General features: G+C 70.6%; 55 protein-coding genes, 4 tRNA genes and 1 other RNA gene (1 of these 60 running past the window's edge). 24 read left to right on the top strand and 36 right to left on the bottom strand.

Annotated features, from left to right (window positions below; all coding sequences use genetic code 11):
• From ACFV9W_RS12690 to ACFV9W_RS12670, 5 genes are all read left to right on the top strand, one after another.
• A protein-coding gene (locus ACFV9W_RS12690) for an acyl-CoA dehydrogenase family protein (protein ID WP_385758840.1) crosses the window boundary here: on the top strand, window positions 1-656 show its 3' portion. 424 nt of this gene lie to the left of the window's left edge; 656 of the gene's 1080 nt are visible here — the last part of the coding sequence; the start codon falls outside the window, past its left edge; the stop codon is at window positions 654-656.
• Window positions 653-1096, top strand: coding sequence for a MaoC family dehydratase (locus ACFV9W_RS12685; RefSeq protein ID WP_385758837.1), 444 nt, complete (start codon window positions 653-655; stop codon window positions 1094-1096). The genes ACFV9W_RS12690 and ACFV9W_RS12685 overlap by 4 nt, the downstream gene beginning before the upstream one ends.
• Complete coding sequence (locus ACFV9W_RS12680) at window positions 1093-2259, top strand: lipid-transfer protein (protein ID WP_385758834.1); 1167 nt, start codon at window positions 1093-1095, stop codon at window positions 2257-2259. Before ACFV9W_RS12685 ends, ACFV9W_RS12680 begins: the two co-directional genes overlap by 4 nt.
• 212 nt (window positions 2260-2471) lie before the next feature.
• Entirely contained in the window at window positions 2472-3050 is a 579-nt protein-coding gene (locus tag ACFV9W_RS12675; RefSeq protein WP_385758832.1) for a SigE family RNA polymerase sigma factor, read from the top strand.
• Window positions 3051-3171: 121 nt separating this feature from the next.
• A complete protein-coding gene (locus tag ACFV9W_RS12670) occupies window positions 3172-4824 on the top strand; it encodes a long-chain fatty acid--CoA ligase (protein ID WP_385758830.1) in 1653 nt (550 codons plus the stop codon).
• 104 nt (window positions 4825-4928) lie between these two features.
• Here the strand turns inward: ACFV9W_RS12670 and ACFV9W_RS12665 are convergent, their stop codons facing one another.
• On the bottom strand, window positions 4929-9401 hold the full coding sequence (locus ACFV9W_RS12665; RefSeq protein ID WP_385758828.1) for a PAS domain-containing protein: 4473 nt from the start codon (window positions 9399-9401) through the stop codon (window positions 4929-4931).
• Between the two features lie 194 nt (window positions 9402-9595).
• The gene (locus ACFV9W_RS12660; protein WP_385758825.1) at window positions 9596-10069 is read right to left on the bottom strand and encodes an SSI family serine proteinase inhibitor; all 474 of its coding nucleotides are present in this window, start codon (window positions 10067-10069) and stop codon (window positions 9596-9598) included.
• 171 nt (window positions 10070-10240) lie between these two features.
• On the opposite strand from ACFV9W_RS12660, the gene ACFV9W_RS12655 reads away from it, so the two are divergent.
• Window positions 10241-10331: transfer RNA gene (locus tag ACFV9W_RS12655), tRNA-Ser, on the top strand.
• Between the two features lie 207 nt (window positions 10332-10538).
• A tRNA-Arg gene (locus tag ACFV9W_RS12650) sits at window positions 10539-10611 on the top strand.
• Window positions 10612-10692: 81 nt separating this feature from the next.
• On the opposite strand, the gene ACFV9W_RS12645 is transcribed toward ACFV9W_RS12650, so the two are convergent.
• The 13 genes from ACFV9W_RS12645 to ACFV9W_RS12585 form a co-directional block, all read right to left on the bottom strand.
• Window positions 10693-11967 carry a tyrosine-type recombinase/integrase gene (locus ACFV9W_RS12645; protein WP_385758823.1) on the bottom strand — a complete coding sequence of 425 codons (1275 nt, stop codon included), beginning with the start codon at window positions 11965-11967 and terminating at the stop codon, window positions 10693-10695.
• Window positions 11967-12164 carry a helix-turn-helix domain-containing protein gene (locus ACFV9W_RS12640; RefSeq protein ID WP_385758820.1) on the bottom strand — a complete coding sequence of 66 codons (198 nt, stop codon included), beginning with the start codon at window positions 12162-12164 and terminating at the stop codon, window positions 11967-11969. The genes ACFV9W_RS12645 and ACFV9W_RS12640 overlap by 1 nt, the downstream gene beginning before the upstream one ends.
• Window positions 12165-12332: 168 nt before the next feature.
• Window positions 12333-13478, bottom strand: a complete 1146-nt coding sequence (locus ACFV9W_RS12635; RefSeq protein WP_385758817.1) for a DUF3631 domain-containing protein — start codon at window positions 13476-13478, stop codon at window positions 12333-12335.
• Window positions 13475-13831 (bottom strand): hypothetical protein, encoded by a 357-nt coding sequence (locus ACFV9W_RS12630; RefSeq protein ID WP_385758814.1) that lies wholly within the window; start codon window positions 13829-13831, stop codon window positions 13475-13477. Before ACFV9W_RS12630 ends, ACFV9W_RS12635 begins: the two co-directional genes overlap by 4 nt.
• Complete coding sequence (locus tag ACFV9W_RS12625; RefSeq protein WP_385759273.1) at window positions 13828-14706, bottom strand: bifunctional DNA primase/polymerase; 879 nt, start codon at window positions 14704-14706, stop codon at window positions 13828-13830. Before ACFV9W_RS12625 ends, ACFV9W_RS12630 begins: the two co-directional genes overlap by 4 nt.
• A 169-nt stretch (window positions 14707-14875) precedes the next feature.
• Window positions 14876-15328 carry a hypothetical protein gene (locus tag ACFV9W_RS12620; RefSeq protein WP_385758811.1) on the bottom strand — a complete coding sequence of 151 codons (453 nt, stop codon included), beginning with the start codon at window positions 15326-15328 and terminating at the stop codon, window positions 14876-14878.
• A 204-nt stretch (window positions 15329-15532) separates the two neighbouring features.
• Window positions 15533-17644: an FtsK/SpoIIIE domain-containing protein gene (locus tag ACFV9W_RS12615; RefSeq protein WP_385758808.1), complete on the bottom strand. Its 2112-nt coding sequence runs from the start codon at window positions 17642-17644 to the stop codon at window positions 15533-15535.
• 81 nt (window positions 17645-17725) lie between these two features.
• Window positions 17726-18265, bottom strand: a complete 540-nt coding sequence (locus tag ACFV9W_RS12610) for a hypothetical protein (protein WP_385758805.1) — start codon at window positions 18263-18265, stop codon at window positions 17726-17728.
• 28 nt (window positions 18266-18293) lie between these two features.
• A complete protein-coding gene (locus ACFV9W_RS12605) occupies window positions 18294-18632 on the bottom strand; it encodes an RRQRL motif-containing zinc-binding protein (RefSeq protein ID WP_385758803.1) in 339 nt (112 codons plus the stop codon).
• The gene (locus ACFV9W_RS12600; protein ID WP_385758800.1) at window positions 18632-19735 is read right to left on the bottom strand and encodes a conjugal transfer protein; all 1104 of its coding nucleotides are present in this window, start codon (window positions 19733-19735) and stop codon (window positions 18632-18634) included. The genes ACFV9W_RS12605 and ACFV9W_RS12600 overlap by 1 nt, the downstream gene beginning before the upstream one ends.
• Complete coding sequence (locus ACFV9W_RS12595) at window positions 19732-20181, bottom strand: Pycsar system effector family protein (RefSeq protein ID WP_385758798.1); 450 nt, start codon at window positions 20179-20181, stop codon at window positions 19732-19734. Before ACFV9W_RS12595 ends, ACFV9W_RS12600 begins: the two co-directional genes overlap by 4 nt.
• Window positions 20178-20441 (bottom strand): DUF6284 family protein, encoded by a 264-nt coding sequence (locus ACFV9W_RS12590; RefSeq protein WP_385758795.1) that lies wholly within the window; start codon window positions 20439-20441, stop codon window positions 20178-20180. Before ACFV9W_RS12590 ends, ACFV9W_RS12595 begins: the two co-directional genes overlap by 4 nt.
• A 488-nt stretch (window positions 20442-20929) precedes the next feature.
• Window positions 20930-21646 (bottom strand): GntR family transcriptional regulator, encoded by a 717-nt coding sequence (locus tag ACFV9W_RS12585; protein ID WP_385758793.1) that lies wholly within the window; start codon window positions 21644-21646, stop codon window positions 20930-20932.
• Window positions 21647-21700: 54 nt separating this feature from the next.
• Here ACFV9W_RS12585 and ACFV9W_RS12580 point away from each other — a divergent pair, with 54 nt between their 5' ends.
• Complete coding sequence (locus ACFV9W_RS12580) at window positions 21701-22522, top strand: class I SAM-dependent methyltransferase (protein WP_385758790.1); 822 nt, start codon at window positions 21701-21703, stop codon at window positions 22520-22522.
• 83 nt (window positions 22523-22605) lie between these two features.
• Here ACFV9W_RS12580 and ACFV9W_RS12575 read toward each other — a convergent pair whose 3' ends face one another.
• On the bottom strand, window positions 22606-24261 hold the full coding sequence (locus ACFV9W_RS12575; RefSeq protein ID WP_385758787.1) for a P-loop ATPase, Sll1717 family: 1656 nt from the start codon (window positions 24259-24261) through the stop codon (window positions 22606-22608).
• Window positions 24262-24713: 452 nt separating this feature from the next.
• On the opposite strand from ACFV9W_RS12575, the gene ACFV9W_RS12570 reads away from it, so the two are divergent.
• The 9 genes from ACFV9W_RS12570 (at window position 24714) to ACFV9W_RS12530 (ending at window position 35426) form a co-directional block, all read left to right on the top strand.
• The gene (locus tag ACFV9W_RS12570) at window positions 24714-25598 is read left to right on the top strand and encodes a DUF2797 domain-containing protein (RefSeq protein WP_385758784.1); all 885 of its coding nucleotides are present in this window, start codon (window positions 24714-24716) and stop codon (window positions 25596-25598) included.
• Between the two features lie 64 nt (window positions 25599-25662).
• Window positions 25663-26031 (top strand): antibiotic biosynthesis monooxygenase family protein, encoded by a 369-nt coding sequence (locus ACFV9W_RS12565; protein WP_385758781.1) that lies wholly within the window; start codon window positions 25663-25665, stop codon window positions 26029-26031.
• A gap of 46 nt (window positions 26032-26077) precedes the next feature.
• Window positions 26078-26971, top strand: a complete 894-nt coding sequence (locus tag ACFV9W_RS12560; protein WP_385759270.1) for an amidohydrolase family protein — start codon at window positions 26078-26080, stop codon at window positions 26969-26971.
• A 96-nt stretch (window positions 26972-27067) separates the two neighbouring features.
• On the top strand, window positions 27068-27823 hold the full coding sequence (locus ACFV9W_RS12555) for a response regulator transcription factor (RefSeq protein WP_385758779.1): 756 nt from the start codon (window positions 27068-27070) through the stop codon (window positions 27821-27823).
• Between the two features lie 59 nt (window positions 27824-27882).
• On the top strand, window positions 27883-29364 hold the full coding sequence (locus ACFV9W_RS12550; protein ID WP_385759267.1) for an ATP-binding protein: 1482 nt from the start codon (window positions 27883-27885) through the stop codon (window positions 29362-29364).
• Window positions 29365-29390: 26 nt separating this feature from the next.
• Complete coding sequence (locus tag ACFV9W_RS12545; protein WP_385758776.1) at window positions 29391-30764, top strand: glycosyltransferase; 1374 nt, start codon at window positions 29391-29393, stop codon at window positions 30762-30764.
• A complete protein-coding gene (locus tag ACFV9W_RS12540; protein ID WP_385758774.1) occupies window positions 30761-32935 on the top strand; it encodes a glycosyltransferase family 39 protein in 2175 nt (724 codons plus the stop codon). Before ACFV9W_RS12545 ends, ACFV9W_RS12540 begins: the two co-directional genes overlap by 4 nt.
• Before the next feature lie 116 nt (window positions 32936-33051).
• A complete protein-coding gene (locus ACFV9W_RS12535; RefSeq protein WP_385758771.1) occupies window positions 33052-34566 on the top strand; it encodes an MFS transporter in 1515 nt (504 codons plus the stop codon).
• 77 nt (window positions 34567-34643) lie between these two features.
• Entirely contained in the window at window positions 34644-35426 is a 783-nt protein-coding gene (locus tag ACFV9W_RS12530; RefSeq protein WP_385758768.1) for a TetR/AcrR family transcriptional regulator, read from the top strand.
• Window positions 35427-35431: 5 nt separating this feature from the next.
• Here the strand turns inward: ACFV9W_RS12530 and ACFV9W_RS12525 are convergent, their stop codons facing one another.
• From ACFV9W_RS12525 to ACFV9W_RS12510, 4 genes are all read right to left on the bottom strand, one after another.
• Complete coding sequence (locus ACFV9W_RS12525) at window positions 35432-35893, bottom strand: PPOX class F420-dependent oxidoreductase (RefSeq protein ID WP_385758766.1); 462 nt, start codon at window positions 35891-35893, stop codon at window positions 35432-35434.
• 39 nt (window positions 35894-35932) lie between these two features.
• Window positions 35933-36751, bottom strand: coding sequence for a YceI family protein (locus tag ACFV9W_RS12520; protein WP_385758763.1), 819 nt, complete (start codon window positions 36749-36751; stop codon window positions 35933-35935).
• Window positions 36752-37146: 395 nt separating this feature from the next.
• Window positions 37147-39666, bottom strand: a complete 2520-nt coding sequence (locus ACFV9W_RS12515) for an MFS transporter (protein ID WP_385758760.1) — start codon at window positions 39664-39666, stop codon at window positions 37147-37149.
• A 20-nt stretch (window positions 39667-39686) separates the two neighbouring features.
• A complete protein-coding gene (locus ACFV9W_RS12510; RefSeq protein ID WP_385758757.1) occupies window positions 39687-40205 on the bottom strand; it encodes a MarR family winged helix-turn-helix transcriptional regulator in 519 nt (172 codons plus the stop codon).
• 197 nt (window positions 40206-40402) lie between these two features.
• On the opposite strand from ACFV9W_RS12510, the gene ACFV9W_RS12505 reads away from it, so the two are divergent.
• Window positions 40403-40606 (top strand): hypothetical protein, encoded by a 204-nt coding sequence (locus ACFV9W_RS12505; protein ID WP_385758754.1) that lies wholly within the window; start codon window positions 40403-40405, stop codon window positions 40604-40606.
• An 18-nt stretch (window positions 40607-40624) separates the two neighbouring features.
• Here the strand turns inward: ACFV9W_RS12505 and ACFV9W_RS12500 are convergent, their stop codons facing one another.
• The 5 genes from ACFV9W_RS12500 to ACFV9W_RS12480 form a co-directional block, all read right to left on the bottom strand.
• Complete coding sequence (locus ACFV9W_RS12500) at window positions 40625-41422, bottom strand: hypothetical protein (protein WP_385758751.1); 798 nt, start codon at window positions 41420-41422, stop codon at window positions 40625-40627.
• A 71-nt stretch (window positions 41423-41493) separates the two neighbouring features.
• The gene (locus ACFV9W_RS12495; protein ID WP_385758749.1) at window positions 41494-42432 is read right to left on the bottom strand and encodes an RNA polymerase sigma factor SigF; all 939 of its coding nucleotides are present in this window, start codon (window positions 42430-42432) and stop codon (window positions 41494-41496) included.
• A 247-nt stretch (window positions 42433-42679) separates the two neighbouring features.
• Window positions 42680-43549 (bottom strand): RNA polymerase sigma factor SigF, encoded by an 870-nt coding sequence (locus ACFV9W_RS12490; protein WP_385758747.1) that lies wholly within the window; start codon window positions 43547-43549, stop codon window positions 42680-42682.
• Between the two features lie 162 nt (window positions 43550-43711).
• The gene (locus ACFV9W_RS12485) at window positions 43712-44005 is read right to left on the bottom strand and encodes a Dabb family protein (RefSeq protein WP_385758744.1); all 294 of its coding nucleotides are present in this window, start codon (window positions 44003-44005) and stop codon (window positions 43712-43714) included.
• Between the two features lie 35 nt (window positions 44006-44040).
• Window positions 44041-44214, bottom strand: a complete 174-nt coding sequence (locus ACFV9W_RS12480; protein ID WP_385758742.1) for a hypothetical protein — start codon at window positions 44212-44214, stop codon at window positions 44041-44043.
• Between the two features lie 443 nt (window positions 44215-44657).
• On the opposite strand from ACFV9W_RS12480, the gene ACFV9W_RS12475 reads away from it, so the two are divergent.
• Window positions 44658-44828: a hypothetical protein gene (locus ACFV9W_RS12475; protein WP_385758739.1), complete on the top strand. Its 171-nt coding sequence runs from the start codon at window positions 44658-44660 to the stop codon at window positions 44826-44828.
• 70 nt (window positions 44829-44898) lie between these two features.
• On the opposite strand, the gene ACFV9W_RS12470 is transcribed toward ACFV9W_RS12475, so the two are convergent.
• The 4 genes from ACFV9W_RS12470 to ACFV9W_RS12455 all read right to left on the bottom strand — a co-directional run bounded on the left by ACFV9W_RS12470 (window position 44899) and on the right by ACFV9W_RS12455 (window position 46538).
• Window positions 44899-44983, bottom strand: a tRNA-Ser gene (locus tag ACFV9W_RS12470).
• A gap of 10 nt (window positions 44984-44993) precedes the next feature.
• Window positions 44994-45452, bottom strand: a complete 459-nt coding sequence (gene tadA, locus ACFV9W_RS12465; protein WP_385759263.1) for a tRNA adenosine(34) deaminase TadA — start codon at window positions 45450-45452, stop codon at window positions 44994-44996.
• Between the two features lie 109 nt (window positions 45453-45561).
• Entirely contained in the window at window positions 45562-46116 is a 555-nt protein-coding gene (locus ACFV9W_RS12460) for a hypothetical protein (RefSeq protein WP_385758736.1), read from the bottom strand.
• A gap of 206 nt (window positions 46117-46322) precedes the next feature.
• A complete protein-coding gene (locus ACFV9W_RS12455) occupies window positions 46323-46538 on the bottom strand; it encodes a hypothetical protein (RefSeq protein WP_385758733.1) in 216 nt (71 codons plus the stop codon).
• 127 nt (window positions 46539-46665) lie between these two features.
• Between ACFV9W_RS12455 and upp the strand changes: the two genes are divergently transcribed.
• Window positions 46666-47301: a uracil phosphoribosyltransferase gene (upp, locus tag ACFV9W_RS12450; protein ID WP_385758731.1), complete on the top strand. Its 636-nt coding sequence runs from the start codon at window positions 46666-46668 to the stop codon at window positions 47299-47301.
• A gap of 119 nt (window positions 47302-47420) precedes the next feature.
• On the opposite strand, the gene ACFV9W_RS12445 is transcribed toward upp, so the two are convergent.
• The 5 genes from ACFV9W_RS12445 to ACFV9W_RS12425 form a co-directional block, all read right to left on the bottom strand.
• The gene (locus ACFV9W_RS12445; RefSeq protein WP_385758728.1) at window positions 47421-48071 is read right to left on the bottom strand and encodes a LytR C-terminal domain-containing protein; all 651 of its coding nucleotides are present in this window, start codon (window positions 48069-48071) and stop codon (window positions 47421-47423) included.
• A 117-nt stretch (window positions 48072-48188) separates the two neighbouring features.
• Entirely contained in the window at window positions 48189-48485 is a 297-nt protein-coding gene (locus tag ACFV9W_RS12440; RefSeq protein ID WP_003955420.1) for a type II toxin-antitoxin system VapB family antitoxin, read from the bottom strand.
• Between the two features lie 243 nt (window positions 48486-48728).
• Window positions 48729-48866, bottom strand: coding sequence for a hypothetical protein (locus ACFV9W_RS12435; RefSeq protein WP_385758726.1), 138 nt, complete (start codon window positions 48864-48866; stop codon window positions 48729-48731).
• 65 nt (window positions 48867-48931) lie between these two features.
• Entirely contained in the window at window positions 48932-49273 is a 342-nt protein-coding gene (locus ACFV9W_RS12430) for a hypothetical protein (RefSeq protein WP_385758723.1), read from the bottom strand.
• A 202-nt stretch (window positions 49274-49475) separates the two neighbouring features.
• Window positions 49476-50057, bottom strand: a complete 582-nt coding sequence (locus ACFV9W_RS12425; RefSeq protein WP_385759260.1) for an HhH-GPD-type base excision DNA repair protein — start codon at window positions 50055-50057, stop codon at window positions 49476-49478.
• 126 nt (window positions 50058-50183) lie between these two features.
• Here ACFV9W_RS12425 and ACFV9W_RS12420 point away from each other — a divergent pair, with 126 nt between their 5' ends.
• Window positions 50184-50525 (top strand): cupin, encoded by a 342-nt coding sequence (locus ACFV9W_RS12420; protein ID WP_385758720.1) that lies wholly within the window; start codon window positions 50184-50186, stop codon window positions 50523-50525.
• 51 nt (window positions 50526-50576) lie between these two features.
• Window positions 50577-52478: a propionyl-CoA synthetase gene (locus ACFV9W_RS12415; RefSeq protein ID WP_385758717.1), complete on the top strand. Its 1902-nt coding sequence runs from the start codon at window positions 50577-50579 to the stop codon at window positions 52476-52478.
• On the opposite strand, the gene ACFV9W_RS12410 is transcribed toward ACFV9W_RS12415, so the two are convergent.
• On the bottom strand, window positions 52455-53144 hold the full coding sequence (locus ACFV9W_RS12410; RefSeq protein ID WP_385758715.1) for a sensor domain-containing protein: 690 nt from the start codon (window positions 53142-53144) through the stop codon (window positions 52455-52457). The genes ACFV9W_RS12415 and ACFV9W_RS12410 overlap by 24 nt on opposite strands.
• A 159-nt stretch (window positions 53145-53303) precedes the next feature.
• Window positions 53304-53388 (bottom strand) — tRNA-Ser (locus ACFV9W_RS12405).
• A gap of 144 nt (window positions 53389-53532) precedes the next feature.
• Between ACFV9W_RS12405 and ffs the strand changes: the two genes are divergently transcribed.
• Window positions 53533-53631, top strand: an RNA gene (gene ffs, locus ACFV9W_RS12400) — signal recognition particle sRNA small type.
• A gap of 66 nt (window positions 53632-53697) precedes the next feature.
• Window positions 53698-55202, top strand: a 1505-nt coding sequence (locus ACFV9W_RS12395) for a DNA polymerase III subunit gamma and tau (protein ID WP_385758712.1), incomplete at its 3' end; no start/stop codon positions are given.

Raw genomic sequence — 55202 nt, 5'->3', positions numbered from 1 at the left:
GGCTGCGGGACGCGACGCATGTGCTGGTGGCGGTACGGGGTGAAAGTGGAAGCACTGTCCACAGCCTGTGGATGATCCGCGCGGAGGACGCCGGGTGCGAGCCGGTCGAGCTGACCGCGCCCTGGTCGGCGGGGCGGCTCGTGCTCGACGGCGTGCCGGCCGAGCGGATCGGCGGACCCGAGGCCTACGCGGACGTGCTCGCCGCCGCGCGGACCGCCTTCGCCGGGCTGCAGGCCGGGGTCTGCGCCGGATCGCTGGCCCGGGCCGTGGACCACACGAACGAGCGGGAGCAGTTCGGCAGGCCGCTCGCCGCCAAGCAGGGCGTCCAACTCCGCGCGGCGGAGGCGTACATGGACATCGAGGCGATCCGGGTCACCACGTACGAGGCGGCCTGGCGGCGCGACGCCGGGCTCGACCACGAGAGCCATGCGATGACCGCCGCCTGGTGGGCATCCGAGGCGGGCAAGCGGGCCGTGCACACGGGCCAGCATCTGCACGGCGGCATGGGCGCCGACCTGGACCACCCGGTGCACCGGCACTTCCTGTGGGGCCGACAGTTGGACGGATATCTGGGCTGCGGCGCCGAACTCCTGGAGGAGCTGGGCGAGGTGATCGCGTCGGGAGCGGGCGCGGCCGACGGAGGGGAGGCCGTATGAAGGCCGGAGAAGAGCTCAGGACGAAGGCCCGGGACGAGATCAGGACGCAGGTCGGGGACGAGCTCGCGCCCCTGACGATCCCGATCACCCGAACGCTGATCGTCTCCGGGGCCATCGCTTCGCGCGACTACCAGGACGTGCACCACGACGCGGAGTTGGCGCACCAGAAGGGCTCCCCCGACATCTTCATGAACATCCTGACGACGAACGGCCTGGTGGGGCGGTACATCACCGACCACTTCGGGCCGAACGCCGTCCTACGTAAGGTCGCGATACGGCTCGGCGCCCCCAACTACCCGGGCGACACCATGGTGTTGACCGGCACGATCACCGAGGTGGATGGCGACACGACACAGGTGCGGGTCGTCGGCAGGAACGGCATCGGCAACCACGTCACCGGCACGGTCACGGTCGTCGTCCACGAGGGGAGCGCGGCATGAGCGTGCGCGGAAAGGACCGGCTCGGCGGGCGGGCCGCGATCGTCGGCATCGGTGCCACGGAGTTCTCCAAGGACTCCGGGCGCAGCGAGCTGAAGCTCGCGGTGGAGGCGGTGCACGCGGCACTCGACGACGCGGGCCTGTCCCCGGCCGATGTCGACGGCCTGGTCACCTTCACCATGGACACCAACCCGGAGATCACCGTGGCGCAGGCCGCGGGCATGGGGGAGCTCTCCTTCTTCTCGCGGGTGCACTACGGAGGCGGCGCGGCCTGCGGCACCGTGCAGCAGGCCGCCCTCGCGGTGGCGAGCGGCGTGGCCGACGTCGTGGTCTGCTACCGGGCCTTCAACGAACGCTCGGGCAGACGCTTCGGCTCGGGCGTGCAGCACAGGGAGCCGTCTGCGGAGGGTGCGGCGCTCGGCTGGAACCTGCCGTTCGGGCTGCTCACCCCGGCGTCCTGGGTGGCGATGGCGGCGCAGCGCTATCTGCACACGTACGGGCTGACCCCCGAGGCGTTCGGCCATGTCGCGGTCACCGACCGCAAATACGCGGCGACGAACCCGGCGGCGTACTTCTACGAGAAGCCGATCACGCTCGCCGACCACGCGGAGTCGCGCTGGATCGTCGACCCGCTGCGGCTGCTCGACTGCTGCCAGGAGACGGACGGCGGGCAGGCGATCGTCGTCACCAGCGTGGAGCGGGCCCGCGATCTGCCGAACCCGCCGGCGGTGATCCGGGCGGCGGCGCAAGGTGCGGGCCGCGCGCAGGAGCAGATGACCAGCTTCTACCGGGACGAGCTGACGGGCCTGCCCGAGATGAGCGTCGTGGCGCGGCAGTTGTGGCGCACGGCGGGCCTCGGGCCCGACGGCATCGACGTGGGCATCCTCTACGACCACTTCACGCCGTTCGTGCTCATGCAGCTGGAGGAGTTCGGTTTCTGTGCGCCGGGCGAGGCGGCCGGATTCGTGGCGGAGGAAAGGCTGCCGCTCAACACCCATGGGGGACAATTGGGCGAGGCGTATCTGCACGGGATGAACGGCATAGCGGAAGGCGTGCGGCAGGTGCGGGGCACGGCGGTGAACCAGATATCGGGCGCGGCCACGGCTCTGGTCACCGCGGGCACCGGCGTCCCCACCTCGGGGCTGATCCTGGGGGCAGACGGCTGAAGGACGGCTGAAGGACGGGTCCGGACGGCTGAAGGACGCGTCCGTCCCCGCTCCCGGGCGAGAGAGGGAGTCAGGGCCGTCCCCCAGGGGACAGCACCCCTGACTCCACCTTCAGGAGGTGGGGCCAGCACCCCTCGTACAACCTGAGGCGGACGCCGCTTCGGGACCTCCGGCCGATCCCCGGAAGTAGGGGGCGCTCATAGCGTGGAGCCATGACCGCAACCCTGGCGCCTGTCCGCACCAGCGCACCCGAGGCCACGCCGCGCACCGCCGCGGTGGCGCGCCCGGCAGCCGCGACGTACCCGTCGTTCGCGTCGTACGTCCGGGCCCGCCAGCCCGTGCTGCTGCGCACCGCCCGGTCGTTGACGTCGAACCCGTGCGACGCCGAGGACCTGTTGCAGACCGCGCTCGCGAAGACGTACGTCGCGTGGGACCGGATCGAGGACCACCGGGCGCTCGACGGCTATGTGCGCAGGGCCCTGCTGAACACCCGTACCTCGCAGTGGCGCAAGCGCAAGATCGACGAGTTCGTCTGCGACGAGCTGCCGGAGCACCGGGAGACGCCGACCGGGGACCCCGCCGAGCAGCAGGCGCTGCACGACGCGATGTGGCGCGCCATCACGAAGCTGCCCGCCCGGCAGCGGGCGATGGTCGTCCTGCGCTACTACGAGGACTTGAGCGAGGCCCAGACGGCCCAGGTGCTGGGCGTCTCCATCGGCACGGTGAAGAGCGCGGTGTCGCGGGCGCTCGGCAAGCTCCGCGAGGACCCGGAACTGCGGCACACGGCGTGACCAGCGGTGCTTGCCGAGTGATTCGCTGATCGATCATTCCCGGAAGTAGTGACATACCGAGTGGTACGCAGTGAGAATCGGCGGAAACCTACTGCTCCGTAGCGCCCACCGGGAGGACGCCGTGCTGAGCACGATGCAGGACGTACCGCTGACCGTGACCCGCATTCTGCAACACGGCGCGCGGGTGCACGGATCGTCCCAGATCACCACGTGGACCGGCGAGGCCGAGCCGCACCGCCGCAGCTTCCGCGAATCCGCCGAGCGCGCCCACCAGCTCGCCGGCGCGCTGCGCGACGAGCTCGGCGTGCGCGAGGACGACCGGGTCGCGACCCTCATGTGGAACAACGCGGAGCACGTCGAGGCGTACTTCGCCGTGCCGTGCATGGGCGCGGTCCTGCACACGCTCAACCTGCGGCTGCCCGCCGAGCAGCTGGTGTGGATCGTGAACCACGCCGCCGACAAGGTCGTCATCGTCAACGGCTCGCTGCTTCCGATGATCGCCCCGCTGCTCTCGAAGCTGCCCACGGTCGAGCACATCGTGGTGTCCGGACCGGGCGACCGCTCCGTACTCGACGGCGCCTCCGCGCAGGTGCACGAGTACGAGGAACTGATCGCGGACCGGCCGACCACGTACGACTGGCCCGAGCTCGACGAACGCCGTGCCGCCGCCATGTGCTACACCTCGGGCACCACGGGCGACCCCAAGGGCGTCGTCTACTCGCACCGCTCCATCTACCTGCACTCCATGCAGGTCAACATGACGCAGTCGATGGGCCTCACGGACGCCGACACCTCGCTCGTCGTCGTCCCCCAGTTCCACGTCAACGCCTGGGGCCTGCCGCACGCCACGTTCATGACCGGCGTGAACATGCTGATGCCGGACCGTTTCCTGCAGCCCGCGCCGCTCGCCGAGATGATCGAGACCGAGCGCCCCACGCACGCCGCGGCCGTCCCCACCATCTGGCAGGGCCTGCTCGCCGAGCTCACCGCCAAGCCGCGCGACGTCTCGACGCTCACGCAGGTCACCATCGGCGGCGCGGCCTGTCCGCCCTCGCTGATGAAGGCCTTCGACGACCTGGGCATGCGGGTCTGCCACGCCTGGGGCATGACGGAGACCTCCCCGCTCGGCACCGTCGCCCGTCCCCCGGCCAGTGTCGAACCGGGCAGCGAGGAGGAGTTCGCGTACCGGCTCACGCAGGGCCGCTTCCCGGCCGGCGTCGAGGGGCGGCTCACCGGCCCCGGCGGCGAGCAGCTGCCCTGGGACGGCGAGTCGGCGGGCGAGCTGGAGGTGCGCGGGCCGTGGATCGCGGGCGCGTACTACGCGGGCGCGGACAGTGAACCGATGCGCCCCGAGGACAAGTTCAGCGAGGACGGCTGGCTGAAGACCGGCGACGTCGGCACCATCAGCCCCGACGGCTTCCTCACGCTCACCGACCGCGCCAAGGACGTCATCAAGTCCGGCGGAGAGTGGATCTCCAGCGTCGACCTGGAGAACGCGCTGATGTCCCACCCGGACGTCGCCGAGGCCGCGGTCGTCGCCGTGCCCGACGACAAGTGGGGCGAACGGCCGCTCGCCACCGTCGTGCTGAAGGAGGGAGCGAGCGCCGACTTCGAGACGCTGCGCTCGTTCCTCGCCGAGAAGGTCGCCAAGTGGCAGCTGCCGGAGCGCTGGACGATCATCCCCGCGGTGCCGAAGACCAGCGTCGGCAAGTTCGACAAGAAGGTGCTGCGTAAGCAGTACGCCGAGGGGGACCTGGACGTCACCAAGCTGTGACGGCCTGTTTCACGTGAAACGGGGGCGGCCCGAAAGGGCCGCCCCCGTACGCGTGTTGAGGCTCAGAGCCCGAGACTCAGGGGCCGAGACTCAGGATCTGACGCTCAGTTTGTGCCGATCTTCGCCAGTACGTCCACGATCCGGCCCTGTACCTCGGCGCTCGTCGAACGCTCCGCCAGGAACAGCACCGACTCCCCCGCCGCGAGCCTCGGCAGCTCGGCGGGGTCGACGGCGGCGGTGTAGACGACCAGCGGCGTGCGGTTCAACTGCCCGTTCGCACGCAGCCAGTCGATGATTCCCGCCTGGCGGCGCCGCACCTGCAGCAGGTCCATCACGACGAGGTTCGGGTGCAGCTCGGAGGCGATGGCCACCGCGTCCGCGTCGTTCGCGGCCCGCTCGACCTGCATCCCGCGCCGCTCCAGGGTCGCGGTCAGGGCGAGCGCGATCTCCTCGTGCTCCTCGATCAGCAGCACCCGCGGCGGGTGCTGCTCGCTGTCCCGAGGGGCGAGCGCCTTCAGCAGTACGGCGGGGTCGGCGCCGTACGCGGCATCGCGCGAGGCCTGACCGAGGCCCGCGGTCACCAGGACCGGCACCTCGGCCGCGACGGCCGCCTGGCGCAGCGACTGCAGCGCGGTCCGCGTGATCGGCCCGGTCAGCGGGTCCACGAACAGCGCGGCGGGGAACGCCGCGATCTGCGCGTCGACCTCCTCACGGGAGTGCACGGTCACCGGACGGTAGCCACGGTCGCTCAGCGCCTGCTGCGTCGCCACGTCCGGCGCGGGCCAGACGAGGAGGCGGCGCGGGTTGTCGAGCGGCTCGGGCGGCAGCTCGTCGTCCATCGGCATCGGCTGCGGCCGGTTGGCGACCTCCACGGCGCCACCGGGGCCGTCCAGCGGCTCGGGGCCCTCGACGCCGTCCTGCTCGGGGGCGCCGATCGCGTAGGCGCGGCCGCCGCCCTCGGAGGAGTTCGGCGAGAGGATCGGCTGCGGGTGCGGCCGGGCCTGCGTGCCCTGCGGAGGCGTGCCCTGAGCGGTGCCCTGGGGCGGGGTGCCGGGCGTCGGGGTGTTCTGCGCCGGGGGCTGCGCGGTGGCGCTGCCGGTGTCCGGCTGGTCCTTGCGATTCGACAGCTTGCGGCGCCGCCCGGAACCGCCGAGCGTGCCGGAGCCGCCGAACGTCCCCGAACCGCCCTGCGTCTGGCCCTGCGCCTGGCCGGCCTGCGGCGCGGCGCTCGGCCGCGGCGGAGCCTGCGGCGGAAGCGGCTGGGGAGCCGGGGGCTGCGGCCGACGCTGCTGCCCGGCGACCTGGCGCCCGAACGGCACGCCCTGCCCCAGCGTCCGCACGCTGAAGGCACGCCCCTGCGTCGAGCTGGTGTCACCGGACGGGGCCTGGTCCTGAGCCTGTGGCTTCGGGGCCTCGGCGGGCAGCGGCTGGGCGGCGGCGGGGGGCGGGGTGCCGTCGGCCGGGGCCGTGGGCGCGCTCTCCGACTCGCCGACCGGGGCGCTCTGCGGCTGGGGCTCTGGCTGAGCCTCCGCCTGCGGGCCCGGCTGCGGCGCGGGCTGGGCTTCCGGCTGGGCCGCCGGCTGCGGCGCGGGCTGGGGCGCGGGCTGGGGCGCGGGCTGCGGCGCGGGCTGCGGCGCGGGCTGGGGCTCCGCCTGGTTCGCGGCCTCGGCTTCGGCCTCAGCCTCGGCTTCGACCTGGACCGGGGCCTGTACCTGGTCCGCCGCCGCTTCCTCAGGTTCGCTGCCCGGCGTGCTCTCCGGCGGCAGCGCGGCGCCCGCGCCACCCGCCGTCGGCGTGCCCTGTGCGGGCGTGGGCTGCGCCGGATGCGGCTGTGGCGGCGTGTGGTCCGCGGCCGGGTGCGCCCCGGCGGTGTCGTGCTGGTGCGCCTCGTCCGGCAACGGGAGGGGCTGCGGTCGAATGCCGCTCTCCCGCGGGGCGGCCTGCGCGTCCTGCTCCTGCGGTACGTCAGCGGGGGCGGGCCGCACATCGGGCTGCGCCTCGGCCTGCACGTCGGCCGACGCCTCGGCCTGCGGTTGGGCCTGCGCCTCGGGCCGTGCCTCGGTCTCGGGCAGGGCCTGCGGCGTGCGGTCGGCCTCGGCGGGCGGCAGCGCGAACACCTCGCGCGGACCGGCCTGCTGCTGTGCCCTCGCCCTCTGCCCACCCGCGGGAGCACCCTGCGCGTCCTGCGCGTCCTGGGTCGGCTGCGCGCTGCCGAGCGCACGCCGCGCCCGCCGCCCGGAAGGCTGCGCGGCCCCGGCGCCGGCCAACTCAAGCTCGCCCTGAGCCGGTTCGGCCCCCTGCTCACCGTCGGTGGCGGTCCCGGACGGCAGCGCGGGCAGAGCGGCCTGCTCCTGACGTCCGGCGCGCCGGGCCCTGCGCCCGGTCGGCGCGGGCACGCCCTGCGGCGGCACCGTTTCGCCCAGGGCCGGGGCACTCGCCTCGTGTTCGGCCGAGGTCACCACGGCACCCTGGGCCGCGGCCTCCTCCTGGGCGGGACGTCCGCGCCTGCGGCCCGTACCGCTGGAAGGAGCCGGCGCCGACGGAGCACCGCCAGACACGCTGCTCTCCAGGAACGCGTCCGTCGAGGGTCCGGCGGCCCGGCGCGCCCTGCGACGCCTGTTGCCGCCACCGGTGGCCTGCGCGGGAAGGTTCGGGTTCGCCTCGGCGGAGACCTCGTGGGACTCCGTGGACTCGGAGGCCTCGACGGAGACATTGGCATCGGCCTGGGCGGGCACGCCGTCGGCGACCCCGTCGGGAACGACACCGGCAGCGGGCACGACCCCGGCCCCGGCGCCCGTCCCGATCGGCACTTCGAGGACGTACGCGCTGCCGCTCATGCCCGGCACCTCGTGCGTCTGCAGCACACCGCCGTGCGCCCGCACGATGCCGTGCACGATCGGCTCGTGCACCGGGTCGCCGCCCGAGTAGGGACCGCGCACCTCGATGCGTACGTTCGCGCCCCGCTGCGCGGCGGCCACGACGACGGTCGAGTCGACGTATCCGGACGTCGCGGGCGTGCGGGCATTGCCGGTGGCGTCGATCCCGGCGACGTCGGCGATCAGGTGCGCGAGCGCGGTCGCGAGCCGTCCCGCATCCACCTCGGCCTCGATCGGCGGCGCGTGTACGGCGAACTGCACCCGGCCGGGCCCGATCAGCTCGACGGCGCCGTCGACACCCGCGGCGACGACGGCGTCGAACATGACGTTCGTACGGGAGAGCAGCGAACCGCCCTCGTCCAAGGTCTGATAGGCCAGCACGTTGTCGACGAGGGTCGTCATCCGCGAGTACCCGGCGGCCAGGTGGTGCAGCACCTGGTTGGCCTCGGGCCACAACTGGCCCGCGTCGTCGGCGGCGAGCTGGCTCAGCTCGTGCCGCAGCTCGTCCAACGGCCCGCGCAGCGACTGCCCGAGCACGGCGAGCAGCTGCGTGTGCCGCGCGGCCAGCGCCTCGTAACGGTCCTTCTCGCGCTCCGCGAGCGAGGCGCCCCGCTCCTTCTCGGCGGACAGCTCCTCGGCGTGCTGCTCGCGGACGGCGGCGAGTTCACCGGTCAGCTCCTCGCGCACGGAGGTGAGCTCGGAGCCCAGCTCCTCGCGCACCCGCTCCAGCTCGGCGGCGCTCTCGTCCGTGACCCGCTGGAGCTCGGCGGCGCTCTCCTCGGTGACCCGCTGGAGCTCCGCGGCGTGCTCCTCGCGCTCCTTCTCGGCGGCCTCGTCGCGCCGGGCGATCTCCTCGGAGTGCTCGACGGTCAGCTTCTCGACGGAGCTGCGGTCGGCGAACGTCATGACGGCGCCGACCAGTTGGTCCCCGTCGCGCACCGGAGCCGTCGTCATGTCGACGGGCACCTTGGAGCCGTCCTTGGCCCACAGCACCTGGCCGCGCACCCGGTGCTTGCGCCCGGAGCGCAGCGTGTCGGCGAGCGGGGACTCCTCGTACGGGAACGGTTCACCGTCCGGACGCGAGTGCAGGATGAGCGGGTGCAGCTCCTGGCCGCCGAGGTCGCTCGCCCGGAAGCCGAGGATCTGCGCCGCGGCGGGGTTGACGAGCACGATGCGCCCGTCGGTGTCGGTGCCGACGACGCCCTCGGACGCGGCGCGCAGGATCATCTCGGTCTGCCGCTGCGAACGGGCCAGTTCGGCCTCGGTGTCGACGGCCCCCGACAGGTCCCGCACGACGAGCATGAGCAGCTCGGAGCCGCTGTACGCCTGACCGCCGCCGGTGCTGTACGGATCGACCGCGTCGCGCGCGCCGTCGGAGAGGTTCGCGGAGGTCACCTCGACGGGGAACTCGCTCGCGTCGGTGCGCCGCGCGGTCATCCGCGTCGGCTTGGTCCGCCCGCGTTCGTCGGTCACGGTGTCCGGCCGGCGCATGGAGCCGGGGATCAGCCGCGAGTCGAACTCGGGCAGGAGGTCGAGCAGGCCGCGCCCCACAAGTGCCGTGCCCGGGGCCTCGAAGGACTCCAGGGCGATGGAGTTGGCGTTGACCACGGTTCCGTTGGTGTTGACGAGCAACAGCCCGTCCGGAAGCGCGTCAAGTATGGCTGCGAGGCGAGCAGCGCCTCGGGATGGCCTGCTGCTCACGACGACGGTTCCTCCCTGATTACTGCGACTTGCCGACCGCGCGGACCATCCTGCCTCGTGGTCCGCGGCGTATCACGGGAGGGAGTCTACGGGCAGTGGTTGGACGAGAGGCGCCGGATGCGACGGAGCCCACGTAGAGGATGTGGGGATCCCGAGCGCGCCGAGTCACGAGCCTGTGACCATTGGACCGAGGGTCACTGCCCCGTCGCAGGCAGCACGGGCTCCAACTGCTGCCACCGCGAGATCTCGCAGCCGTTGCTCAACGCGTAGGAGGAGTCGACGGCGCGGCCGTGCCAGTTCCCCGTGACGCGGGCGGTGGCCGGGCCTCCGTACTGCATGGTGCAGCGCGCGTCGCCGGCGACGGGAGCGAACGGGTCGACGCCCTCCGCCTCCAGCTCGTCGAGCCGCCCGCAGGCCGCGCCGGGATCCGAGTGCGTCCCGCCGGCGGGCGAGCAGTCCAGCTCGTACGTCCCGTCGCTGCCGTTGTCCGATTCGGTGACGGTGATGGTCAGGTGGTCGGGCCCGGGCCCGAACCCGAACCCGCTGCCCGCGTCCGCGTGCGCGGCGGCGGGGGTGGCCGCGAGGAGGGCGAGCGGGGCGACGACGGTCGCGACGGAGCCGAGCACTCGGGAAGGGATTCGGGAAGAGATGCGGGAAGAGATGCGCATGAACATGCCGTGCTCAACGCCCGTACCCGCCCCGACGTTGCGGCCCGACACCCCAGGCTTTGCCCTGTGGCCTGCCCTCCTAGTACCGTGGGGGGCGATTGGTGAGGCGGCGCTCCGCTGTGTCATCATCTGCACGCACCCAATCGCGTCCGCGCGAGAGGGGACTGCGCTGGAGGCGTCGCCTAGTCCGGTCTATGGCGCCGCACTGCTAATGCGGTTTGGGGTTTACCCCCCATCGAGGGTTCAAATCCCTCCGCCTCCGCAGCAAGATCCGAAGCCCCGGTCCACCAGGACCGGGGCTTCGGTGCTTCCCGGGTGTGGTCGCCCGCTGCCCCGCAGTGCGTTTCCGCAGGTCAGAAGGGGTGGGGCAATCGGATTTCACATGGCGGCGGCAGTCATGTAATGTTCTTCTTGTCGCCGGGACGGGCCGAAAGGCCGGGAACGGAGACAACAAAAAAAGAAAAAACAAGCACTCGTAGCTTAACGGATAGAGCATCTGACTACGGATCAGAAGGTTGCAGGTTCGAATCCTGCCGAGTGCACACTGGTCAAAGGCCCCCTGGAGATTCTCCAGGGGGCCTTTGACATCAGCGGGTGACATCAACGCGGCCGGAAAGCCGCTCTTAGTCGCCCTTCTCCTTCCCCTCCGGTTCCTCGTCGGGGTCGTCGAGATTGAGCGCGTCGTCCATGCGCTCCGCTGCGGCCCGCAGGGTCGTGTCCATCACGTGCGCGTAGGTGTCGAGCGTCATCGTGATCGTGCTGTGCCCGAGCGTCTCCATGATCGTGCGGGCATCTACCCCCTGCGCGAGCAGGAGCGAGGCGCAGGTGTGGCGCAGGTCGTGCACGCGCACGCGCCGCAGCTTCGCGTCCCGGCACAGGATGGTCAGCATGCGGTTCATGCTCCGGGGGTCGGTCACGCGTCCCGTGATCGTGGTGAAGACCAGCCCGTCCGGCTGACCGGGCGCGGGCTGCCACTTCTTCCCCGCGACCTTGCGCTCCCGCTCCTGTTGCTCGCGGTGCTCGGTGAGTGCCCGTACGACGTGCCGGGGCATCGGCACCGTGCGGATGGACCGGGTGGTCTTGGGCGTCCCGAAGAGCAGTTCCCGCCGGATGCGCTGCACGTTCCGCCGTACCCGGAGTTGGCGGTTCGCGAGGTCGATGTCCGACCAGGTGAGCGCGAGTGCCTCGCCCCGGCGCAGGCCCGTGGAGACGAGCAAGAGCCACAGGGCGTACAGCCGGTGGGGCCGCGCGGTCTTGAGTAGAAGCCGTACTTCGGCGGGGTCCAACGGACGTACCTCCTTGGGCGTGACGGTCGGCGTTTCGACGATGCGGGCGACGTTCCGCGCGATCAGTTCCTCGCGCATTGCCTGTTGCAGCGCGGACCGTAGGACGGCGTGGATGTACTGCACGGTCCGCGCGGAGGGAAGCCGCTTGCAGCAGCGGCCCACGGCGCAGCACCCGCGCTTTTCCTCGGGACGCTCGTAGTCGGCACCGCGCAGGCAGCACAGACAGGAGTTCTTGAACTCCGTGAGGAAGCGGCGGACATCCGAGGGGGACAGTCGGTTCAACCGCTTCTTGCCGAGTGCCGGCCGAATGTAGAGGCGGGTCAATCCCTCGTAGCTGTTCAGAGTTGAGGGCTTGAGCCGCTCCGGGGCGATGGTGGCGAGCCAGTACGTCAGGTAGTCGCCAAACGCCATCGTCGACGACGCGGCAGGGATGCCCTGGCGGGTCTTCTCCTGCAACTCTGTGAGCTTGTCGGCCACGTCTTCGCGAGTCTTGCCGTAGACGAACTTCCGCGTCCGTGTCCCGTCGGGCCGGTAGACGTAGGCGGCGGCCTGGAAGCGTCCGTCCTTGCGCTTCGTGATGGTTCCTTCGCCGTTGGCGCGTCGCTTGGCCATCAGGCAGCTTCCTCCAATCGGTCGCGCATGAACGCGCGGACGCTGTCGACCGGGATGCGGCGGGCCCGCCCGATCGTGATGCTGCGGAGTTCGTTCGAGCGGATGAGGTCGTAGACCTTGAAGCGGCTGAGGCGCAGCTTCTCCATGACTTCAGGAACGGTCAGGGCCTCGGGAGTTTCGGGTACGGCGGTGGGCACACAGACCTCCGGGAAGAGGGAGGGGCCGCCCGGCCCCTGGAAGTCCGCTACTTCCGCTACCGCCGCTACCTCGCAGGTCAGAGGGCCTGTCGGAGGTAGCGGACGAGGTAGCGGTAGCGGATAGGTAGCGGCAAGCAGGAGGGCCTGCCGCTACCGCGTTGCCGCAGGTCAGATCAGGTTTTCGGTGCCCGGTAGCGGAGGTAGCGGACTTTCCGGGGGTGGGGGGCAGTAGCGCTGCCACGCGTCGTGGAGATCGGCGGCGTGGTAGCCCTTGAGGACGCTCGCTCCGGTCTTGATGTTGCGGGAGGCGATGGGTTCGTTGTCCGCCGTCATGTAGTCGGCGAGCATCTTGGAAAGGCGCCGGTTATCGAGTGGCTTGCCGCCCAGGTCGGCCCAAGGGGCGTCGTCCATGGAGTTGAGCCGGTCGAGAATGGCGACGGTGGGCAGGCGATCGATGCCGCACATGACGTGGTCGCGCAGGTCGGTCAAGAGCCGGACGCCGATGCTGCCTTTGTCGTTGGCGCGGGAGGCGGTCACGAGGGTGACGCACGCGGCGCGGGCCCGCTCGGGCCAGTTGCCGCCAACGGCATCGGCGATGGCGAGCAGGGGTTCCCACACATCGGCGGGCCGGTCCGTGACGCCGTCGGGCATGTCCGGCCAGGCGCCCATGACGAAGCCGCGGGCGTGTTCGGCCCATTCGGCAAGCTGGTCACGGAGTTTGTGCCCCTCGGCTTCGTGGACGCGCGCCCGGAACGGCTCGACCTTCTCGTTCCTGGCCCGCCGGCGCATGCGGACGATGACGGAGCGGCTGAGGATCGTGTCGGGTAGCGACCCGAGACCGGCGACCGCGACCGCGCAGTACGAGGGGAAGGCCTGCACGCTCTGGTTGCCGCCGTCGCCGATGCACCGGTAGGTAACGCCGGTTCGGCGGTGTCCAGCGTTGAGGAAGCCGCGTAGCTCCTCGTTGTCCCCGGCCTTGGGACCGAAGACGGTGTCGATCTCATCGAACAGGATCGTCGGCTTGCCGTTGCCCGAGGAGACGGAGCGGAACAGGGCGGCGGCGGACGCGTTGACGGCGGTCATGGGCTGTGGCACGAGCGTTTCCACGATCTCCAGGGCCCGCGTCTTGCCTGACCCCGGTTCGGGGGACAGGAAGGCGATGCGGGGGGTGGAGTCGAAGCAGTCGAGCAGGTGGGCGTGTGCGTCCCACAGGGCCACGGCGACGTACGCGGCGTCGGTGGGGAAGACGTTGAAGCGGCGGTGGAAGGCTTCCACCTCGTCGAGCAGTGCGGCGCCGTCGATGGAGCTGGTCATGCGGCGGCCCTTCCTTCCTGGGGGTTGCGCAGGGGGCAGGCTGTGCGGTGTGCGGTGTGGTCGTCGATGAGCGCGAGCACGCGGGCTTTGCCGATGGCGCTGCGGTCGCGGCCGCACTCGCACCTCGAGGTGGCGGTCGGCGTGGCGCCGCGCGGGGCGACGATGTGCAGCCACGCGATGGGGTACCGGCCGTCGCCGCGCTGCGGTTGTGGTTCAGGGCGAAGAGCTGAAAGGACGCCTTCGGCGCCGCGCTTCGGGGCGCCCACGCCGTCCGGAACTCCGGTCGACCGCGCGGCCTGCGGACCGGTCGTGTCCTGGGGTAGGCCTTCCAAGGGGGAGCGGGCGGCGGTCATGCTGCCTCCCTCGGCCGGACCTTGCGCATCGAGCTGTCCAGGGCGCTGCGGATGGTGGCCCGGCACTCGGCCGACGTCAGTCCGCACGACTCCCCCGCCCCTTGGAAGGCCTCCTCAACCACGTGCCGAGCAAGGTCGCCCCACGCGACGAAACGCCCCACCTTGAACGCGCAGAGGTTGAGCGTTGTATTGCGCTGCGTCTCCGGGGCTCCCACCACGACGGCGCACTCCGCGTGCAGTGCGGCCAGGGCCGCGCGGCTCCCGTTGGCCACGGGGAGCCTCAGCGGGCCCGTAGAGCGCGCGGGGGCCGGTTTCAGGATGGTTTGTAGCCATTCGGGCAGTGGGGCCGCCAGGGAGCCGCTCAGGGCTTCGTACGCTCCGGCGGGTGTGGTGCTGCCCGCTGCGACGACGTAGCCGCCCCATGCGCGGGTGTCGACCAACTCGCCGATGGTTCCAGCGGTGTTGGCGTAGGTGCTGCCGTCCGGGGCGTTGAAGTACAGGTGGGTTCCGCCGCTCGCGGTCCGCACCCGGTAGGTGTCGGGGACGCCGTGCCCGGCGCGCTCGCAGAGCGCACCAAAGGTTGCCGCGCCGTCAGGCGCGTCCGAACTGCCCTTGTCCTTCGGCATGTCGAGGTCGACCACGAGCAGCCCGGAGGGGCCGGTGGCGATGCCGACGTTGTACGGGCCGGTGGACCATGCGGCGTGGATGCGGTCGGGATCGGTGGTGGCGCGCTGCTCCCACTTCACGTGCCCGTCCGCGCATGCTCCGGTGCGCGGGCACGCGTTCTCGCCGTGGAGGGCGGGCCGCTTGGTGCCAGGGCGCAGGGGGAAGACGTGCCAGCCGTGTTCGGCCGCTGTGAGGGCGGCGGCGAGCATCGGCAGGCACTCCAGGGAAATGCTCGGGATGCCTAACGACCGGTGGTCGTCTCGTCGGATGAGGGTGGGTTGGGTCATGCTGGATGTCTCCAGTTCGGTGTAAGCGTGCTGGATGAACAAGGGCGGCCCCGCGACTTTGGCGAGACGTGAGGGGCCGCCCTTGGCGTAGCTAGCCGTGGAAGTGGTTGCGCTTGAAGACGGCCTTGCGGATGTTGACCGTGCTACCGCCGCGCGAGGCCCCGAGGACCTGCACCGCGATCCACCCGCCGAACACGACGGCGGCCAAGATGATGAGCTGCTGGATCAGCGCGGCGAGTGCGGCGACGAACGTGGTGAGCAGCAACAGGCCGCCGCAGACCGCGAGGAAGCCGACCCCGCCGAGCGCGACGTTCACCGCCGCCCGTGAGACGATCGGCTTGACCGCGACCGGTTCGGGCTGGACGGGGTTGACGGCGTAGCCGGTGACCGCGCGCCCGTCGGGCAGCACGATGGTCTGCACTGTGGGGATGTGGCCCGGCTGCACCGCGACGACGGGAGCGGCCTGGACGGGCTGTATCGGAGCGGGCTGGTGGACGATGACGGGCGCTTGTCCGGGCGCGCGGTGGGTGGGTTCGGGCAGCATGCGGAATCCCTTCCGAACGGTGTTCAGGGAGGCAGAGGCACCCCCTTGCCGGGGCGCTGTGGAGGGGGTTTCAGGGTTGCTGACCTGCGGGCCTCCCTGCCTCCCTGAGTGATCATTCATGCAGGTCAGGGCCAGGGAGGCGGGGCAGGGAGGCCGGTAGGGAGTTCTCCCTGCCTCCCTGCCCCGGACGGGGTTCGGCTCCCTCTACTCGGAGGCTGAAGCGGAACCCTCGTCGCCCCGGTTGGCGAGGGCGCGGGCGAGGCGGTCGCGGGCGACGACCATGACGCCGTCGGACTTGTAGGGCTCCGCGCCGGCGTCGTCGAGGACACGCTTGAGGTCGATGAACGACCAACCGCCGTAGGCGCCTTCGTTGAGCACGGCGAGCCGCTTGAGGACGTCCTTCGTCCGCACGCGCGGCGCGTCGCCCACGACGGTGGCGATGTCGGCGAGCGGGTCGCGGTCCCCGCCCGGCTCGATCACATGCAGGGTGGTGACGCCGTCCCGCATGGCCTTGGCCCGGTCGGTGATGGCCTCGGCGCCGTCGTCGTCGATGTAGTGCGTGCGCACCGTGAGAGACGACTGCCCGGCCGGAATGGCGATCCCGTCCGAGGCGACGACCAGCGTGCCCCGATCCAGACCCGGACGGAGCAGGTTGGGCGCGGCGCCGCCGTCGACGGCCTTGTCTCCGAGCGCCATGCGGGCCTGCGACTCGGTGCCCAGCGCGAGGGAAGCGCGGGTGTGGGCGCCCTCGCGGACCAGCTTGGGCAGGTTCTGGTCGGTCGGGTCCTGAGTGCCCTGCCACATCAGCACGTTCACGGCCCGGCCCTGGTTGTGAATCTTGCGGACCGCCATGAAGTACCGGGAGTTGGCCTTCGCGCCGCCGTAGGGGCGCTTGTCTTCGTCCTTGAGCGGGCACATGAACGCGACTTGCGCCTCGTCGACCAGCACGACCAGCGGCGGGAACACCGTTCCGGGCGGCGCCTGGATCCGGCGGTTCATCTCCTCGACCGCGCCCTCGACCATCTCCGTGACCTGGATGACGTGCTCGTCCGTCGGCCCCTGGATCAGCGTGGAGGCGAGCCCGTCGAACATGGCCCAGTCACCCACGCCCTTCAGGTCACCCATCAGGAACTCCACCGACCTGTCGAGAGCCAGCCACAGGGCCAGAGAGCGCAGAGCGACGGTCTTGCCCTGGTTGGACAGACCGGTGATGAGCAGGTGGCGCTGATACAGGGACAGGGCGGCGGCATCCCCGCGCAGGTCCTGGCCCCACGGCGCCTTCCCCTTGGCGTAGTCGGCGGTCATCGTCTCGTCGGTGACCAGCGGCGACGGGCCGATCGGCTCGTCCAGCGCCCCCGAGTCGGCGACCCACAGGCGCACGGTGCGGGCGGCCTGCGGGAGGGTGATGAACACCTCGTGCTCGTGCCGGGTCAGGTTCTCCGCCAGCTTGCGGCGCCGCTGCTGCACCTCGATCGTCGACACCCCGGACGGGAGCGTGACGTCGACCTCGACACCGCATCCGGCGATACGGATCGGGCCGAGCATGCCGGCGCCCGCGTCCCCCATCTCCTTGATGGCGTTGCGGAGAGCGGGCACCCCCAGGTCACGCAGCGCCTTGACCACGATCGACGGAGTGATCGGCTCACCCTCGCCGCTGCGGACGTTGTCCGGCAACGCCCAGTACGGGGCGGCCTGCGCACGCCGACCGACCTCCCACAGCCCCAGCAAGGCGAGCAGCGGGCCCACGATGGTGAGCGGCCCCCAGGTGACCTGAACGATCGTGATGAGCAGCCGAATCAGCCCGACCACCGCCATCAGCGGCGTCACCACATCGGACGCCTCCTTCGTGGCCACCGCAAGGGCGATGCCCAGCAGGAGCAATCCGCCGATGCCGAGACCGACCCCGGCGGCGGCGCCCTTGGCGGCGTCGACCGGGGAGGTGAGCAGGTCCATGCGGCGGCGGTGCCGGGCCTCGCGGTAGCGCTGCCCGCGCTCCTCCCACTCCTGCGCGACCTCATAGTTCCCGGCCGCTTCGGCAGCGCGGAACATGCGCTCGTAGCGGGCCGCGGTGCGCCCGTCCCACGTGCGACGGGCCGTGATCCGGGTCCCGCCGAGGACATAGGTGGTGTGCCGCACGGCCAACCGGCCAGCGGTGCGGGTGCGTTCGTGGGTGGCCACGTCCCGCACGGCGCGCCCGGAGCGCACCCACAACGGGACGGGACGCTGCTCGGGCACCACGGTGAGGGTGGCCGCCTCGGTGGTGGGTTCGGGGGTTTCGTCGGTGTGCTTGTGCAGGTGAACGACGTTGTCACTCATGCGCGTTGACTCCAGACAGCCCGGATCCGGGCAGGGGAAACCAGGGCCCACGGCAGGCGGGCCCCGGCAAGGCGGTGGGGGTCAGTGCAGGTTCTTCGCGAGGCGCTCGGTGTCGTAGGCCTCGCGCTCGTGCTCCTCGACGACCCGGGCGAACGCGCGGGCGTCGCGGCGGGACTGCCGCTCGACGCGGTAGGCGGCGCGCAGGTCCTGCACGAGCGCGTCGAGGACGCCCCGGCGGGAGAACTGCATGGCGTGCGTCAACTCGTGCACGAGCGTGAGCGCGAGGTCCTCGGTGGTGCGGTGCTGGTCGGCGTTGACCAGCACCACCACCGATCCGTCCGAGCGAGGGAGCGCGCGGCCGGCGTGGTCGCGGGCCTCGCGCATGTACGTCCTGCGGGCGCGGTCGATGGTGCGGCGGTCGGTGCAGCCGGACAGCTCGACCTCGGCCTGAGTGCCGAGTTCGGCCAGGCCCTTCGGGGTGGTGAGGGTGATCTCGACGGCGGGCATCCGGCCGTTCACGGCCCGGCTGACCTGCCGGATCGCTTCCGGGGCGAGGTACTTGGCGTCGCGCTCCAGATCGCGGCGGCCCCGGAGCTGGTGCGTGGTGATGGTGTGCTTCACAGCGTCTCCGATCACGAATCGCCGCAGCTCACGCGGCAAGAGAAGGAGTGGTGTCGTGGCAGGTGGGACACGTGCCGAGCGAGGCGGGGATGACGTATCCCGCGTCGCGGCCGCACTCGGGGCAGACACGGCGAGCGGCGTTGGCCTTGGCCAGGGCCGCCCACCGGGCCGGAGTCATCGGACGCACGGGCTTGGCGGCGTCGATCCGGTAGAGGTAGGCGACCAGCGGGCCACGGCGCCGCCGTGGCCGCTCCAGTTGGGCCGCCACCTCCTGCCCACCGGGCCGCAGGCCCAGCGCGCGGAGCTGACGGCGGGTCGCCAACCCGTCCGGGGCGAGGCGCCACCGGTAGACGGGCAGCGCTCCCATCACGCGGCCTCAGCGCGCTCGGCCCGCAGCGCCTCGCGCAGCGTGCGGGCGTTGGCCGGGGAGGTGTGCAGCTCGCGCCGCAGGCCCTCGGCAGTCAGCTTCGCGGCCGGCCAGTCCGCTGTTGCCTCGCGCGCCTCATCGAGCAACTGCTCGGGGGTGCGCTTCGATCGGGTCGGCTTCGCGACGTCCGGAAGACGACCGGTCGCCCGGCGCGGCTTGCTCGATTCGGCGGGCACGCTCGCCTTCACGATCGGGGCGACCGGGGCCGACTCGATCGCCTTCACGGGCTTGCTCGGCAACGTCGACTTCAGAAAGCCGACGGCCACCGGTCGGGGCAGTGCGGTGACGTTCGCGGTGATCGGCGCGGGGGTCGATTCCGGCAGGTCAGCCGTAGACCGTTTCCTCATGGTCTCGGTGGATTCCTCCACATTCGCGGTTCCGGCTGGGAGAGCGGCGGCGTCGAGGTGGAACATCGATCCGAGCGCGGCGTCCGCACCGATCGTGACGCGCTGACGCTGCACATCGAGCAGCCTCGATCCCAGCTCCGCGTCGCCGGCCCCGACCTTGCGGGCGAGGCGCCACGACTTCCGGTCGGACCACCAGCGGACCCGCTTGTCGGGGTGGTTGGCGGCGCGGGCCCGGTGATAGGCCAGGCTCTGCACCGTCTCCACCGCGTGCCGCTCGCCCTCCGCGTCGCGGCCTTCGGTGTGCACCGCGATCCGGCGAGCGAGGAAGGCCATGCCCTCGGCGGAGACGCACATGCCCATCGGGGTGATGGCGTAGATGACCGTGGTGCCGGGGTCATCGGCCGCCATCGCGGCCATCGCGGACGCGGCGGCGGGTAGGGCCCACAGTCCGAGGCGGATGATGCGCGGCGAGGACTGGCCCAGCATCGTCAGCCCGAGCAGCACCAGCGCCAGAACGGCCGTCGCGCCCTCACCGGCGGCCACGGCCCCGAGCGCGGTGCCCTTGCCGTAGGCGCCGCTGATGTTGGAGTAGGTACCGACCCCGCCGAAGACCCCGGTGGCGAGCATCGGCACGAACGCCGCACTCAGCACCACGATCTGAACCTTGGTCAGCGCCTTGCGCGTCGAGGCGGTCATGCCGCACCCCCGAACGCGCGCACCAGCGCGGCCACGATCAGCAGCACGCCGCCGATGCGGGTCAGGTCGATCGCGCGCCGCAGCCCGGTGAACTTGAGGACGGCGATGCGCGACAGTCCCGCGATGTCGGTGGCGATGTCGATGGCCATCGCCTCCCGGATCTGCTCCGGCGTGAGGGTGGCCCACAGTGGGAAGCCGTGCCGCCCGGACAGGTTCGGTCGCACCGAGGACAGCAGCAGTGCGGCGGCGCCCAGCAGCACGGCGATACCGGCCAGGCCGGGGGCGAGTGCGTAGGCGGTGAGCGGCAGATCCTTGCCTGCGCTCCACACGCCGGCCAGTACGGCGCCGATGAAGGCGAGCAGGAGACTGGCCTTACTGTCGGTCCGCGTGATCTCCGCCTTCACCTCGGCGTGCGCGGCGGACAGGTCCCGTACGACGGCGCTCATGCGACACCGCCCGTCCGGCCGTCCGCGCTCTTGAGCTGGTTGACGTGGGCGGCGAGCAGGCGCCGACGGGCCCGGCGGATACGCCGCTCGTCCAGCTCGGTCGGCGTGCGGTCGAGGGTGATGATGTATGCGTCCAGCAGGTCGACGTCCGCCAGGATGACGGGCATCTCGGCGTCGATGGCGTTCAGCTCCGCCCTCGTCGGTTCTACGAAGTCGGCGAACGCGGTAACAGCGTCCTGAACAGTGACGATGTGTTCCATGGGTCGTGTCTCCCTAGCAGTAGGTACGGCCCGAAAAGCACCCCTCGGAGCGGCTACTCCGGGGGGTGCGCGCCGTTGAAGTCGGAAGTGCCCGGCTCCCCTCGGCGTCGCTTGTGCGAGACAAGCGACGGAGGCAACCGCCGCAGCCGATGAGCTGCGGAAGGCTGAGATGCGCTGTGCCGCGCACGGGGCAGGACCCGTACGCGCCCGCCCGCTTGGCGCGAGGTGGGGCGGGATTCCCTCAGCACTCTGTTGAGTTCTCAAGCGACCACCAGCGCGGGGCTCCTCATCACGCAAGAAGCCATCCCGGGCCGGAACCGATCCGGTGGACCGGTGCCGCATGAATAGACTGGACCGGTGGACCGGTCCAGTCAAGCGGTGAAACTGCAGTTGGGATTGGTGTCGCAGGATTTTCGCAGGTCAGAGCGTATGACGAGGCATCAAAAAAGCTGGACCGGCGGACCGGTCCAGCTCGGTTTTCACGCTCGCTACATCTCGTACGTCTCCACCTGCTCGAAGAGTGCTGACGGCGTGACGCCCTCCTCGCAGACCAGCGGACGACCCTCTTGGTCGTGCGCGGTGTGGAGGACGACAGCAACGGCCGTCGGCATGGGCACTGCCAGTTGGGCGGCCTCCTCCTCGCTGGCGAGACGCACGGTCGTCACGTCCACTCCCTCGGCGGGAGAGCGTCCGGTCTGCCTGCGGACGTACCGCGTAGTCCCCTCGGCGAGAGGTGCCGTGTCGGCGAGCCGTGGCGCAGCCTCTCCGATCTCCGGAGGGAACCATGCCTCCACGTAGCTGTGCGGACTGCCATCCGGGAGTTGGAGGACCCGGATGCGGCGGAGTGCTGCAACGCCAGAATCGATCCCCAGCGCGTTGGCGACACGGGCGGACGGCTCTGCCCAGTCGGGCGCACCGATCCGCGCGAACGGCATCCCGCCCGTGACGCGTGCACTGCCAGCTCGTCGGGCGCCGGCGGGACGGGCCACGGGCGTTTCTGTGACGACGAAGCCGGTGCCTTGCTTGGCAACCACTACGCCGTCGCTCCGCAGAACGTCGACGGCCTTGATGGCGGTTGCTCGCGACACCGACCACTGCTCGGCCAGGTCGCGGCCAGACGGGATCGTGGTTCCTGGGGCGAACTCGCCAGCCGCGATGCGAGCGCGCAGGGACTCTGCGATCTCTTCGTATTTCAGGACGGCCATGGCTTCCCCTTCTCCGTACTGGACTGGTCCACCGGTACACACGATACTCCGGGTATGTCGAATCTCGAATTGGCCCCTTCTGTGATGCGCTACTACGGCGAGATGAAGAACGAGGACAGTCGTTTGCGCAGCTCAGCAGACGGACGTATGGAGCTGGCCAGGACCCAGGAGCTCCTCCGCCGCTTCCTGCCGTCTCCCCCTGCTCGGGTGCTGGACGTGGGCGGCGCGACCGGCATTCATGCGGAGTGGCTCATGAAGGACGGGTACGAGGTCACGCTCGTAGACCCTGTGGCCCACCACGTCGAGACGGCGTCATCTGTGTGCCCGGCTTACGTCGGGGACGCACGTGACCTTCGCGAGCCGGACAACAGCTTCGACGTTGTGCAGCTCCTCGGGCCCCTCTACCACCTGCCAGACGCCGATGACCGGCAGACGGCGCTCTCGGAAGCCCACCGTGTAGTCAAGCCGGGAGGCTTGATCGCTGCCGCCGCGATCAACCGCTACGCGTCGCTGTTCGAGCACGTGTCATACGCCCACCTGCACACGGACGTGATGCGGAAGTCTGTCTCCAAGATCTTGGAAACTGCTGTGTACGACGGCGCCCGCGGATTCGCCCTGGCGTACTTCCACCGTGCCGAAGAGCTTGCTGCGGAGCTGACCGCATCCGGCCTTACCGATGTCCAGGTCTTCGGCATCGAGGGGCCTGCGTGGTCCCTCGTGAAAACTGCCGAGCAGCAGCCGGGCGAGGGGCCGACAGAGGAACTGATCGCTTCTGCCGTGGAGGCGGCGCGCATGGCAGATCCGTATCCAGAATTGCTTGCCGCCAGCTCCCACCTGTTGGCCGTCGGCAGGTCGCCTGTCGCGGGCACGCACTGACCGAAGCACATCGACCGGGGCGCACGCCTTGTGCTTTCAGGTCACCACGTGTGGTCGCTTTTCTGGGAGATGAATCAACCGGCTCACCGGAGGTGATCTACCCGCACATCCAATGCTGCCTGGAATGCTGGGTGGATAGTGAACCCATCAGTGGCTTCCAGGTTGCTGACCCTTTCAGCAAAGTCGGGGAACGTGCGCACGTAGCGAACAGTGCTCTGCCTGCCAGTCGTGCACCCAATGAACCCGATGTTGTAGAGCAGTGCTACGAGAGGGCCGTACCAGGCAGACCAGTCTGCTGACGGGTTACTCCACATTGTCGAGGTCATATGGTCCAGCCATTCTGCTCCGCGAAAATGTGGGTCGGCGAGGAGTAGAACTGCGTCATCGATCCGCTTGGTGAACTCATCTTTCGACATGGGGACGGTTGACCCTGCAAAGACAGCGAATACCCTGTCAATGTCCGGGTAGGTCATCTTCCATTCGTCGCGCAGAGCGAGAAGTCTCTTGTATGAGTACGAATCTTCCGCGTTCTTGATGTCTTCCCATGAGGTTCTTCCGCTGCCTGACGATATCGCGAATGTTTCATTCACGAAGGCGATGATGTCGCGCGGGCGCATGAGTGTCCGAGTGAGCATGTAATCAAAGGCGTCACCGCGCGTGGTGTTAATGCGCGGCAACAAGTCGGAGATTGAGCTTACCGGTGTGCCACTCTTCTTCGTTGCGACACGAAGTCGACTACTGACGAGGTTGCGCAGTTCTGATGGGCCCCAGCGCATGTGGAGAGAAAGGGAGCGGAATTTCTCTTCCTGTCCTCCCGCCCTGTGCCCGAAGTCCAGGTTCTCGAAGATGTTGGTGCGGAGCGCCACGATGACCTTGAGGTTCTTCACTCGATGCAGGTCAAGCACCGCTCTAAAGAGACACCTGATTAGAGCGTTCGCTACTTTTTCGTCCACCCAATCGCGATCCAGGTCATCGATGACGACGTAGGTGAAATTCTGGCGACTGTCCAAGATGTCCTCATCAAGGACCTTGATCATCTTGTTGAGTCGAGGCATTTGGGTCTCATTGACGATGCGTTTAAATCGGTCAGTGAGTTCCCTGCGGGTCTCCGTGGCGAAAGTGTCTGCGGTTCCTGAGTTGACCGTCGCCGATGCATTTACTGTTTGATTCCCGGTCAGGCCCAGCGTGCCTTTTCGCTCGTTGTTGATCTTCTCTTCGAACTTCTCTGTAATTTCTCGCACGCGCTCATCGGCCTCTACCCAGAAGCGGTCCTGGAATTCCTCTAGGTAGTCGAGTGCGGCACGCTTTCCAGGATCCCTCTTGATTTTATCCCGTAGCGTGGAGAGGAAGTTCATTTTGGCTGCGTGAGAATCAACTTTGTACCTGTGACGGATCAGTTCGACCAGTAGAACGTGCTTCCAAAGCGCGATGAATAGAGGGTCGAGGCTGATGTCTAGATCGTCCAGATATCGCATCACGCCGAGATTGGTGATGTAGCTTAAGGAGAGGTCTTCCGGGGCCACTCTCACGACGTGGGCGGGATTTTCCTCTTCTAGGCGTTGCAGGAGTGCAGATTTGCCGCCACCCGTCCGCGCGATTACAAAGCACCGAGGGTCTTCGCGTGAAGACACCGTCCTGTAGTCGTCGGATTCGTAGAAAGCTTCCATCAACAGCGGGTCGGCTTCAGCCTGTTCTCCGCCAATGCTGAAGTTGGTTCCACGGGCCCCACTAGACGTCATACAGTCCCCCCGACGTGACGAAGCACTCACTGTAGCGCCGCGCTTCGATGGTGGGGAGAGTTGCGTCGAGGGATTATGCCAATCGCAACTTCATGGTTGCGGTTGATCACTTGGATGGCTCGTGCTGCCGGCAGCGATCAGGCGCGACGACCTGGCATGCCAACCCCGGGCATCGTCGAGGCTCATCCGGCAGGGCGTCGCTGACATCAGTCTCTGACATCAACACAGGCGTACAGCCACGTACGGGAGCGGACCTGGGGGCTCTCCGCTGGTCCGTTCACGCAGTTCGCTCATCGTGTTTGAGCGATCCTTAGTGGCGACGCACCCGCCTACGGATCAGAAGGTTGCAGGTTCGAATCCTGCCGAGTGCACACTGACAAGAGGCCCCGGAGCAATCCGGGGCCTCTTGCGTTTTCCGGGTGTTGTCAGTGCCGTGCGTCATCCTGGCTCGTATGACGTGGTGGTGCACCGGAATGCGGTGGCGTGGGGGCGGGCCGGTCTTCGGGTGGGTCGGGGACGGCGGGGGCGAGCGGGAGAGCGGGGTGCGGTTCGGGGAGAGAGTCGCGTTCCGGGTCGGTGGGGAGCGGCGGTGTCTCGGGGTGTGGCGGGGCGGCCGGTGGACCGTGTGTCCGCAGCGGGATGCCGTGCCGGTGCGGGGGACGCGGGCGCAGTGCGCCGAATGTGCCGGCATCGACCGGGCCCGGTCCGTGGCAGCGGACACCATCGCCGACGACCCGCGGCCGTACCACGTGTATTTGGCGTGGTTCGGGGACGGACTCGTGAAAGTGGGGATCACGGGGACGCGGAGGGGGAGCGATCGGCTCCTTGAGCAGGGGGCCGTGGCTTTTACGTGGCTGGGGCGGGGGCCCCTGATGGCGGCGCGGCGGGCCGAGGAGCTGCTGCGGGTGGCGCTCGGGGTGCCGGACCGGATTCCGTACGAGCGAAAGCGTGCCGTGCGGGGCGGGCTGCCGGGGGTCGAGGAGCGGGGCGCCGAGCTGGTGCGGGCGCATGGCGTCGCGGCGGGGCTCGACGGCTGGCCGGAGTCGTTGGAGCGGCTGCCGTGCCGGGTGGTGGATCACGGGGAGGTTTTCGGGCTCGCGGGGATCGATCGGGTCGATGCCGTCGTGAGCGGGCTCGGCGAAGGGGCCGTCGTGGCGGGGAAGGTCGTCGCCGCGGCCGGGCCCGATCTGCACCTGGTGGAGGGGGACGACGGGCGGCGGCTGGTCGTGGACGCGCGGGTGCTGGCCGGGTGGCCGTTGGAGCGCGCGCCGGAGGGGGCCGGCGGGGCGGGGCCCGAGGTGCGGGAGGTGCCGGCGGTTCAGGGTGGGCTCTTCTGAGGGGCCGGCCTGCCGTTCGACCAAATCCCTTTCCTCGCGCACGGGAACGAGAGATCGTACGGACATGAGTGATCACGCCGATGTGGCTGACGGGGCGGGGGCGCCCCGGCCGTTGCCCGCCTTCGAACCGCCGTACTACGTCGTGGTGTTCAGCTCCGTGCGGACCCCGGGGGACCGTGGGTACGGGGAGGCGGCCGACCGGATGGACGAGCTCGTCAAGGAGATCCCGGGGTACCTGGGGCACGAGTCCGCGCGCAATCCGGGCGGGCTCGGTATCACCGTCTCGTACTTCCGCGACTCCGCGGCCATCGAGCAGTGGCGGTCCGTCGGCGAGCACCGAGCCGTGCAGAAGCAGGGCCGCGCCGAGTGGTACGAGCGGTACACGGTGCATGTCGCGAAGGTCGAGCGCAGCCAGGAGTTCGAGCGTGACTGACGTGAGGGATGCGGGTGGCGTGAGTGATGCGAGTGATGTGAGTGATGTGAGTGGCGTGGGCGGGGTTTCCGAGATCGACGCCGTCGCCGCGTTCCTCGACCGGTACCGGCTCCCCGGGCTCGTCGACGTGCACACGCACTTCATGCCCGAGCGCGTGCTGCGCAAGGTGTGGGCGTACTTCGACTCCGCCGGGCCGCTCGTCGGGACCGAGTGGCCGATCACGTACCGCGAGGAGGAGAGCGAGCGGCTGGCCCGGCTGCGGGCGTTCCGCGTCGAGGCCTTCACGTCGATGCTGTACCCGCACAAGGCGGGCATGGCGCGCTGGCTGAACGAGTGGGCGGCAGGCTTCGCCGCCCGCACGCCCGACTGCCTGCACACCGCCACCTTCTTCCCCGAGCCGGGCGCCGAGACGTATGTGCGCGAGGCGCTGGAGGCGGGGGCGCGGGTGTTCAAGGCGCATGTGCAGGTGGGCGCGTACGACCCGAACGATCCGTTGCTCGACCCCGTGTGGGGGCTGCTCGCCGAGGCCGGGACGCCGATCGTGACGCACTGCGGCTCCGGCCCCGCACCCGGAAAGCACACCGGGCCCGAGCCGATCGCGCGGCTGCTCGCCCGCCACCCCCGGCTGCCGCTGGTGGTCGCGCACATGGGGATGCCCGAGTACACCGACTTCCTCGCGCTCGCCGAGCGGTACGGGGAGGTCCGGCTGGATACGACCATGGCGTTCACCGACTTCGTCGAGCGCCGGTCCCCGTTCCCCAGGGACGAGTTGGGGCGGCTCGCCGAGCTCGGGGACCGGGTGCTGCTCGGCAGCGACTTCCCGAACATCCCGTATCCGTACCTCCACCAGCTGGAGGCCATCGAGCGGCTCGGGCTCGGGGACGACTGGGTGCGGGCCGTGTGCAGGGAGAACGCCGCCGCGCTGTTCGGGCTCGGCTGATCCCGGGCTCGGCTGATCCCGATCCCTTATGCGTTTCTCAGAGTTTTCACAGGTTCGGGAAAGGGTGCTCTCAGAGGCGCGTCGCAAGCTTGTGCCATGACCGCGACCTCGCCCCAGGGGCGTACCGAACTGCTGAGGCCGGACGGAAGCCCCGTCCGGGTGCTTGTCGTGGACGACGAGCAGTCCATCACCGAGCTGTTGTCCATGGCCCTGCGCTACGAGGGCTGGCAGATCCGCACCGCGAGCGACGGGGCGGGAGCCGTGCAGAGCGCGCGGGAGTTCCGGCCCGACGCCGTCGTGCTCGACATGATGCTGCCGGACATGGACGGGCTCAGCGTCCTCGGCCGGATGCGTCGCGAGCTGCCCGAGATCCCCGTGCTGTTCCTGACCGCGAAGGACGCCGTCGAGGACCGGATCGCCGGGCTCACGGCGGGCGGCGACGACTACGTCACCAAGCCGTTCAGCCTCGAAGAGGTCGTCGCGCGGCTGCGCGGGCTGATCCGCAGGACCGGCGCCGCCGACCGGCGCAGCGAGTCCGTGCTCGTCGTCGGCGATCTGATGCTCGATGAGGACAGTCACGAGGTGTCCAGGGGCGGGGACAACATCCACCTCACCGCCACCGAGTTCGAGCTGCTGCGCTTCCTCATGCGCAACCCGCGCCGCGTGCTCAGCAAGGCGCAGATCCTGGACCGCGTGTGGAGCTACGACTTCGGCGGGCAGGCGAATGTCGTCGAGCTCTACATCTCGTACCTGCGCAGGAAGATCGACGCCGGGCGCGAGCCGATGATCCACACCCGGCGCGGCGCCGGCTACCTGATCAAGCCGGCGATGGCCGCCACCACGGCGTCGTGAAGCGCGGGGGCCGGCCCCAGACGCTCCGCACCCGGCTCGTCGTCACGGCCGTCGCGCTGATGGCCGTGGTGGCGTCCGTGATCGGTGTCGTGTCCGCCGTCTCGCTGCACTCGTACCTGTACGACGAGCTCGACAAGCAGGTGAGCGGCATAGCGATGCGGGCGAGCGGGCCGAAGGGCGATTTCCCCGGGGCGGGCCCCATGGGACAGAAGGACTTCGGCGACCTGGCGTTCGTGACCGTGGGCGCCCCCGCGGGGACCCTCGGCGCCGAGGTCGACGGCGGGCAGGCCACCGACGGCAAGGTCAGCGTCGAGGCGACGAACGCCGAGGGCGGCAGGCAGCTGCGGACCGACGGCCTGTCCCAGGACGTGCTCGACGTGCTGGAGGACGTCCCCCAGAGCGACGACAAGACCATGCACACCGTCGACCTGCCGGGCCTCGGCAGTTACCGCGTCCAGTACGTCTCCGGATCCAACGGCGACTTCTACGTGGGCCGCCCCACCGCCCAGGTCGACTCCACCGTCAACAAGCTCATCGTCACCGAGCTGCTGGTCGCCGCCGCGGCCCTCGTGGCGGCCGGTGCCGCCGGGGCGATCATGGTCGGCGTCAATCTGCGGCCGCTGCGCCGCGTCGCCGCGACCGCGACCCGGGTCTCCGAACTCCCGCTGCACAGCGGCGAGGTGACCCTCTACGAACGCGTCCCGGAGTCCGAGGCCGACCCGCGAACCGAGGTCGGCCAGGTCGGCGCCGCGCTCAACCGGATGCTCGACCATGTGCACGGCGCCCTCGAATCGCGCCAGCAGAGCGAGATGCGGGTGCGCCAGTTCGTCGCCGACGCCAGCCATGAGCTGCGTACGCCGCTGGCCTCCATCCGCGGCTACGCCGAGCTGACCAGGCGCGGCCGCGAGGAGCCGGGCCCCGACACCCGGCACGCGCTCGGCCGCATCGAGTCCGAGGCGCACCGGATGACCGGGCTCGTCGAGGACCTGCTGCTGCTCGCCCGCCTCGACTCCGGGAGACCGCTGTCGTACGAGCCGACGGACCTGTCGCCGCTCGTCGTCGACGCGCTCAGCGACGCCCGCGCCGCGGACCAGGACCACTACTGGCGCCTTGAGCTGCCCGACGAGCCGGCCACGGTGCTCGCGGATTCCGCGCGGCTGCACCAGGTCCTGGTCAATCTGCTCGCCAACGCCCGGACGCATACGCCACCGGGTACGACGGTCACCGCCCGCGTGCACCAGTACGGTCCGTGGGTCTGCCTCGACGTCCAGGACGACGGCCCCGGGATCCCGCCCGAGCTGCTGCCGTACGTCTTCGAACGGTTCGCGCGCGGCGACTCCTCGCGGTCCCGGAAGGCGGGGTCGACCGGGCTCGGGCTCGCCATCGTGCAGGCCGTCGCGGCGGCGCACGGTGGGTCCGTGACCGTCGACAGCGTGCCGGGCCGCACCGTGTTCACCGTGCATCTGCCGGCCCATGCCACGCCCGTCACCCACCCGCCTTCGTACTCACAGGCAGGGCAAAGCATCACCACACAGGGCTAACAGGGCAGTTGGCGAATGTCGGTGGCATGCGAACCGACTCTTCTCCGGGCATCGAACCCACCGTCTCCGCGAGCACCGTCTCCGCGAGGTTCGGGACGCTGCCGGCGCGGGAGCACCTCCCTGCCGGCAGCGGCGATGCACCGGTCCTGGACGTTGTCATCCCCGTCTACAACGAGGAGAAGGACCTCGGTGAGTGCGTGCGCAGGCTGCACCACCACCTGGTCCGCACCTTCCCCTACCCCTTCCGCATCACCGTCGCGGACAACGCCTCGAACGACAGCACGCCCAAGGTGGCCCACGAACTGGCCACCGAACTGCCGGAGGCCACGTACTTCCGCCTCGAACAGAAGGGCCGCGGGCGCGCCCTGCGGACCGTGTGGTCGGCGTCCGACGCGCCGGTCCTCGCGTACATGGACGTGGACCTGTCCACCGACCTGAACGCGCTGCTTCCGCTGGTGGCGCCGCTGATCTCCGGGCACTCCGACCTCGCGATCGGCTCCCGGCTCGCCCGCGCGAGCCGGGTCGTGCGCGGCACCAAGCGCGAGTTCATCTCCCGCACCTACAACCTGATCCTGCGCGGCTCCCTGCAAGCCCGCTTCTCCGACGCCCAGTGCGGGTTCAAGGCGATCCGGCGCGATGTCGCGCAGGTGCTGCTGCCGCTGGTCGAGGACACCGGCTGGTTCTTCGACACCGAGATGCTGGTGCTCGCGGAGCGGGCCGGGCTGCGCATCCACGAGGTGCCCGTCGACTGGGTCGACGACCCCAACTCGACCGTCCACATCGTCAAGACGGCGACCGACGATCTCAAGGGCGTCTGGCGCGTGGGCAGGGCGCTGGCCACCGGCTCGCTCCCCCTCGACCGGCTCGCGCGCCCCTTCGGGGACGACCCGCGCGACCGTGAACTCACCGACGTGCCCAAGGGCCTGGCCCGCCAGCTGCTCGGCTTCTGCGTCGTCGGCGCCCTGTCGACGCTGCTGTTCCTGCTGCTGTACTCCGGCTTCCGTACGTTCTCGGGGGCGCAGCTCGCCAACGCGGCCGCCCTGTTCGTCTCGGCCATCGCCAATACGGCGGCCAACCGGCGCCTCACCTTCGGGGTGCGCGGCCGGGACAAGGCCGTGCGCCACCAGGCCCAGGGCATCGTCGTCTTCGGTATCGGCTGGGCCCTGACCAGCGGCTCGCTCGCCGCCCTCGACACGGCGTCCGGCAACGCGGCGCACTCCACCGAGCTGATCGTCCTGATCGCGGCCAACCTCGCCGCGACGATCCTGCGCTTCCTGCTCTTCAGGGCCTGGGTGTTCAACGACCAGCGATCCGACCAGCGTTCTGACCAGGGATCCGACCAGCGTTCTGGCCAGCGATCCGGCCAGCGCCACGAAACCGACTCCGGGACCCAGCGATGACCACAGACGTCCGACCTTCGTACGACGCGCCGCCCGCGCCGCCCGCCGAGTCCCCGCCGCCCCGGGCCGCGTTCCTCGCGCGCGTGTGGCGGGGCAGGCCCGAGGACCCGCGCTGGGCGCGCCCGGCCTTTCTCGGCATGCTGCTCGTGATCGCGGCGGCCTATTTCTGGAACCTGTCCTCCTCCGGCTACGCCAACTCCTTCTACTCGGCGGCGGCCCAGGCGGGCAGCGAGAGCTGGAAGGCATTCTTCTTCGGCTCGTCCGACGCGGCGAACGCGATCACCGTCGACAAGCCGCCGGCCGCGCTGTGGCCGATGGGCCTGTCGGTGCGCCTCTTCGGCCTCAACTCCTGGGCGATCCTCGCCCCGCAGGTCCTGATGGCGGTGGCCACCGCAGGCGTGCTGTACGGGGCGGTACGCCGCCGGTTCAGCGCCGCCGCGGGCCTGATCGCCATGGCGGTGCTCGCGACGACGCCGGTCGCCGCGCTGATGTTCCGCTTCAACAACCCGGACGCGCTGCTCGCGCTCCTGATGACCGTCACGGTCTACTGCGTGCTCCGCGCCATGGAGCACGGCCGTACGAAGTGGCTGATCTGGGCGGGCGTCGCCGTCGGCCTCGCCTTCCTCACCAAGACCCTTCAGGCGTTCCTGATCCTGCCGCCGCTCGCGGTCCTCTACGCGGTGTTCGCGCCGGTACGGGTGCGCAAGCGGTTCGGTCAACTGGCGCTCTCCGCCGTGGCGATGGTCGTCGCGGGCGGCTGGTGGGTGGCGATCGTGGAGCTGTGGCCCGCGTCCTCCCGGCCGTACATCGGCGGCTCCCAGAACAACTCGTTCCTTGAACTGACCTTCGGATACAACGGCCTCGGCCGTATCAACGGCGACGAGACCGGCTCGGTCGGCGGTGGCGGCGGCATGGGCGGCGGCACCGGACAGTGGGGCGAGACCGGCCTCACCCGGATGTTCAACTCCGAGATCGGCAGCCAGATCTCGTGGCTGATCCCCGCCGCGCTGATCCTCTTCGTGGCGGGCGTGATCCTGACGTGGAAGGCCAGGCGCACGGACCTGACGCGCGCCGCGTTCCTCGCGTGGGGCAGCTGCCTGCTGATGACCGGCCTGGTCTTCAGCTTCATGGCGGGCATCTTCCACCAGTACTACACGGTGGCCCTGGCCCCGTACCTCGCGGCCGTGACCGGCATGGGCGCGGTCGCGCTGTGGGAGCGGCGGACGCGGCCGGCCTGGTCGGTGACGCTGGGCGCGGCGGTCGTGGCGACGGCGGTGTGGGGGTACGTGCTGCTCGGCCGGACCTCGGACTACCTGCCGTGGCTGCGGTGGACCGTGCTGATCGGCGGCCTCGTGGCGGGCCTCGGCCTCGCCCTCGCGGGCCGGCTGAACCGTCGGCTGGCGGTCGCCGCGGCGGGTCTTGGCCTCGCCGCCTCGCTGGCCGCGCCGACCGCGTACACCGTCTCCACGCTGAACACCGGGCACACCGGGTCGATCGTGACGGCGGGTCCCTCCGGGTCGAGCATGATGAGCGGCCCCGGCGGTGGCGGCGGCAAGGGCGGCTTCCCCGGCGGCGGAATGCCGGGCCAGAAGGGCCAGACCGGCAAGACCGGCCAGGGCGGGCAGATGCCTCAGCCTCCGACCGGCGGCAAGGCCAAGGGCGGCTTCCCCGGCGGCGGCTTCCCCGGCCAGAACCAGAAGGCCGGCGGCAAGGCCGGAAGCAAGGCCGGCGGCATGCCCAGCCGCGGCAAGGCCGGAGGGGGTGGCGGCGGTGGCGGCATGGGCGGCCTCCTCAACGGCGCCCAGGTCAGCAGCAAGGCCAAGAAGCTCCTCCAGCAGAACGCCGACGACTACACCTGGGCCGCCGCCACGGTCGGCTCGCAGAATCAGGCGAGCTACCAGCTGGCCACCGGCGAACCGGTGATGGCGATCGGCGGCTTCAACGGCACCGACCCGTCCCCGACGCTCGCCCAGTTCAAGCAGTACGTCGAGGACGGAAAGATCCACTACTTCGTCGGCAGCGGATCCAGCGGCGGCGGCATGGGCGGCTCCGATTCGGGATCCGCGTCGAAGATCACCAAGTGGGTCGAGGCCAACTTCAAGAAGGTGACGGTCGGAAGCAGCACGTTCTACGACCTGTCGCAGCCGTCGCAGCCGTCGCAGGCCGACTAGCGGGCCGACTCGAACGCCGCCTCGAAGGCCGACTGAAAAACGCGGTTGTACGGCGTACAGCGAACCCTTTACGGTGTACGGGACGCACCAGTCCCGTACACCGTAAAGGAGTGCCCATGGCGCCCACGGCCGACCCGGCCATCGAGGCACCGCAGTCCGCGTCCGGCGGCCACCCCCAGCGCTGGATCATCCTTGGTGTCATCTGCCTCGCCCAGCTGACCGTGCTGCTCGACAACACCGTGCTGAACGTCGCGATCCCCTCCCTCACCCGGGAGCTGGGCGCCTCGACGTCCGACATCCAGTGGGTGATCAGCGCCTACTCGCTCGTGCAGTCGGGCCTGCTGCTCACCGCGGGCAGCAGCTCCGACCGCTACGGCCGCAAGAAGATGCTCGCGGCCGGACTCGCGATCTTCGGCGTGGGCTCGCTCGTCGCCGGACTCGCCGGGTCCACCGGCCAGTTGATCGCCGCGCGGGCCGGCATGGGCATCGGCGGCGCGCTGCTCATGACCTCGACGCTCGCCGTCGTCGTGCAGATCTTCGACGACGCCGAGCGCGTGAAGGCGATCGGCCTGTGGGCCACCGTCAACTCGCTGGGCTTCGCCGTCGGCCCCCTGGTCGGCGGCGTGATGCTCGACCACTTCTGGTGGGGCTCGATCTTCCTCATCAACATCCCGGTCGCGGTCATCGGCCTGATCGCCGTCGTCGCCCTGGTCCCCGAGTCGAAGAACCCGCAGGGCGACCGCCCCGACCTGCTCGGCGCGCTGCTCTCGACGATCGGCATGACCGGCGTCGTCTACGCGATCATCTCGGGCCCCGACGACGGCTGGACGTCCACGACCACGCTGACCTCGGCGGCGATCGGCATCGTCTTCATGGCCGCGTTCGTGACGTGGGAGCTGCGGATCCCGTATCCGATGCTCGACATGCACTTCTTCCGCAACCAGAAGTTCACGGGCGCGGTGACCGGCGCGATCCTCGTCGCGTTCGGCATGGGCGGCTCGCTGTTCCTGCTCACCCAGCACCTCCAGTTCGTGCTCGGATACGGGCCGTTGGAGGCGGGGCTGCACACCGCGCCGCTCGCACTGACCGTCGTCGCGCTCAACCTCACCGGCGTCGGCGCGCGGCTCCTGCCGAAGATGGGCACGCCGCTCGTCATCGCGACGGGCATGACGTGCATGGCGGCGGGTCTCGCGGCGATCGCCCTGCTCGGCGGGGACGACTACGGCGGCATGCTGCTCGGCCTGGTGGTGATGGGCGCGGGCATCGCGTTCGCCATGCCGGCCATGGCCAACGCCATCATGAGCGCGATCCCGCCGGAGAAGGCGGGCGTGGGCGCCGGGGTCAACGGCACGCTCGCGGAGTTCGGCAACGGGCTCGGCGTCGCGGTCCTCGGCGCGGTCCTCAACGCCCGGTTCGGCGCGCTCGTCGCGGTGTCCGCGGCCTCCTTCCCCGCGGCGATCGCGGCGGCGGACTCGGCGGGCGAACGGGCCCGGATCAGCGACGCCTTCGCCTCCGGCCTGGAGACCAGCCAGCTGGTCGGCGCGGCCGCCGTCCTCGCGGGCGGCCTGCTCGCGGCGGCGTTGCTGCGCAGGGCGGAACGGGCAGAATCAGCAGCGGTGACTTCCGCTTAGCATCGGTGCGGGCGGGGAGCGGTCCTGTGCGCAGGCCCGCCCCGCGCGCGTACGAGGAACCCCTGGGAAGGAACGCCATGGCGAAGGCAGCGCGGATGAGCGTCTGGCTCGAGGACACCGATGGCGCCGCGGAGTCCAGGCCCAGAGCGTCGCGCGGCCGGCGGGCCGAGCAGCCCAGCGGACTCGACCGGGAGCGGATCACCGAGGCGACGGTGAGGCTGCTGGACGGGGAGGGGCTCGCCAAGTTCTCGATGCGGCGCCTGGCGGGCGAGCTGGGCGTCACCGCGATGTCCGTCTACTGGTACGTCGACAACAAGGACGACCTCCTCGAACTCGCCCTCGACCAGGCCTTCGGCGAGCTGGAGATCCCGGACACGGACGCGGACGACCTGCCGGACTGGCAGACGCAGCTGCGCGAACTGGCCGCCACGTACCGCGCGTTGCTGGTCCGCCATCCGTGGATCTCGCCGCTCGTCGGCAACTTCCTCAACGTCGGCCCGAAGTCGCTGCTGTTCTCGCGCGCGGTGCAGCGGGTGATCGCCCGCACCGGCCTCTCGCTGGCCCAGCAGCGCGGCGCGGTCTCCTCGGTCTTCCAGTTCGTGTACGGCTACGGCACCATCGAGGGCCACTTCCGGCAGCGCTGCGCCGAGGTCGGCCTCACGCAGGACGAGTACTTCCACAAGGCGATGGCCGCGTTCTCCGTCCCGGAGGACATGGCGGACGACTTCCAGCACGCCGAACGGATGATGGAGGCGGTGGAGGAGGGCGGCGACGTGGACGCGATGCGCGACATGGACTTCCAGGTCGCCCTGGACCTCCAGGTGGCCGGCATCGAAGCGCTGGTCGCCCGCCGGGCTTGATTTCGCTAAGCCAACCTCGCCGGGAACCCGCCCGTGGCCACCGGCCCCCACTTCTCCGGCGTCACACGAATAATCGACTTCCCCTGCTTGACCATCGCCTCGCGGTACTCGTCCCAGTCCGGGTGCTCCCCCGAAATGCACCGGAAGTACTCGACGAGCGCCTCGACGGAGTCCGGCGAGTCGATGACCTCCGCCGACCCGTCGACCTGCACCCACGGCCCGTTCCACTCATCACTGAGCACGACGAGGCTGACCCGCGGATCCCGCTTCGCGTTCCGCGTCTTCGCCCGCTCCGGGTACGTGGAAACAACGATCCGCCCGTCGCCGTCGACCCCGCAGGTCAGAGGTGAGGCCTGCGGGGACCCGTCGGCGCGGGCGGTGATGAGGAGGGCGCGGTGCCGGGGTCGCACGAAATCGAGCAACTCGTCCAGTGAGACACGGGTGTTGGTCGCGATGTTCGGAGCCATGCTTCGCAGCCTAACCCCGGCCACCGACACCCGCCGGTGTCACATCTGCGGCAGCGCGTCGCCCTGTACGGCCTGGATGTCGAGCTCGACCTTCAGCGTCGCGCCGATCGCCGCGATGCCGGCCTGCACGACCTGGTTGTAGTTCATCGCGAAGTCCTCGCGCTTCAGCTCGGCCGTCGCCTTGAACGCAGCGCGGGTGCCGCCCCACGGGTCGGCGCCGGTGCCCAGGTAGCTGAGGTCCAGGTCGACCTGGCGCGCCACGCCGTGCAGGCTCAGCTCGCCGTGGACGGTCCAGCGGTCGGTGCCCGCGGGGTCGATGGAGGTCGACCGGTAGGTGATCTCCGGGTACGTCTCGACGTCCAGGAAGTCCGGGGACTTCAGGTGACCGTCGCGCATGCCGTTGCCGGTGTCGATGGACGCCGCGTTGATGACGGCCTCGACCCGCGACTTCTCGACGTCCTGCGCTATGTCGATGCGCGCGGAGAAGTCGGTGAACCGGCCGTGCACCGAGGTGATCCCCAGGTGCTGCGCCGTCGCCGCGATCGTCGAGTGCATCGGGTCGACCATCCAGGGCCCGGGCGGCGGCAGCTCGGCCCCGCCCTGCCGGTGCAGCACGATGCTGCCCACGTCGGCCCGGCCGCTCGCCGTCACCATCGCGGTGGAGGCGGCGGGGGCGTAGCCGACGGCGGTCACGATCACCGTGTAGGGACCGGGCGCAAGGGTGGCCGGGTCGTGCACGGCGCCCTCGTCATCGGCCTCGGCCCGCAGCACCTGCGAACCGGTCATGTCGGTCACCGTGACGACGGCGTGCGGCAGGGCCCACCCGTCCCGCGTGCGGATCCGCGCGCTCAGTCCCATGCTTTTGCTCTCCTAGCTCAAGTTCATACGTACGTAAGGGGGCTGGTCATCGCTCCCCCTACGTGGACGGGCCCCGGCCGGCCTGCGTCACGGCCGTCCCCTGCCGTTCGGCGACGCCGCCGGGTCCGGGGCCCATTCTCACAACCGGGCCGGTGTGGTCCGCGTCCGCTCAAAGCGCGAACCACACCTTCAGGTGGCCCGGGGCTCAATGAGGCCTCCTCTGACGGGTCTTGCTGGAGTCGTGGGCCCTGGCACGCACATCTGCTGCGTTGTCGTCGGTTGCCAACGCTCCGCGTTGACGCCCTCCTCCGCCTTGCAGCTGCACGCACCAGCACCCACTCGCCGGAACCGGCCATGCCGGCCTCCCGCATCCAGCCCGACCCGTCAGAGAAGCCCTACTCGCCGGGGTGGGCGAGTTCGATGTCGTGGCCGTCGACGCCGCTGCCGTTGACGCTGAGGCCCGTGGCCACCGGCGGGTAGCCGGTCGCGATCACGGTGTACTCGCCGCCGTCCAGGTCGGTGAAGGCGTACGCGCCGTCCTCACCAGTGGTGGCGGTGGCGACCACGTTGCCCGCGGCGTCCACCAGCGTGACCCGCGCGTCGTTCAGCGCGCGGCCCGCGGCCCGGACGGTGCCCTGGACCTGGGAGCCGGAGTGCAGGTCGATCTCGACGCGGGTGACACCGGAGCCGGTGACCTCGACGGGCAGCGCGGTGGGGCGGTGCCCCGGCGCGTTCACGGCGATGGTGACCGGGCCCGGGATCAGCTCGGCGAAGGTGAACTCGCCGCCCTGCCCGGACTGGCCCGTGGCGAGGACATCGCCGCGGACGTCGGTGACGATGACCATGGCTCCGGCGACCGGCTCCTTGGTCTCGCTGGCCCGCACCACACCGGTGAGGCCGCTCGTCCCGCTGAGCAGGATGTCGTACGTGACCGACTCCTCGCCCACCAGGACGGTGGAGGCCTGCGGCTGGTAGCCGTCGGCGGAGGCGATCAGGACGTAGGAGCCGGCGCCGGGGGCGTCGACGCTGTACGAGCCGTCGCCCTGGGCCACGGAGCGGCCCAGCTGACGGCCGCCGAGGGAGATCAGCGTGACCGCGGCGCGGGGCACCGGGGCGGACTCGGCGCCGCGGACGAAGCCGCGGACCGGGGTGCCGCCGCCGACGGGCGCGTCGCCACCGGCGGAGGCGACGGTGGCCAGCCGCTGGGTCTGGGTGTCGGCCACGGGCTGACCCGCACCGACGAGGCTCGGCACCGGCTCCGGCGCGGGCGCGGGGGCAGCGGCCTGGGCCGGGGCCGCGGCGGGCGTCGAGTCGCCCTGTGCGGCCTGTTCGAGGGCTCCGGTGGTACGCAGGGGAACCTCCTTGATGAAGATCGTGAAGATGAACGCCAGGAACGCGATCGGCGCGGCGTACAGGAAGATGTCGGCGATGCCGGCCCCGTACGCGGCCTCCAGCCAGTTGCGGATCGGGCCGGGCAGCACGGACATGTCCGGCAGCGAACCGCCGGCCATCGCCTTGCCGGCCGCCTGCTGGTCCTGCGGGCTGAGCTGGCCGATGGTGTCGGTGGCGTGGTGGCTGATGCGCGTGGTCATCACGGAGCCGAGCGCCGAGACGCCGATCGTGCCGCCGAGGGACCGGAAGAAGGTCACCACGGAGGAGGCGGAACCGAGGTCCTGGGGGGCGACCTGGTTCTGCGTGCTCAGCACGAGGTTCTGCATCATCATGCCGACGCCGAGACCCAGCAGCGCCATCCAGATGGCGACGCGCCAGTACGGGGTGTCGTACTCGATGGTGCCGAGCAGGCCCAGACCCGCGGTCAGGAACAGGCCGCCGGCGACGAGCCAGGCCTTCCACTTGCCGGTCCTGGTGATGATCAGGCCGGAGACGGTGGAGGAGATGAACAGGCCACCGATCATCGGGATCGTCATGACGCCCGACATCGTGGGCGTCTTGCCGCGCGCCAGCTGGAAGTACTGCGAGAAGTACACGGTGCCCGCGAACATCGCGACACCGACGAACAGCGAGGCGACCGAGGCCAGCGTGATGGTGCGGTTCTTGAAGAGGCGCAGCGGGATGATCGGCTCGCTGGCCTTGGACTCGACGAGCACGAAGATCAGGGCGAGCACGATCGCACCGCCGACCATCGTGTAGGTCTGCCACGACAGCCAGTCGTACTTGTCGTCGGCGAAGGTGACCCAGATGAGGAGCAGGCAGACCGCGGCGGTGATGAAGAAGGCGCCGGCCCAGTCGACCTTCACCTTCCGCTTCAGCACCGGCAGCTTCAGCGTCTTCTGCAGCACGATCAGGGCGATCAGCGCGAAGGGCACACCGACGAAGAGGCAGTAGCGCCAGCCGAGCCAGTCGGTGTCGGTGATGACGCCGCCGAGCAGCGGGCCGCCGACGGTCGCGACCGCGAACGTGGCGCCGAGGTAACCGGAGTAACGCCCGCGCTCACGCGGGGAGATCATGGCGGCCATGATGATCTGCGCCAGGGCGGACAGACCACCGGCGCCGATCCCCTGGATCGCACGGGCGGTGATCAGCATGCCCGGGTTCTGCGCGAAGCCGGCGACGACCGAGCCCACCACGTAGACGACCAGGGCTATCTGGACCAGGGCCTTCTTGCTGAACAGGTCCGCCATCTTGCCCCACAGGGGCGTGGTGGCGGTCATGGCGAGCAGCGAGGCCGTGACGACCCAGGTGTACGCGGACTGGCCACCGCCCAGATCGCCGATGATCTTCGGCAGGGCGTTGGTGACGATCGTCGACGAGACGATGGCGGCGAACATGCCGAGCAGCAGCCCGGACAGTGCCTCCATGACCTGCCGGTGCGACATGGGGGCACCCGCTTCGGGGGCGGCCCCTGAATGCTTGGGATGGCTGCCCCGCACACCGGACGGTGTGGTTGTTGCCATGGGATTCCTTTTCTTACGTATTACGCGGGTGTACGGGTGGTGGGCTGAGCGGCCGACTCGGTGGTCGGCTCGGTGGCGGCCTGCGGAACCGTCGCTCGGGACCCCGTGGTGCGGCAGTCGCCGAAGCTGTCGCGCAGTCGCGTCATCAGGGCGATCAACTGATCGACCTCGTCGTCGGACCAGTCGCTCAGCCGGTCGGCGAGCAGCTGGGTGCTCCGTTCGTTGAGCACCTCCATCTGCTTCGAGCCCTTGTCGGTGAGGCTGAGGATGCGCGACCGCTTGTCAGCGGGGTCGGGATGGCGCTCGATCCAACCGCGGTCCGCGACGTGTGCCACGTGCCGGCTGGCCACGGACACATCCACGGCGAGCAGCTCGGCCATGCGGCTCATCCGCATGTCGCCGTAGCGCTTGAGCAGCGTGAGAACCGCGGCCGAACCGGTCGGGCAGTCGTGCGGAAGGATCCGCGCCATGTCCCTCTTGACGGCTCCGAAGGCACTCATCTGTCGCGCCAGCTCGTCGTAGTGACGTTGTGCGGCCACGGCACCTCCTGACCAAAAGATCTTTATTTGTTGCTTAGGGCAACCATAGAAGCAGTTGGTTGCCACAGGCAAACGAAAGAGGGTCATCGCGGATAAAATCGCGGCAAAGATCGAGTGCAAATCAGTAAAGCCGCAGCTCAGGCGGTATGCGCGCGGACTGTGGCGCCGTTCACGGCAATTCGCTAGGGTCCTGCCCCATGGCTAACAACCCCCAAGGCCCCGGCCCCCAGGGCAGTAACGACCCCGCGGGCAACACCCAGATGTTCCGCGCCTTCGTCGACGAGCAGCAGCCCGCGCGTCAGCAGGCGGCCGCGAAGTCAGGACCCAGTGTCGGCCTGATCATCGGCATCGTGCTCGCGGTCGTCGTGGTGGCGGGCGTGGCCTGGCTCGCGCTCAAGTAGTCCGTACCCGGAGCCGGTTCACTTCCAGTCGACGTCGACGTCCTTCGTCTCCAGGCGCATCCCGAGCGGGACGCGCCAGGAGTCGACGCACACGGTCCACGTCTTTTGCACCCGCTCCCCGGCCCCGATGGGCACGGGGAGCTTCTTGGTGACCTCGACGGTCGCCCAGTCGATCCCCAGCGCGCCGATGACGTGCGTCTCGAAGGTCGCGGTGCCCGAACGCACGGCGCTGCCACCGGAGTTGGCCAGCGGCAGCGTCACCTTCTGGCACCAGCGCTTGTCGGCCTTCTTGAGCACGGGCTCGCCGACCTTGAGCGCGGCGGGTCCCGCGGGGGTCGAGCCGCCCGAGCCACCCGATCCGCCCGAGCCCGCCGAGGGGGACGTCGAAGGGGCCTCGGCCTCGGCCTCGTCCCCGGCCCCGTCCTTGCCGGGGGCGGCGCTCTTCGGGGGTTTCGCGGCGGCAGGCGGTGCGCCGCTCTCGCCGGGGGTCTGCGCGGCCGGGGGCACGTCGCCGAGCCCGCCCGCGCCGCCGGCCTTCCCGGCACCCTTGCCCGCCGGATCGGACCCGGCAGCGGAAGACCCACCGGGTCCGTCCGCCTCCGGTGGGTCGAGGGGGACGAGCCGCACCTTGCCGGTGGGGGCGACCCGGTCGCCCGGCTCCGTGGGCGCCGCTCCGGCCGCGCCCACGGCCACGTAGCCATCGGGGCCCTCGCCGCCGTCGAGGGCGACGACGACGCCCGTGCTCGCGCACACCACGGCGACCGAGGCGACGCCGACGGCGGCCTTCCTGTGACCGAGCAACCAAGTCCGCAGCATCGCGCCAGTGTGTCTGACGCTCCGTCAAATCGGAACCCTGCGGACCCGGTTGAAAGGATCAGCCGATGTCCTCAGTCCGCGATCAGGCCCTCGCGCAGCTGCGACAGCGTCCGCGTGAGCAGCCGGGACACGTGCATCTGCGAGATCCCGACCTCCTCGCCGATCTGCGACTGCGTCATGTTCGCGAAGAACCGGAGCATGATGATCTGGCGCTCGCGCGGCGGCAGCTTGGCGAGCAGCGGCTTGAGCGACTCGCGGTACTCGACGCCCTCCAGGGCCGTGTCCTCGTAGCCGAGGCGGTCCGCGAGGGAGCCCTCGCCGCCGTCGTCCTCGGGTGCGGGCGAGTCCAGGGAGGACGCGGTGTACGCGTTGCCCACCGCGAGGCCGTCGACCACGTCCTCCTCGGAGACGCCGAGCACGGCGGCGAGCTCCGGGACGGTCGGCGATCGGTCCAGCTTCTGCGCGAGCTCGTCGCTGGCCTTGGTCAGGGCGAGCCGCAGCTCCTGGAGGCGGCGCGGCACCCGCACCGACCACGAGGTGTCGCGGAAGAACCGCTTGATCTCGCCGACGACCGTGGGCATCGCGAACGTCGGGAACTCCACGCCCCGTTCGCAGTCGAAACGGTCGATCGCCTTGATCAGACCGATCGTGCCGACCTGGACGATGTCCTCCATCGGCTCGTTGCGACTGCGGAAGCGGGCCGCCGCGTACCGCACCAGCGGCAGGTTCAGCTCGATCAGGGTGTCGCGGACGTACGCCCGCTCGGGGCTGTGCTCGTCGAGCGTGGCAAGACGCAGGAACAGGGAGCGGGACAGGGTGCGGGTGTCGATGGCCCCGCTCGCCCGGGGCGCCACGGGCACCTCGGGGCTCTCGGCGGCCTGGGTCGGCACCGAAACGGGAACAGGAGCGTCGATCAGCGCGGCAGGCGTCTGCTCGCTCAGGTCATCGGTCGCGGCGGGCGCGCCGGGCGTGAGCGTGAGCACCTTCGAGCTGCCCTGGTCTGCGGACATGCCACCCCCTTGAGGTCGCGGACGGTCGCGGCGGACGCTCCCGTCAGGTAAGAGCGCAGCCTCCACCTGAATACCGGACGCGGGGCTGCGCCAAACGCCGTTCCAGCAGAATGTCACATGTCGGCAACACGCTGTAGTGACATGTCGACATGTAAGGGATGGATCGGTGCAGGAAGCAGGGGGTGTGGCGCGAGGTGGTGCGGATTCTCGCGGGAAAAGCCCCGCGAGCCTTGTCTACCCGTTCGAGCTAGGCATCGATCCTGTTTGCGGACCGAAGTCGAGCGAAGCTTCGGGCGAGGAGCCTTGACACGTGCATCTGCGAGACACCGAGCTCCGCGCTGATCTGGGACTGCGTCAGATTGCTGTAGTAACGAAGCAGCAGGATCCGCTGCTCCCGCTCGGGCAGCTGTACGAGGAGGTGCCGCACGAGGTCGCGGTGCTCGACGCCGTCCAGCTCCGGGTCCTCGTAGCCGAGCCGGTCGAGCAGGCCCGGCATCCCGTCGCCCTCCTGCGCCGCCTCCAGGGACGTCGCGTGGTACGAGCGGCCCGCCTCGATGCAGGCGAGCACCTCGTCCTCGCCGATCCGCAGCCGCTCGGCGATCTCGGCGGTCGTGGGGGAGCGCCCGAAGGCGGTCGTGAGGTCCTCGGTGGCGCTGTTGACCTGCACCCACAGCTCGTGGAGCCGGCGCGGTACGTGGACGGTGCGGACGTTGTCCCGGAAGTAGCGCTTGATCTCGCCGACGACGGTCGGCATCGCGAAGGTCGGGAACTGGACGCCGCGGTCCGGGTCGAACCGGTCGATCGCGTTGATCAGCCCGATCGTGCCGACCTGGACCACGTCCTCCATCGGCTCGTTGCGGCTGCGGAAGCGGGCCGCCGCGTACCGCACCAGCGGCAGGTTGGCCTCGATCAGGGCGCCGCGCACCCGGGAGTGCTCGGGGCTGCCCGGCGGGAGGTCCTTGATCTGGGCGAAGAGGACCTGGGTCAGCGCGCGGGCGTCGGCGCCGCGGCTCTTCGCGGGCGCGGGCGGTGCCTCGGGCGCGGGCGGTGCTTCTTGAGGCGCAGTACTGGCCGGCACGGTCAACTCCACCTCTGTTTCCGTCAACTCATCGGTCAAAAGCGGTCATAGCATCACAAGACATGTGCACTGTGTGCAAGCACCGCATAACTCCGTGTTGGAGGCCCAGTTGGGGGCACGGAAGGGGGTCCAGGACGCCGAGGGGCCCCTCACCGGAACGGTGAGGGGCCCCTCGAACGTGTGACGGTCCGGAGTGCGGGCTCAGAACTCGTAGTCCGCGATCACCCACGTGGCGAACTCGCGCCACAGTGCGACGCCCTCCTGGTGCGCGGGGTGCTCGATGTACCGCTTCAGCGCGTCGGTGTCCTCGACGGCCGAGTTGATCGCGAAGTCGTAGGCGATCGGCCGGTCGGTGATGTTCCAGTCGCACTCCCAGAACGTCAGCTCGGGGATCTTCTCGCCCAGCGCGCGGAAGGCGGCGACGCCCTCGGTGACGCGCGGTTCGTCACGGCTCACGCCGTCGTTGAGCTTGAAGAGGACCAGATGGCGGATCACGGGTGCTCCCTGGGGTGCTGACGGGTGGCTTGCGGCTACTTCCCGCCGTTGACGACCCAGGTCATGAAGTCGCCTATGGACTGGGCGGCGGACGATACGCCCTCGAACCCTATCTGGACGTAGTCGGCGGCCTTGGAGGGATCGGTGATGATCACGTAGAGCACGAAGACCACCCCGACGAAGAGCGCGACCTTCTTCGACTGCACCACGTTGCCTCCCCGTACCCGTGTCCGATCCCGCCCGACCCCTGTCGGCCGGCGGCGAGTCTAACGCGGACGATCACCGACGCGACCTTTAAGGACCAACGGCCTGCGGTTATGGGCCCTTTGCCGACGTCACGCACCCCCGCAAAGCGGCAGTATTGGTGATGAGCCCGGAGGGTCTGGCAGGAATCCGAAGGGCAGGGACGGTCCCCGACTGCGGGGTCCACGCCGCAGCTTCCCCCCCAGAAGCGGCGCGGACTACGGGAGTCCGTCCTCATCGGGGGGAGTGGTTTGTCCCCCCGATGCCACTCCCCCCGACCCGAGCGCGACGTGAAGGCCCCGGCACCGATCGACAGGTGTCGGGGCTTTTCCGTGTCCGTCCCTTCACTCGCCGTGCCGGGGAGGACCATGGGGTCGCCCACACGACGAGTGCAGGGAGGTACATCCCCATGGCCAACCAGACGCAGGCCCTCGGAAGGGGAGTCACCACGGGTGCGGAGAGCTTCTGGTACATCCTCGGGTGCATCTCGTTCGGAGCCGCCTACTTCGCGAAGATCCCCTCGAAGAAGGCCCTGTCCGAGGTCCGGTTCGCGGACGGTCGGCCGTCGCAGGCCGGCTGAGCACCGCCGGGCGGGCGAGCCGGACACAAACGAAGGGGCGGATCCTTGGCGGATCCGCCCCTTCGGACGGCGGTAGCGGAGGGATTTGAACCCTCGGAGAGTTTCCCCTCACTCGCTTTCGAGGCGAGCTCCTTCGGCCGCTCGGACACGCTACCGAGAGGAACTCTAGCCCATGGTGGGCCGTGGTCCGAAATCCGTATCTCTGAAGAAACGGGTGAGCTGTGTCGCACACTCCTCGGCGAGCACTCCGGAGATCACTTCGGGCCTGTGGTTGAGCCGCCGGTCGCGGATCACGTCCCACAGCGAACCGGCCGCCCCGGCCTTTTCGTCGCGGGCCCCGTACACGACCCGGTCGACGCGGGACTGCACGAGCGCGCCCGCGCACATGGTGCACGGCTCCAGGGTGACGACGAGCGTGCAGCCGGTCAGCCGCCACTCGCCCACCGCCTCCGCGGCCCGCCGCAGCGCCAGGACCTCGGCGTGCGCCGTCGGATCCCCCGTCAGCTCCCGCTCGTTGTGCGCCCGCGCGAGCACCGTGGTCCCGTCCGGCGCCAGTACGACGGCGCCGACGGGCACGTCACCGCCCGCCGCGGCGAGCCCGGCCTCGGCCAGGGCCTGCCGCATCGGCGGCTTCCAGGGGTCTCGTACGGGATCGGGGACGGGATCGGGGACGGGATCGGGGACGGGAGCGGAGTCGGAGGGTGTCACGGCGAGGAATCTATCCCCGCGGCGGTCAGCGCACCGTCTCGAGGACCTCCGATGCGCCCAGCGCGTCGGCGATCTCGCTCAGCGCGTCCGCCCCGTCGAGGGTGAGCAGATCCTTCTCGCCGACGCCCAGGTCGGCCAGGACCGCGCTGTCGCCGAGCGGCCCGGGCGGCACCACCTCGGCTCCGGCCTCCTCGTCGTCGGACGCCTCCTCGCCGTCCGGTTCGCCGTCCTCCGTCCCGTCCAGGTCCAGCGCGTCCAGGTCGTCGACGGCGTCCGAACCGTCCGGAGCCTTGCCGAGCAGTTCGTCGGTGAGCAGGATCTCGCCGTAGCTGCTGCGGGCGGCAGCGGCCGCGTCGGAGACGTAGATGCGAGGGTCCTCCTCGCCGTCGATACGGACGACGCCGAACCAGGCGTCCTCTTGTTCGATGAAGACGAGGATCGTGTCGTCCTCGGCGCCGGCCTCGGCCGCCGCCTCGCGGGCCAGGTCGGACAGGTCCGACAGGGTCTCCACGTCGTCGAGCTCTGTGTCGCTCGCTTCCCACCCGTCTTCGGTGCGCGCGAGCAGTGCGGCGAAGTACACCGTGACTCTCCCACTGGTCTTAAGGGTGCCGGTCGGGAATCCCCCCGGCGGGGTTCTTGGAGGCGGGGAGTGCAGTTCAAGCCCCGCCCACTCGGAATCGTGGCAGAAAGTCCGGCTCCAGGAGAGGTCTTCCGCGCGCTGTGTTCGCGGCGCGTCTTCCGCAGGGCCCCGCAGGAGGACGATCCGGGGCGGATCCGCGGGCTCCGTCACCAGCGAAACGTGCGCATCCGCATCTGCTGTCGCATCCGCGCGGCCCGGGCGCGGCGCGGCTGGACCCTGGCGCGCAGCTCCCGCGCCTCCGTCAGCTCCCGCAGGAACAGGGCCCGCCTGCGCCTGCGCTCGGCGTCGCTCTCCTCGTCGGTCCCGGCCCCGGCAGCCTCCGGCTCCCGCTCGGGCCGCTCCCGGCGCTTCTCGTCCGCCATCGCCACACCACCCCAGTCCGCCCAGTCGGCGCCAGTCGGCGAGTCCTCTCCACCTTCCCTCCGCACCTGCCATTGATGCCACCGCGCGGGGGAGCCGTGGCCTCGTGGCCCGGTTACTGTTGAGGACATGCGGATCCACGTCGTCGACCACCCTTTGGTGGCGCACAAGCTCACCACGCTGCGCGACCAGCGCACCGACTCCCCGACCTTCCGGCGCCTGGCCGACGAGCTGGTCACCCTGCTCGCCTACGAGGCGACCCGGGACGTGCGCACCGAGCAGGTCGACATCGACACCCCCGTCTCGCGGACGACCGGCGTCAAGCTGTCGCACCCGCGCCCGCTGGTGGTGCCGATCCTGCGCGCGGGCCTCGGCATGCTCGACGGCATGGTGCGCCTCCTGCCGACCGCCGAGGTGGGCTTCCTCGGGATGGTGCGCAACGAGGAGACGCTGCAGCCCGCGACGTACGCGACACGGATGCCGGACGACCTCTCCGGGCGCCAGGTGTACGTCCTGGACCCGATGCTGGCCACGGGCGGCACGCTCGTCGCGGCGATCCAGGAGCTGATCAAGCGCGGCGCCGACGACGTCACGGCCGTCGTGCTGCTCGCCGCCCCCGAGGGCGTCGAGATCATGGAGCGCGAGCTGGCGGGCACGCCGGTGACCGTCGTGACGGCCTCGGTCGACGAGCGGCTCAACGAGAACGGGTACATCGTCCCGGGCCTCGGCGACGCCGGGGACCGGATGTACGGAGTGGCCGAGTAACCGACTCCCGAACGAAAAGAGCCGCGGACATGTCGTCCGCGGCTTTTCGTCTTACGGGGCCCGGTCAGCAGGCCCCGGTCACCGGGCCCCGGTCACCGGGCCCCGGTCAGCAGGCCCGGTCAGCAGCCCGCGCCGGAGGCGGACGGCTTCGGCTTCGGCTGGTTCAGCGCAGACAGCGCCTTGTCCGCGGCCGGCTTCTTCGTGAGCTTCTTGAAGCCGGAGCCGATGATCAGGTCGACCTCGGCGGGCTTCGTCCGCTTGTCCGCCTTCAGCTCGGCGCCGGTCAGCTGCGTGCCGAGGACGGGCAGCGCGGCCTCGGTGGCCGCGGAGGCGCCGAGCAGCAGGCCGGAGCCCTTGACCTTCTTGTCGTACGCCTTCGTGGCGTTGCCCACCTCGCCGATCTTGAAGCCGCGCTTCTTCAGCTCGTCCGCGGTCTTCTTGGCCAGGCCGCCGCGGGCCGTGGCGTTCAGCACGTTCACGGTGATCTGGGAGGGCTTCGGCAGCTTCTGGGCCGCCTTGCCGGGCGAGGGCGACGCGCTCGGCTTCTTCTCGCACGCGCCGGACTTCGCCCCCGCGGCGCTGGCCTTGTCACCCCCCGTGAAGACGTCGACCAGCTGGAACGAGCCCCAGCCGATCAGCCCGATCGCGGCGACGGACGCGACGACCGCGAGCACGATCCTGTTGCGCGGGCGCCCGCGCCGCATCCGGGGGTACTTGTCCCCTGTGATGCGGTACTTGCCGCCCATGCCGGGTGGAGTGAGCATGCTCATGAGCGCAGCGTAATCCTGTGCGGCGACGATGCCTATTAAATGATCACGGTCAGTCGCTCAGTCCAACCCAAAAGGGCCAATACGGTCCTGAGCCGACGTCAGTCGTGGGGGGCGCGGTCAGCCGAGCTCGAGCACGCGCGCGTGCAGCACCTGGCGCTGCTGGAGCGCGGCGCGCACGGCGCGGTGCAGCCCGTCCTCCAGGTAGAGATCGCCCTGCCACTTCACGACGTGCGCGAAGAGGTCGCCGTAGAACGTCGAGTCCTCGGCGAGCAGGGTCTCCAGATCGAGCTGGCCCTTGGTCGTCACCAACTGATCGAGGCGGACCGGGCGCGGCGCGACGTCCGCCCACTGCCGGGTGCTTTCCCGGCCGTGGTCGGGGTACGGCCGGCCGTTTCCGATGCGCTTGAAGATCACACGGAAAGCCTACCGGGCAAGGCTCTCCGGGCGCAGCCATGGGGACTCGGTACACAGCCAGGAAATACCGTGCGGAACCGGTTCCAACCGGGTCCAGTCGCGTCACCGAGGGGGGCCTGAAATGAGTGGCGCCGTGGGTGAGTTGACGGAAAGCAGGCGTGCCCGTGGCTCTTCCGGGGTAGTCGCGCGCGCTCCGTTGACGGGCGGTTCCCCGCGTCCCGTGCGGGGCGCGGGGAACGGGCCTCAGCGGCGGTTCTTCCCGCCCGGCGTCCGCCGGTCCCGCGCGGTGGGCGGGGGCGTCTTCTCCGTGGTCGCGCGTTCGCCGCGTGCGGCCTCCGCGCGCATCAGGGCGCGCAGAAGCGCGTAGGGGTCCTTGGGCATGTGTGTGCTGCCGTCCTTGTGAGGTCGTGCGTGTGTACGAACGGGTCCGGGGTGGGGCGGACCTGTCAGCAGCGCAGGACGACGGTGCGCAGGGCGCGGTGGGACGGCGGCGCCGGGTGCGCCGTGGTGTCGGGGCGCGCGCACGGGAGCGGGCGCGGCGGGACGCACGGGGGCGGTGTGGTGAGGATCCGGACGGGATGGCCCGTCGGCAGCCGGAGGGCCTCTTCGGAGGCGTCCCTGGTCCCCTCGCCCGGCTCGCAGGAGGAGGCGACGGCGGGCGGCGGCGCCGAGGCCCCGGCGGGGGCGGCGGCGAGCGGCGCGCACAGCAGGGCGAGCAGCACCACGAGCGCGCGCACCAGGCCCGGGACACGGTGGCCCGGGGCGGTGGCGGACACGGCGGCGCTCATGCCCGGTCATCTGCCCACCACCGGCCACGACGTGATCGCCGAAGCCCGAGATCCGCCCTCATGGGCTACGGGGACTCGCATCCGGCTGACGGCAATCCAGCGCCGCCGGTAATCAAGCCCCGCCGGCGATTGAGGCGCGGGGCCCGGGGCGGAGCCCCGAGACGCCCACCACGGCCCCGCAGAAGCCGCCCACCCGGCCCCGCTACTTCGCGGCCTTCGCCGCGGCCTTCATCTCCTGCTTGTGCGCACGCACCTTCGTGAGGGACTCGGGCCCCGTGATGTCGGCCACCGAGCGGAACGCCTTCGGCTCGCCGTACGCGCCCGCCGCCTCGCGCCAGCCCGTCGGCCGCACGCCGAGCTGCTTGCCGAGCAGGGCCAGGAAGATCTGCGCCTTCTGCTTGCCGAAGCCGGGCAGGTCGTTCAGGCGCTTCAGCACCTCCTTGCCGGTGTCGACGCCCTCCCACACGGCGGCCGCGTCCCCGTCGTAGTGGTCGACGAGGTACTGGCACAGCTGCTGCACCCGCTTGGCCATGGAGCCGGGGTAGCGGTGCACGGCCGGCTTCTCGGAGAGCAGCGCGGCGAAGGCCTCGGGGTCCTGGGCGGCGATCTCGTACGCGTCGAGGTCGTCGACGTTCAGGCGCGTGGCGATGGTGCGCGGGCCCGCGAACGCCCACTCCATGGGCACCTGCTGGTCGAGCAGCATCCCGACGAGCGCGGCGAGCGGGCTGCGGCCGAGGAGTTCGTCGGCGGCGGGCTCCTGGGCGAGGTGGAGGGTCACGTCCATACGGCTCATACGTCGATGATCGCGCCGTGCCGTCCCGGTCGCCACGCCGGGGTCCCCCGCGCCGCGCCGCCACGATCGGGCGCCATCGCGTCGCATAGGGGCGCCGTCCGAGGTAACTCTGACGTCATGACTTCCACGACGCCCGCCCCGTACGATCTCGCGGCCCTCGCCGACGACCATCTGACCGCGGCCCGCAAGGCCGAGCACGGCCGCAGCGCGGAACTCCTGATCAAGGAGGACCCGCTGCTGCGGCAGAGCGTGATCGCCCTGACCGAGGGCAGCAACCTGGAGGAGCACAACGCCCCGCCCGCCGCCTCCCTCCAGGTGCTGCGCGGCCGCGTCCGCCTCACCGCGGTCTCCGGCGACGTCACGCTCGCGCAGGGCCAGCTGCACGCCATCCCCCAGGAGAAGCACGGCCTCGTCGCGCTCACGGACGCCGCCGTGCTGTTGACGGCGGTCACCGCCTGACCTGATCGTGTTCCCGTCGCTTCCGCGGGAACTGCGCTAAGGAGTGCGGGTATGCCGTCGTACGAGGAAGTCTTCCGAGCGAGCACCGAGGACCCCGAGGGCTTCTGGCTCACGGCGGCCGCGGCGATCGACTGGGACACGCCCCCGACCAGGGCCCTGGACTCCTCGCGGGCCCCCTTCCACCGCTGGTTCCCCGACGGCGGGCTGAACGTCTGCCACAACGCGCTCGACCGCCACGTCGCCGCGGGTCGCGGAGCCCAGCCCGCACTCGTGTACGACTCACCGGTGACCGGCACCAAGCGCACGTACACCTACGCGGAGCTGACCGACCAGGTCGCCCGCTTCGCCGGTGTGCTGAGCGGCCTCGGCGTGACCCGCGGCGACCGGGTCGTCCTCTATATGCCGATGGTCCCGGAGGCCGTCGTCGCGATGCTCGCCTGCGCGCGGATCGGGGCCGTGCACTCGGTCGTCTTCGGCGGCTTCGCGGCGAACGAGCTGGCCGTGCGGATCGACGACGCGGCACCAAAGGTCGTCGTGTCGGCGTCCTGCGGCATCGAGGGCGCGCGGGTGATCCCGTACAAGCCGCTCCTCGACCAGGCGGTCGACCTGTCGGAGCACAAGCCGAACGCCTGCGTGATCCTGCAACGCCCGCAGGGCCCTGCCGAGTTGACGGCAGGGCGGGACGTCGACTGGGAGGAGGCGATGCGCGGGGCGACCCCCGCCCCCTGCGTCCCGATGGCGGCCACGGACCCGCTGTACATCCTCTACACGTCCGGCACGACCGGAAAGCCCAAGGGAGTCGTCCGCGACTGCGGCGGCTACGCGGTGGCGCTGCGCTGGTCCATGGAGGCCGTGTACGACGTGGGCCCCGGCGAGACCATGTTCACCGCCTCCGATGTCGGCTGGGTCGTCGGCCACTCGTACATCGTGTACGCCCCGCTCCTCGCCGGCGCCACGACCGTCCTCTACGAGGGGAAGCCGGTCGGCACCCCGGACGCGGGCCAGTTCTGGCGGGTGGCGGCGGAGTACGGCGTGAAGACGCTGTTCACGGCGCCGACGGCGTTCCGGGCGATCAAGAAGGTCGACCCGGAGGGCGAGTGCACGCGCGCGTACGACCTCACCGCGCTGAAGTACCTGTTCCTCGCGGGGGAGCGGCTCGACCCGGAGACGTACCACTGGGCGGGCGAGCTGCTCGGCATCCCGGTGATCGACCACTGGTGGCAGACCGAGACGGGCTGGCCGATCGTGGCGAACCCGGTGGGCATCGAGGCCGCGCCGGTGAAGGCGGGCTCCCCGACGTTCCCGCTGCCGGGATGGGACGTGCGCGTCGTAAATGGCGACGGCAAGCCGGTGCCGCCCGGCGAGGACGGCGCGATCGTGGTCCGCCTCCCTATGCCGCCCGGCTCGCTCCCCACCCTCTGGAACGACGACGAGCGCTTCGTCTCCTCGTACCTCTCGGCGTTCGACGGCTACTACCTGACCGGCGACGGCGGGCACGTCGACGAGGACGGCTACGTGTTCGTGATGGGCCGCACCGACGACGTCATCAACGTCGCGGGCCACCGCCTGTCGACCGGCGGCATGGAAGAGGTCCTCGCCGCGCACCCCGATGTGGCGGAGTGCGCGGTCATCGGCGTCGCGGACTCCCTCAAGGGCCAGGTGCCGCGCGGCTTCGTGGTCCTGAAGTCGGGCGTCTCGTCGGACCCCGCGGTGGTCGAGGCGGAACTCGTCCAGCTCGTACGGGACCGGATCGGCGCCGTCGCGTCCCTGAAGGAGGTCGCCGTGGTGGCGGCCCTGCCCAAGACCCGCTCCGGGAAGATCCTGCGCCGCACGATGCGCGGCATCGCCGACGGCCTGGACGAACCAGTGCCGTCGACGGTGGACGACGCGGCGGTCCTGGACGCGCTGCGCCCGGTCCTCACGCGGGGGTCAGCGGCGCGCGCCGAGCAGTGAGCGGATCGCGACCCGGTCGAGGTTTGTCAGCACGCGCACCAGCTGCGGCGTCAGGAAGACGAGCACGAACCCGATGGCCGAGACCGCGGCGATCTGGGCGGGCGACTCCACGTAGTACGCGTGGTGCACGCCCGCGTCGGTCGTGAAGTCGTAGATCCGGTAGCCGGGCCAGTCCAGGTAGCGGTGGAAGACCCAGGAGTAGGTCGGGAAGAGCGCGACCACCCAGCCGGTGACCAGGAAGGTCACGGACAGGACGAAGGACAGCACGCGCCACGGGAACATCACCGTGTGGAAGAGCAGCGCCTTCCACCCGGCGGCGTCGGCGAGCCGGCCGCGCAGGCCGGGGGCCGGGGCCGCGGGCGCCGCCACGTCCAGTCCGAGCAGGGCCCGCGCCCGGCCCCGCTCGGCCGCGCCGAGCCCGCGCGCGCCTCCCAGCGCCGCCGCGAGGACCGGAAGGCCGATCCACACGACGAGCGTGCCCACGCCCAGGGCGAACATCGTCACGGCGAAGACGAACCCGGCGATCGCGACGGGCAGCGACGTGATCGTGTGCCCGATCTCGCGATGGGTGACACCGGAGAACGGAGCGCGCCAGAACCCCGGTCGGGCCGGGTCCCGCGGCGCGGTCGGGGTGGTGCTCGCGTAGGACAGCGTGGTCGAGGTCATGCCACAAGCGTCGCGATTCGACGGCCCCGGGGACATGGGGCTGCGGGGTGTCTTGGGGGTGGGGTTATCCCCAGCTCCCGGGCTCAGGGCCGCCGCGGAACGACGAAGGGCCCCACCGCCGAAACGGTGGGGCCCTTCGTCTGCCCTGACGGGCGGGTGCGGAGGATACGAGATTCGAACTCGTGAGGGGTTGCCCCCAACACGCTTTCCAAGCGTGCGCCCTAGGCCACTAGGCGAATCCTCCGCCGCAAACAATACAAGACGCTGAAGGGTGCTCGCGACCACGTTGATGATCAAGGTCGGTGACGGATCGGTCGACGGATCCGTCGACCGGTCAGAGGGTGGACCTCCGGGTTCTTTCCACGGGTGGGGATCGGGTACTGTTGGCGTCAGCCCCTCACGTGGCGCTATCTGACTGAACTCCCCCAGGGCCGGAAGGCAGCAAGGGTAAGTCGGCTCTGGCGGGTGCGTGGGGGGCGTTTACGTTTCCGGGGTGGCCGGCGATACCCGTGGGCGGGTCCGGTTGTCAGTGCGCGCCTATAACCTCGTATGCGTGTCGTCTCTCGCGCTCTACCGCCGTTACCGCCCGGAGTCGTTCGCCGAGGTCATCGGGCAGGAACATGTAACCGACCCGCTGCAGCAGGCGCTGCGGAACAACCGGGTCAATCACGCGTACCTGTTCTCGGGCCCGCGCGGCTGCGGCAAGACGACCAGCGCGCGCATCCTGGCCCGCTGTCTCAACTGTGAGCAGGGCCCCACCCCGAATCCGTGCGGCCAGTGCCAGTCCTGCCAGGACCTGGCGCGCAACGGCCCGGGATCGATCGACGTCATCGAGATCGACGCCGCTTCGCACGGTGGCGTGGACGATGCCCGTGACCTGCGCGAGAAGGCCTTCTTCGGCCCGGCGAGCAGCCGCTACAAGATCTACATCATCGACGAGGCCCACATGGTCACGTCGGCGGGTTTCAACGCGCTGCTGAAGGTCGTCGAGGAGCCGCCGGAGCACCTCAAGTTCATCTTCGCGACGACCGAGCCCGAGAAGGTCATCGGGACGATCCGGTCGCGTACGCACCACTACCCGTTCCGGCTCGTGCCGCCGGGGACGCTGCGCGACTACCTGGGCGAGGTGTGCGGCAAGGAGGCCATGGCCGTCGAGGAGGGCGTGCTGCCGCTCGTCGTCCGGGCGGGCGCCGGCTCCGTGCGTGACTCCATGTCCGTCATGGACCAGCTGCTCGCAGGCGCGGGCGACGACGGTGTGACGTATGCCATGGCGACCGGCCTCCTCGGCTACACCGACGGCTCGCTGCTCGACTCCGTCGTCGAGGCGTTCGCCACCGGTGACGGCGCCGCCGCCTTCGAGGTCGTGGACCGGGTCATCGAGGGGGGCAACGACCCGCGGCGCTTCGTGGCCGACCTCCTCGAGCGGCTGCGGGACCTCGTGATCCTGGCCGCCGTTCCGGACGCCGCGGAGAAGGGGCTCATCGACGCCCCGGCCGATGTCGTGGAGCGGATGCAGGCGCAGGCGAGCACGTTCGGCGCCGCCGAGCTCAGCCGCGCCGCCGATATCGTCAACGCGGGCCTGACCGAGCTGCGCGGTGCCAACGCGCCGCGGCTCCAGCTCGAGCTGATCTGCGCGCGCGTGCTGCTGCCCGCGGCGTACGACGACGAGCGTTCGGTCATGGCCCGCCTCGACCGCATCGAGCGCGGAGGAGTCTTCACACCGGGCGGGCAGGGCCCCGCGCCTTCCATGGCGTACGTTCCCGGGCCCGATGCCCATGCCGCTGCCCCCGCGCAGGCCCCCGCGCCGCCCATGCCGCCCGTCGAGCCGGGCGGCGGACCCGCGGCGGCCCGGGCCGCGGTGCGAGGGGGCGGCCCGGGAGCCGCTCCCGGTGCGGCTCCGGCTCCGCAGGCTCCCGCGGCTCCCCCGGCCCCGGTGGCTGCGCAGGCCCCGGCACCCGCAGCCCAGGCCCCCGCGCCGAGCCCCGACCCTGCTCCCGCCCCGCCCGCGGAGGCCCAGCCCGCTCCTGCCGCCCCGGGCTCCTGGCCCACCGCCGCACC

This window comes from Streptomyces sp. NPDC059897, from assembly GCF_042730865.1.
Taxonomy (GTDB): domain Bacteria; phylum Actinomycetota; class Actinomycetes; order Streptomycetales; family Streptomycetaceae; genus Streptomyces.
The sequence above is the reverse complement of the archived record's forward strand: the minus strand, read 5'-3'. Positions and strand labels throughout refer to the sequence as shown.

Coding starts and splice junctions, on each gene's coding strand:
- ACFV9W_RS12685 (WP_385758837.1), top strand. CDS start 653: ATGAAGGCCGGAGAAGAGCTCAGGACGAAGGCCCGGGACGAGATCAGG.
- ACFV9W_RS12680 (WP_385758834.1), top strand. CDS start 1,093: ATGAGCGTGCGCGGAAAGGACCGGCTCGGCGGGCGGGCCGCGATCGTC.
- ACFV9W_RS12675 (WP_385758832.1), top strand. CDS start 2,472: ATGACCGCAACCCTGGCGCCTGTCCGCACCAGCGCACCCGAGGCCACG.
- ACFV9W_RS12660 (WP_385758825.1), bottom strand. CDS start 10,069: ATGCGCATCTCTTCCCGCATCTCTTCCCGAATCCCTTCCCGAGTGCTC.
- ACFV9W_RS12645 (WP_385758823.1), bottom strand. CDS start 11,967: ATGGCCAAGCGACGCGCCAACGGCGAAGGAACCATCACGAAGCGCAAG.
- ACFV9W_RS12635 (WP_385758817.1), bottom strand. CDS start 13,478: ATGACCAGCTCCATCGACGGCGCCGCACTGCTCGACGAGGTGGAAGCC.
- ACFV9W_RS12630 (WP_385758814.1), bottom strand. CDS start 13,831: ATGACCGCCGCCCGCTCCCCCTTGGAAGGCCTACCCCAGGACACGACC.
- ACFV9W_RS12625 (WP_385759273.1), bottom strand. CDS start 14,706: ATGCTCGCCGCCGCCCTCACAGCGGCCGAACACGGCTGGCACGTCTTC.
- ACFV9W_RS12620 (WP_385758811.1), bottom strand. CDS start 15,328: ATGCTGCCCGAACCCACCCACCGCGCGCCCGGACAAGCGCCCGTCATC.
- ACFV9W_RS12615 (WP_385758808.1), bottom strand. CDS start 17,644: ATGAGTGACAACGTCGTTCACCTGCACAAGCACACCGACGAAACCCCC.
- ACFV9W_RS12605 (WP_385758803.1), bottom strand. CDS start 18,632: ATGGGAGCGCTGCCCGTCTACCGGTGGCGCCTCGCCCCGGACGGGTTG.
- ACFV9W_RS12600 (WP_385758800.1), bottom strand. CDS start 19,735: ATGACCGCCTCGACGCGCAAGGCGCTGACCAAGGTTCAGATCGTGGTG.
- ACFV9W_RS12595 (WP_385758798.1), bottom strand. CDS start 20,181: ATGAGCGCCGTCGTACGGGACCTGTCCGCCGCGCACGCCGAGGTGAAG.
- ACFV9W_RS12590 (WP_385758795.1), bottom strand. CDS start 20,441: ATGGAACACATCGTCACTGTTCAGGACGCTGTTACCGCGTTCGCCGAC.
- ACFV9W_RS12585 (WP_385758793.1), bottom strand. CDS start 21,646: ATGGCCGTCCTGAAATACGAAGAGATCGCAGAGTCCCTGCGCGCTCGC.
- ACFV9W_RS12580 (WP_385758790.1), top strand. CDS start 21,701: ATGTCGAATCTCGAATTGGCCCCTTCTGTGATGCGCTACTACGGCGAG.
- ACFV9W_RS12575 (WP_385758787.1), bottom strand. CDS start 24,261: ATGACGTCTAGTGGGGCCCGTGGAACCAACTTCAGCATTGGCGGAGAA.
- ACFV9W_RS12570 (WP_385758784.1), top strand. CDS start 24,714: ATGACGTGGTGGTGCACCGGAATGCGGTGGCGTGGGGGCGGGCCGGTC.
- ACFV9W_RS12565 (WP_385758781.1), top strand. CDS start 25,663: ATGAGTGATCACGCCGATGTGGCTGACGGGGCGGGGGCGCCCCGGCCG.
- ACFV9W_RS12555 (WP_385758779.1), top strand. CDS start 27,068: ATGACCGCGACCTCGCCCCAGGGGCGTACCGAACTGCTGAGGCCGGAC.
- ACFV9W_RS12550 (WP_385759267.1), top strand. CDS start 27,883: ATGGCCGTGGTGGCGTCCGTGATCGGTGTCGTGTCCGCCGTCTCGCTG.
- ACFV9W_RS12545 (WP_385758776.1), top strand. CDS start 29,391: ATGCGAACCGACTCTTCTCCGGGCATCGAACCCACCGTCTCCGCGAGC.
- ACFV9W_RS12540 (WP_385758774.1), top strand. CDS start 30,761: ATGACCACAGACGTCCGACCTTCGTACGACGCGCCGCCCGCGCCGCCC.
- ACFV9W_RS12535 (WP_385758771.1), top strand. CDS start 33,052: ATGGCGCCCACGGCCGACCCGGCCATCGAGGCACCGCAGTCCGCGTCC.
- ACFV9W_RS12530 (WP_385758768.1), top strand. CDS start 34,644: ATGGCGAAGGCAGCGCGGATGAGCGTCTGGCTCGAGGACACCGATGGC.
- ACFV9W_RS12525 (WP_385758766.1), bottom strand. CDS start 35,893: ATGGCTCCGAACATCGCGACCAACACCCGTGTCTCACTGGACGAGTTG.
- ACFV9W_RS12520 (WP_385758763.1), bottom strand. CDS start 36,751: ATGGGACTGAGCGCGCGGATCCGCACGCGGGACGGGTGGGCCCTGCCG.
- ACFV9W_RS12515 (WP_385758760.1), bottom strand. CDS start 39,666: ATGGCAACAACCACACCGTCCGGTGTGCGGGGCAGCCATCCCAAGCAT.
- ACFV9W_RS12505 (WP_385758754.1), top strand. CDS start 40,403: ATGGCTAACAACCCCCAAGGCCCCGGCCCCCAGGGCAGTAACGACCCC.
- ACFV9W_RS12500 (WP_385758751.1), bottom strand. CDS start 41,422: ATGCTGCGGACTTGGTTGCTCGGTCACAGGAAGGCCGCCGTCGGCGTC.
- ACFV9W_RS12495 (WP_385758749.1), bottom strand. CDS start 42,432: ATGTCCGCAGACCAGGGCAGCTCGAAGGTGCTCACGCTCACGCCCGGC.
- ACFV9W_RS12475 (WP_385758739.1), top strand. CDS start 44,658: ATGGCCAACCAGACGCAGGCCCTCGGAAGGGGAGTCACCACGGGTGCG.
- tadA (WP_385759263.1), bottom strand. CDS start 45,452: ATGCGGCAGGCCCTGGCCGAGGCCGGGCTCGCCGCGGCGGGCGGTGAC.
- ACFV9W_RS12455 (WP_385758733.1), bottom strand. CDS start 46,538: ATGGCGGACGAGAAGCGCCGGGAGCGGCCCGAGCGGGAGCCGGAGGCT.
- upp (WP_385758731.1), top strand. CDS start 46,666: ATGCGGATCCACGTCGTCGACCACCCTTTGGTGGCGCACAAGCTCACC.
- ACFV9W_RS12445 (WP_385758728.1), bottom strand. CDS start 48,071: ATGAGCATGCTCACTCCACCCGGCATGGGCGGCAAGTACCGCATCACA.
- ACFV9W_RS12435 (WP_385758726.1), bottom strand. CDS start 48,866: ATGCCCAAGGACCCCTACGCGCTTCTGCGCGCCCTGATGCGCGCGGAG.
- ACFV9W_RS12430 (WP_385758723.1), bottom strand. CDS start 49,273: ATGAGCGCCGCCGTGTCCGCCACCGCCCCGGGCCACCGTGTCCCGGGC.
- ACFV9W_RS12425 (WP_385759260.1), bottom strand. CDS start 50,057: ATGGACGTGACCCTCCACCTCGCCCAGGAGCCCGCCGCCGACGAACTC.
- ACFV9W_RS12420 (WP_385758720.1), top strand. CDS start 50,184: ATGACTTCCACGACGCCCGCCCCGTACGATCTCGCGGCCCTCGCCGAC.
- ACFV9W_RS12415 (WP_385758717.1), top strand. CDS start 50,577: ATGCCGTCGTACGAGGAAGTCTTCCGAGCGAGCACCGAGGACCCCGAG.
- ACFV9W_RS12410 (WP_385758715.1), bottom strand. CDS start 53,144: ATGACCTCGACCACGCTGTCCTACGCGAGCACCACCCCGACCGCGCCG.